General features: G+C 71.2%; 57 protein-coding genes, 4 tRNA genes and 2 pseudogenes (1 of these 63 only partly in view). 38 read left to right on the forward strand and 25 right to left on the reverse strand.

Features of this window, described 5'->3' with window-relative positions:
* Positions 1-197 (forward strand): annotated as a pseudogene (locus tag Q7F20_RS02815) (hypothetical protein); the annotation flags it as partial.
* Positions 198-273: 76 nt separating this feature from the next.
* Here Q7F20_RS02815 and Q7F20_RS02820 read toward each other — a convergent pair.
* The gene (locus Q7F20_RS02820; RefSeq protein WP_305738596.1) at positions 274-750 is read right to left on the reverse strand and encodes a MarR family winged helix-turn-helix transcriptional regulator; all 477 of its coding nucleotides are present in this window, start codon (positions 748-750) and stop codon (positions 274-276) included.
* Between the two features lie 117 nt (positions 751-867).
* On the opposite strand from Q7F20_RS02820, the gene Q7F20_RS02825 reads away from it, so the two are divergent.
* Positions 868-4,437: a bifunctional proline dehydrogenase/L-glutamate gamma-semialdehyde dehydrogenase gene (locus tag Q7F20_RS02825; RefSeq protein WP_305738597.1), complete on the forward strand. Its 3,570-nt coding sequence runs from the start codon at positions 868-870 to the stop codon at positions 4,435-4,437.
* Positions 4,430-5,161 (forward strand): tyrosine-protein phosphatase, encoded by a 732-nt coding sequence (locus tag Q7F20_RS02830; RefSeq protein ID WP_305738598.1) that lies wholly within the window; start codon positions 4,430-4,432, stop codon positions 5,159-5,161. Before Q7F20_RS02825 ends, Q7F20_RS02830 begins: the two co-directional genes overlap by 8 nt.
* 39 nt (positions 5,162-5,200) lie before the next feature.
* Here Q7F20_RS02830 and Q7F20_RS02835 read toward each other — a convergent pair whose 3' ends face one another.
* From Q7F20_RS02835 to Q7F20_RS02855, 5 genes are read right to left on the reverse strand one after another with little or no spacing between them, the layout of a single operon-like run.
* Positions 5,201-5,398, reverse strand: a complete 198-nt coding sequence (locus Q7F20_RS02835; RefSeq protein ID WP_305738599.1) for a hypothetical protein — start codon at positions 5,396-5,398, stop codon at positions 5,201-5,203.
* Positions 5,399-5,429: 31 nt separating this feature from the next.
* Complete coding sequence (locus Q7F20_RS02840; protein ID WP_305738600.1) at positions 5,430-5,975, reverse strand: dihydrofolate reductase family protein; 546 nt, start codon at positions 5,973-5,975, stop codon at positions 5,430-5,432.
* 10 nt (positions 5,976-5,985) lie between these two features.
* Entirely contained in the window at positions 5,986-6,324 is a 339-nt protein-coding gene (locus Q7F20_RS02845) for a hypothetical protein (protein WP_305738601.1), read from the reverse strand.
* The gene (locus Q7F20_RS02850; RefSeq protein ID WP_305738602.1) at positions 6,321-7,319 is read right to left on the reverse strand and encodes an SDR family oxidoreductase; all 999 of its coding nucleotides are present in this window, start codon (positions 7,317-7,319) and stop codon (positions 6,321-6,323) included. The genes Q7F20_RS02845 and Q7F20_RS02850 overlap by 4 nt, the downstream gene beginning before the upstream one ends.
* A 31-nt stretch (positions 7,320-7,350) precedes the next feature.
* Positions 7,351-8,616 carry a phosphatidylserine decarboxylase family protein gene (locus tag Q7F20_RS02855; RefSeq protein ID WP_305738603.1) on the reverse strand — a complete coding sequence of 422 codons (1,266 nt, stop codon included), beginning with the start codon at positions 8,614-8,616 and terminating at the stop codon, positions 7,351-7,353.
* Positions 8,617-8,693: 77 nt separating this feature from the next.
* On the opposite strand from Q7F20_RS02855, the gene Q7F20_RS02860 reads away from it, so the two are divergent.
* A complete protein-coding gene (locus Q7F20_RS02860) occupies positions 8,694-9,383 on the forward strand; it encodes a hypothetical protein (protein ID WP_305738604.1) in 690 nt (229 codons plus the stop codon).
* On the opposite strand, the gene Q7F20_RS02865 is transcribed toward Q7F20_RS02860, so the two are convergent.
* Genes Q7F20_RS02865 through Q7F20_RS02880 form a run of 4 tightly spaced genes read right to left on the reverse strand, consistent with a single transcriptional unit; the run spans position 9,355 to position 11,778 of the window.
* Positions 9,355-10,116 carry a YqjF family protein gene (locus tag Q7F20_RS02865; RefSeq protein WP_305738605.1) on the reverse strand — a complete coding sequence of 254 codons (762 nt, stop codon included), beginning with the start codon at positions 10,114-10,116 and terminating at the stop codon, positions 9,355-9,357. The two genes, Q7F20_RS02860 and Q7F20_RS02865, sit on opposite strands and share 29 nt — an antisense overlap.
* The gene (locus tag Q7F20_RS02870; RefSeq protein WP_305738606.1) at positions 10,113-10,946 is read right to left on the reverse strand and encodes a nitroreductase family protein; all 834 of its coding nucleotides are present in this window, start codon (positions 10,944-10,946) and stop codon (positions 10,113-10,115) included. Before Q7F20_RS02870 ends, Q7F20_RS02865 begins: the two co-directional genes overlap by 4 nt.
* Positions 10,947-10,949: 3 nt before the next feature.
* Entirely contained in the window at positions 10,950-11,330 is a 381-nt protein-coding gene (locus Q7F20_RS02875) for a hypothetical protein (protein ID WP_305738607.1), read from the reverse strand.
* Between the two features lie 10 nt (positions 11,331-11,340).
* Positions 11,341-11,778 carry an Lrp/AsnC family transcriptional regulator gene (locus tag Q7F20_RS02880; protein WP_070417337.1) on the reverse strand — a complete coding sequence of 146 codons (438 nt, stop codon included), beginning with the start codon at positions 11,776-11,778 and terminating at the stop codon, positions 11,341-11,343.
* Positions 11,779-12,016: 238 nt separating this feature from the next.
* Between Q7F20_RS02880 and ddaH the strand changes: the two genes are divergently transcribed.
* On the forward strand, positions 12,017-12,904 hold the full coding sequence (ddaH, locus tag Q7F20_RS02885; RefSeq protein ID WP_305738608.1) for a dimethylargininase: 888 nt from the start codon (positions 12,017-12,019) through the stop codon (positions 12,902-12,904).
* Positions 12,901-14,127: an ornithine--oxo-acid transaminase gene (gene rocD / locus Q7F20_RS02890; protein ID WP_305738609.1), complete on the forward strand. Its 1,227-nt coding sequence runs from the start codon at positions 12,901-12,903 to the stop codon at positions 14,125-14,127. Before ddaH ends, rocD begins: the two co-directional genes overlap by 4 nt.
* Before the next feature lie 83 nt (positions 14,128-14,210).
* Here the strand turns inward: rocD and Q7F20_RS02895 are convergent, their stop codons facing one another.
* Both Q7F20_RS02895 and Q7F20_RS02900 read right to left on the reverse strand, forming a co-directional pair.
* On the reverse strand, positions 14,211-15,203 hold the full coding sequence (locus tag Q7F20_RS02895; protein ID WP_305738610.1) for an SDR family oxidoreductase: 993 nt from the start codon (positions 15,201-15,203) through the stop codon (positions 14,211-14,213).
* 58 nt (positions 15,204-15,261) lie between these two features.
* Positions 15,262-15,906: a hypothetical protein gene (locus tag Q7F20_RS02900; protein ID WP_305738611.1), complete on the reverse strand. Its 645-nt coding sequence runs from the start codon at positions 15,904-15,906 to the stop codon at positions 15,262-15,264.
* A gap of 197 nt (positions 15,907-16,103) precedes the next feature.
* Here Q7F20_RS02900 and Q7F20_RS02905 point away from each other — a divergent pair, with 197 nt between their 5' ends.
* Positions 16,104-17,114 carry an aldo/keto reductase family protein gene (locus Q7F20_RS02905; protein WP_305738612.1) on the forward strand — a complete coding sequence of 337 codons (1,011 nt, stop codon included), beginning with the start codon at positions 16,104-16,106 and terminating at the stop codon, positions 17,112-17,114.
* A 170-nt stretch (positions 17,115-17,284) separates the two neighbouring features.
* On the opposite strand, the gene Q7F20_RS02910 is transcribed toward Q7F20_RS02905, so the two are convergent.
* The 3 genes from Q7F20_RS02910 to Q7F20_RS02920 form a co-directional block, all read right to left on the reverse strand.
* A tRNA-Phe gene (locus Q7F20_RS02910) sits at positions 17,285-17,357 on the reverse strand.
* Position 17,358: 1 nt separating this feature from the next.
* Positions 17,359-17,435, reverse strand: a tRNA-Asp gene (locus Q7F20_RS02915).
* Positions 17,436-17,494: 59 nt separating this feature from the next.
* Positions 17,495-17,567: transfer RNA gene (locus tag Q7F20_RS02920), tRNA-Glu, on the reverse strand.
* A gap of 301 nt (positions 17,568-17,868) precedes the next feature.
* Here Q7F20_RS02920 and Q7F20_RS02925 point away from each other — a divergent pair.
* Complete coding sequence (locus Q7F20_RS02925) at positions 17,869-19,140, forward strand: M23 family metallopeptidase (RefSeq protein ID WP_305738613.1); 1,272 nt, start codon at positions 17,869-17,871, stop codon at positions 19,138-19,140.
* A 31-nt stretch (positions 19,141-19,171) separates the two neighbouring features.
* A complete protein-coding gene (locus Q7F20_RS02930) occupies positions 19,172-20,662 on the forward strand; it encodes an NlpC/P60 family protein (RefSeq protein ID WP_305738614.1) in 1,491 nt (496 codons plus the stop codon).
* Positions 20,663-20,796: 134 nt separating this feature from the next.
* On the opposite strand, the gene Q7F20_RS02935 is transcribed toward Q7F20_RS02930, so the two are convergent.
* Entirely contained in the window at positions 20,797-21,288 is a 492-nt protein-coding gene (locus Q7F20_RS02935; protein ID WP_305738615.1) for an inorganic diphosphatase, read from the reverse strand.
* A 51-nt stretch (positions 21,289-21,339) separates the two neighbouring features.
* On the opposite strand from Q7F20_RS02935, the gene tilS reads away from it, so the two are divergent.
* From tilS to Q7F20_RS03010, 15 genes are all read left to right on the forward strand, one after another.
* Complete coding sequence (gene tilS / locus Q7F20_RS02940; protein WP_305738616.1) at positions 21,340-22,359, forward strand: tRNA lysidine(34) synthetase TilS; 1,020 nt, start codon at positions 21,340-21,342, stop codon at positions 22,357-22,359.
* 9 nt (positions 22,360-22,368) lie between these two features.
* Complete coding sequence (gene hpt / locus Q7F20_RS02945; RefSeq protein WP_305738617.1) at positions 22,369-22,920, forward strand: hypoxanthine phosphoribosyltransferase; 552 nt, start codon at positions 22,369-22,371, stop codon at positions 22,918-22,920.
* Between the two features lie 121 nt (positions 22,921-23,041).
* Positions 23,042-25,027 (forward strand): ATP-dependent zinc metalloprotease FtsH, encoded by a 1,986-nt coding sequence (ftsH, locus tag Q7F20_RS02950; protein ID WP_305738618.1) that lies wholly within the window; start codon positions 23,042-23,044, stop codon positions 25,025-25,027.
* A gap of 6 nt (positions 25,028-25,033) precedes the next feature.
* Positions 25,034-26,002, forward strand: a complete 969-nt coding sequence (gene folP, locus Q7F20_RS02955; RefSeq protein ID WP_305738619.1) for a dihydropteroate synthase — start codon at positions 25,034-25,036, stop codon at positions 26,000-26,002.
* The gene (gene folB / locus Q7F20_RS02960; protein ID WP_305738620.1) at positions 25,999-26,388 is read left to right on the forward strand and encodes a dihydroneopterin aldolase; all 390 of its coding nucleotides are present in this window, start codon (positions 25,999-26,001) and stop codon (positions 26,386-26,388) included. The genes folP and folB overlap by 4 nt, the downstream gene beginning before the upstream one ends.
* Positions 26,385-26,930 (forward strand): 2-amino-4-hydroxy-6-hydroxymethyldihydropteridine diphosphokinase, encoded by a 546-nt coding sequence (gene folK / locus Q7F20_RS02965; protein ID WP_305738621.1) that lies wholly within the window; start codon positions 26,385-26,387, stop codon positions 26,928-26,930. The genes folB and folK overlap by 4 nt, the downstream gene beginning before the upstream one ends.
* Entirely contained in the window at positions 26,927-27,418 is a 492-nt protein-coding gene (locus Q7F20_RS02970) for a DUF3180 domain-containing protein (RefSeq protein ID WP_305738622.1), read from the forward strand. The genes folK and Q7F20_RS02970 overlap by 4 nt, the downstream gene beginning before the upstream one ends.
* Before the next feature lie 64 nt (positions 27,419-27,482).
* The gene (locus tag Q7F20_RS02975) at positions 27,483-28,004 is read left to right on the forward strand and encodes a PH domain-containing protein (protein WP_305738623.1); all 522 of its coding nucleotides are present in this window, start codon (positions 27,483-27,485) and stop codon (positions 28,002-28,004) included.
* 9 nt (positions 28,005-28,013) lie between these two features.
* Complete coding sequence (locus Q7F20_RS02980; protein ID WP_305738624.1) at positions 28,014-29,867, forward strand: PH domain-containing protein; 1,854 nt, start codon at positions 28,014-28,016, stop codon at positions 29,865-29,867.
* Entirely contained in the window at positions 29,864-30,556 is a 693-nt protein-coding gene (locus Q7F20_RS02985) for a Rossmann-like and DUF2520 domain-containing protein (RefSeq protein WP_305738625.1), read from the forward strand. Before Q7F20_RS02980 ends, Q7F20_RS02985 begins: the two co-directional genes overlap by 4 nt.
* Positions 30,557-30,611: 55 nt before the next feature.
* Positions 30,612-32,132, forward strand: coding sequence for a lysine--tRNA ligase (gene lysS / locus Q7F20_RS02990; protein ID WP_305738626.1), 1,521 nt, complete (start codon positions 30,612-30,614; stop codon positions 32,130-32,132).
* Between the two features lie 40 nt (positions 32,133-32,172).
* Complete coding sequence (locus Q7F20_RS02995) at positions 32,173-32,376, forward strand: hypothetical protein (protein WP_305738627.1); 204 nt, start codon at positions 32,173-32,175, stop codon at positions 32,374-32,376.
* A 62-nt stretch (positions 32,377-32,438) separates the two neighbouring features.
* The gene (locus Q7F20_RS03000) at positions 32,439-32,585 is read left to right on the forward strand and encodes a hypothetical protein (protein ID WP_305738628.1); all 147 of its coding nucleotides are present in this window, start codon (positions 32,439-32,441) and stop codon (positions 32,583-32,585) included.
* A gap of 63 nt (positions 32,586-32,648) precedes the next feature.
* Entirely contained in the window at positions 32,649-32,816 is a 168-nt protein-coding gene (locus Q7F20_RS03005) for a hypothetical protein (RefSeq protein WP_305738629.1), read from the forward strand.
* Between the two features lie 340 nt (positions 32,817-33,156).
* A complete protein-coding gene (locus Q7F20_RS03010; RefSeq protein ID WP_305738630.1) occupies positions 33,157-34,227 on the forward strand; it encodes a sigma-70 family RNA polymerase sigma factor in 1,071 nt (356 codons plus the stop codon).
* A gap of 142 nt (positions 34,228-34,369) precedes the next feature.
* Here the strand turns inward: Q7F20_RS03010 and Q7F20_RS03015 are convergent, their stop codons facing one another.
* Complete coding sequence (locus tag Q7F20_RS03015) at positions 34,370-35,302, reverse strand: NAD(+)/NADH kinase (protein WP_305738631.1); 933 nt, start codon at positions 35,300-35,302, stop codon at positions 34,370-34,372.
* Positions 35,303-35,526: 224 nt separating this feature from the next.
* On the opposite strand from Q7F20_RS03015, the gene Q7F20_RS03020 reads away from it, so the two are divergent.
* On the forward strand, positions 35,527-38,043 hold the full coding sequence (locus Q7F20_RS03020; protein ID WP_305738632.1) for an ATP-dependent Clp protease ATP-binding subunit: 2,517 nt from the start codon (positions 35,527-35,529) through the stop codon (positions 38,041-38,043).
* Between the two features lie 306 nt (positions 38,044-38,349).
* Here Q7F20_RS03020 and Q7F20_RS03025 read toward each other — a convergent pair whose 3' ends face one another.
* The 5 genes from Q7F20_RS03025 to Q7F20_RS03045 form a co-directional block, all read right to left on the reverse strand.
* Positions 38,350-39,360, reverse strand: a complete 1,011-nt coding sequence (locus tag Q7F20_RS03025; protein ID WP_305738633.1) for a hypothetical protein — start codon at positions 39,358-39,360, stop codon at positions 38,350-38,352.
* On the reverse strand, positions 39,357-40,307 hold the full coding sequence (locus Q7F20_RS03030) for a hypothetical protein (protein ID WP_305738634.1): 951 nt from the start codon (positions 40,305-40,307) through the stop codon (positions 39,357-39,359). The genes Q7F20_RS03025 and Q7F20_RS03030 overlap by 4 nt, the downstream gene beginning before the upstream one ends.
* Complete coding sequence (locus tag Q7F20_RS03035; RefSeq protein WP_305738635.1) at positions 40,304-40,762, reverse strand: hypothetical protein; 459 nt, start codon at positions 40,760-40,762, stop codon at positions 40,304-40,306. Before Q7F20_RS03035 ends, Q7F20_RS03030 begins: the two co-directional genes overlap by 4 nt.
* On the reverse strand, positions 40,759-41,235 hold the full coding sequence (locus Q7F20_RS03040) for a hypothetical protein (protein ID WP_305738636.1): 477 nt from the start codon (positions 41,233-41,235) through the stop codon (positions 40,759-40,761). The genes Q7F20_RS03035 and Q7F20_RS03040 overlap by 4 nt, the downstream gene beginning before the upstream one ends.
* Before the next feature lie 251 nt (positions 41,236-41,486).
* Positions 41,487-41,939, reverse strand: coding sequence for an SRPBCC family protein (locus tag Q7F20_RS03045; protein ID WP_305738637.1), 453 nt, complete (start codon positions 41,937-41,939; stop codon positions 41,487-41,489).
* 73 nt (positions 41,940-42,012) lie between these two features.
* Here Q7F20_RS03045 and Q7F20_RS03050 point away from each other — a divergent pair, with 73 nt between their 5' ends.
* Together Q7F20_RS03050 and Q7F20_RS03055 are read left to right on the forward strand one after the other, a co-directional pair.
* On the forward strand, positions 42,013-42,555 hold the full coding sequence (locus Q7F20_RS03050) for an amino-acid N-acetyltransferase (RefSeq protein WP_305738638.1): 543 nt from the start codon (positions 42,013-42,015) through the stop codon (positions 42,553-42,555).
* A 64-nt stretch (positions 42,556-42,619) separates the two neighbouring features.
* Positions 42,620-43,324 (forward strand): hypothetical protein, encoded by a 705-nt coding sequence (locus Q7F20_RS03055; protein ID WP_305738639.1) that lies wholly within the window; start codon positions 42,620-42,622, stop codon positions 43,322-43,324.
* A gap of 129 nt (positions 43,325-43,453) precedes the next feature.
* Here the strand turns inward: Q7F20_RS03055 and Q7F20_RS03060 are convergent, their stop codons facing one another.
* The gene (locus Q7F20_RS03060) at positions 43,454-43,663 is read right to left on the reverse strand and encodes a cold-shock protein (protein ID WP_022907629.1); all 210 of its coding nucleotides are present in this window, start codon (positions 43,661-43,663) and stop codon (positions 43,454-43,456) included.
* Between the two features lie 304 nt (positions 43,664-43,967).
* Here Q7F20_RS03060 and Q7F20_RS03065 point away from each other — a divergent pair, with 304 nt between their 5' ends.
* Entirely contained in the window at positions 43,968-44,351 is a 384-nt protein-coding gene (locus Q7F20_RS03065) for an SseB family protein (RefSeq protein WP_305738640.1), read from the forward strand.
* A gap of 82 nt (positions 44,352-44,433) precedes the next feature.
* Here Q7F20_RS03065 and radA read toward each other — a convergent pair whose 3' ends face one another.
* Positions 44,434-45,795, reverse strand: a complete 1,362-nt coding sequence (radA, locus tag Q7F20_RS03070; RefSeq protein WP_305738641.1) for a DNA repair protein RadA — start codon at positions 45,793-45,795, stop codon at positions 44,434-44,436.
* Between the two features lie 10 nt (positions 45,796-45,805).
* On the reverse strand, positions 45,806-46,795 hold the full coding sequence (locus tag Q7F20_RS03075; RefSeq protein WP_305738642.1) for an SGNH/GDSL hydrolase family protein: 990 nt from the start codon (positions 46,793-46,795) through the stop codon (positions 45,806-45,808).
* A 142-nt stretch (positions 46,796-46,937) separates the two neighbouring features.
* On the opposite strand from Q7F20_RS03075, the gene Q7F20_RS03080 reads away from it, so the two are divergent.
* The 10 genes and pseudogenes from Q7F20_RS03080 to Q7F20_RS03125 all read left to right on the forward strand — a co-directional run.
* A tRNA-Ser gene (locus Q7F20_RS03080) sits at positions 46,938-47,027 on the forward strand.
* 606 nt (positions 47,028-47,633) lie between these two features.
* Positions 47,634-47,933 (forward strand): annotated as a pseudogene (locus Q7F20_RS18665) (BtpA/SgcQ family protein); the annotation flags it as partial.
* A gap of 74 nt (positions 47,934-48,007) precedes the next feature.
* Positions 48,008-48,412: a BtpA/SgcQ family protein gene (locus Q7F20_RS03090; RefSeq protein WP_305738651.1), complete on the forward strand. Its 405-nt coding sequence runs from the start codon at positions 48,008-48,010 to the stop codon at positions 48,410-48,412.
* Between the two features lie 47 nt (positions 48,413-48,459).
* The gene (locus Q7F20_RS03095; protein WP_305738643.1) at positions 48,460-49,653 is read left to right on the forward strand and encodes an SIS domain-containing protein; all 1,194 of its coding nucleotides are present in this window, start codon (positions 48,460-48,462) and stop codon (positions 49,651-49,653) included.
* Complete coding sequence (locus tag Q7F20_RS03100) at positions 49,646-50,554, forward strand: carbohydrate kinase family protein (RefSeq protein ID WP_305738644.1); 909 nt, start codon at positions 49,646-49,648, stop codon at positions 50,552-50,554. Before Q7F20_RS03095 ends, Q7F20_RS03100 begins: the two co-directional genes overlap by 8 nt.
* Positions 50,551-51,255, forward strand: coding sequence for an aspartate/glutamate racemase family protein (locus Q7F20_RS03105; RefSeq protein ID WP_305738645.1), 705 nt, complete (start codon positions 50,551-50,553; stop codon positions 51,253-51,255). The genes Q7F20_RS03100 and Q7F20_RS03105 overlap by 4 nt, the downstream gene beginning before the upstream one ends.
* Positions 51,252-52,781, forward strand: coding sequence for an amidohydrolase family protein (locus Q7F20_RS03110; protein ID WP_305738646.1), 1,530 nt, complete (start codon positions 51,252-51,254; stop codon positions 52,779-52,781). The genes Q7F20_RS03105 and Q7F20_RS03110 overlap by 4 nt, the downstream gene beginning before the upstream one ends.
* On the forward strand, positions 52,778-53,680 hold the full coding sequence (locus Q7F20_RS03115; RefSeq protein ID WP_305738647.1) for a polysaccharide deacetylase family protein: 903 nt from the start codon (positions 52,778-52,780) through the stop codon (positions 53,678-53,680). Before Q7F20_RS03110 ends, Q7F20_RS03115 begins: the two co-directional genes overlap by 4 nt.
* Before the next feature lie 23 nt (positions 53,681-53,703).
* Positions 53,704-55,452 (forward strand): ABC transporter ATP-binding protein, encoded by a 1,749-nt coding sequence (locus tag Q7F20_RS03120; RefSeq protein WP_305738648.1) that lies wholly within the window; start codon positions 53,704-53,706, stop codon positions 55,450-55,452.
* Positions 55,449-55,617, forward strand: the beginning of a protein-coding gene (locus Q7F20_RS03125) for an ABC transporter permease (RefSeq protein WP_305738649.1). The gene runs 689 nt beyond the window's last position; the window shows 169 of its 858 coding nt (coding positions 1-169); its start codon is at positions 55,449-55,451; the stop codon falls past the right edge of the window. The genes Q7F20_RS03120 and Q7F20_RS03125 overlap by 4 nt, the downstream gene beginning before the upstream one ends.

Genomic DNA, 55,617 nt, shown 5'->3' on the forward strand with positions numbered 1-55,617 from the left:
ACAACGCGTACCTGTTCTCGCTGCACGGTGGCACGCTCAAGCCGCTGCAGCTCGAGGGTGACAACGCGATCCTGACCGGCACCACGGTGCACGTCTCGGGTGACGCGGCGAAGCTGCTCAACAGCACGTTCAAGACCGACGCTGTGAAGTCCGGCCTCCTCGTCGGGACCGCGACCATCACCGCCAAGATCAAGTAACACCCACACCACACACCACGACACCCCCGCCCCGGCCGTCCCGGGGCGGGGGTGTCGTCGTGTCAGTGGTCAGCAGTCAGTGGTCGGTGTCCGGATCCGGCGCGTCGGGGCCGATCGCGGCGTCGACGCGAGCGCTGACGGACCGCAGCGTGTCTGCGTCGGTCCCCACGGGCCTCCAGAACAGCTCCTCGAGCGCACCGGTGTGCGCGCGGATGCCGGCGAGCACCGCTCGGCGGCCGTCCGGGGTCATCTCCACCCAGCTGCCGCGCCCGTCGGTGGGGCAGTCCGCGCGCTCGACGAGTCCGCGCGCCACCATGCGCGTGACCTGGTGGCTGACGCGCGACTTCTCCCAGCCGATGCCGGACGCGATGTCGCGGACCCGCAGCCGGTGGTCGGGCTCGCGGTGCAGTCCGATGAGGATCTCGAACTCGGGGATCGAGATCCCGGCGCCGTCCTGCACGGCGTGGTCGAGCGCCCGGTCGAGCCGTCGCCAGACGTCGTGGTAGGCGTCCCACGTCGCCCAGTCGTGGCCCTCGGCGCCCTCGTTCGACATGGCGTCAGCGTATCGACCTCGGCAGCGTACGAGGGCAGGATCATCCGCTCGGATGACTCGCCGGTGGCGCACGGCTCGCTCCGAGGTGCGGTCGGTGGCGCAGCATACGATCGGTGCATGCCGAGCGCCCCACTGCAGGACTGCACCGACGACGTCGTCGCCCTCGTGCGGCGGTGGCTGGCGGCGTCCGCGGGGACGAAGCCCGACATCGGCGCGGTGCGCCTGGCCGGAGCACTGCGGGACGACCACGGGCTGGACTTCACCCGTGGCTTCGTCGACAAGGTGATCCGCCCCGAGGACCCTCGTGTCGTGGCACGGAACCTCGAGCAGGTCAGCCGCGACGTCCCCGACTTCCTGTCCTGGTCACTCCGCGGCGCGGTGACGCTCGGCGGCGGGTTCGCCACGATGGCTCCGTGGGCGGTCGTGCCCACCGCGCGGAAGATCCTGCGACGGATGACCGGGCACCTGGTGGTCGACGCCACCGACGCGAAGCTCGGGCCCGCGCTCGCGAAGGTGGGCGGCCCGGGCGTGGTCGTCGAGGTGGACCTGCTCGGCGACGCGGTGCTCGGCAGCGCGGAGAGCGACCGTCGGCTGCAGGCGACGATGGACCTGCTCGCCCGGGACGACGTCGACCACGTGTCGATCGGCGTGCGGTCGGTCGTCCCGCAGATGTCCGCGTGGGCCCTCGACCAGACCGTCGAACGGGTGGTGGACCGGCTCGTCCCGCTGTACCGGCTCGCCGCGTCGTCCCCGACGCCGAAGTCCGTGACGCTCGACGCCGGGGACCATCGCGACCTCGACGTCACCCTCGCCGCGTTCCGGACCCTCCTCGACCGTGACGAGTTCCTCGGGCTCGACGCCGGGGTGGTGCTGCAGGCGTACCTGCCCGAGGCCGCAGGCGCACTCGACTCGCTGACCGCCTGGGCACAGCAGCGGCGTGCTCGTGGCGGCGCGCCGATCACGGTCCGACTGGTCAAGGGCGCCTCGCTGGCGACGGAACAGGTCGACGCGATCCTGCACGGCTGGCCACTCGCCACGTGGGGATCCAAGCAGGAGACCGACACCGCGTACCTCCGGCTGCTCGACGCCGCCCTCACACCGGAGCGCATCGACGCGGTCCGGATCGGGGTCGCGAGCCACAACCTCTTCACCCTCGCCACGGCGTGGACCCTCGCGCAGCGCCGCGGGGTCACCGACGGCGTGCACGTCGCGGTGCTGCTCGGCATGGCGTCCACGTACACCGACGCGGTCCGCACCGACGTCGGACAGGTGGTCGTGTCCACCCCGGTCGTGCACCCCGACCACTTCGACGCCGCGATCCCGTACCTCGCCCGGCGGCTGCAGGAGAGCGCCAGTCCCGACGGGTTCGTCGCCGGCGCGGCCGACATCGGTCAGGACGAGAGCGTCTTCGAGCGCGAACGCGGTCGATGGCTCGCAGCGGTCGCAGCCCTCGACGCTCCCGGACAGGTGCCGGCCACGAACCGGACACAGGACCGCCGTGCGCCGATCGGTGACCCGGTGCACCGCGACGCCTTCACCAACGCACCCGACACCGACCCGTCGACCGCGGCGAACCGCGAGTGGGCGCTCGACGTGCTCCGGCGGGTGCCGCGCTCGCAGCTCGGGGCGCAGACGATCCGCGGGGCGAAGGTCGCCGACCGGTCGAAGCTCGAGCGCATCGTCGCCCGGACGGCCCAGGCGGGCGTGAACTGGGGGCGGCAGGACCCGTCCGACCGCGCTGAGCTCCTCGACCTGATCGCGCACGAGTTCGAGACGCGGCGTGCCGACCTCATCGAGGTGATGGCGGCGGAGACGGGGACGACCTTCACCGACGCCGACTCGGACGTCAGTGCGGCGGTCGACGCCGCTCACCACGCTGCCGACAGCGCGCGACGGCTGGCCGTGCTCGACGGTGACGGCGCCCGCTACGTGCCGCCGCGGCTCACCGTCGTGGTGCCGACGTGGACCTCGCCCGTCGCCGACCCGGCCGGTGGCGTCGTCGCCGCACTCGCCGCGGGCAGCGGGGTCGTCCTCAAGCCCGCTCCCCAGGCGAAGCGCTGTGGGGCGGTGCTCGCCGACGTGCTCTGGGACGCCGGTGTCCCGCACTCCCTGCTCCAGCTCGTCGACGTCGACGAGGACCAGCTCGGTCGCGACCTCATCGCGCACCCCACGGTGGACCGGATCCTGCTCACCGGGTCGGCTGACACCGCACGCTCCTTCCGCTGGTGGCGGGCGGGCCTGCCGCTCACCGCCGAGACGAGCGGCAAGAACGCCATCGTCGTCACGCCCAGCGCCGACCTCGACCTCGCAGCGCAGGACGTCGTCCGCTCGGCGTTCGGCCGCGCCGGACAGCAGTGCTCCGCCGCCTCCCTGGTGATCCTCGTCGGGTCCGTCGGCGAGAGCGAGCGGTTCCGCCGCCAGCTCGTCGACGCCACCCGCACCTTGCGCGTCGCCTGGCCGGACGACCCGACAGCGCAGGTGGGCCCGCTGATCGCCGAGCCCGAGGGCACGGTCCGTGACGGACTGACCGAGCTGAGCACGGGCGAGTCCTGGATCGTGCAGCCGGCCCCGCTCGACGACTCCGGCCGGCTCTGGTCCCCGGGGATCCGCGACGGCGTCCGTCCCGGCAGCGACCTCCACCAGACCGAGTCCCTCGCGCCGGTCCTCGGGATCATGCGCGCGGAGACCCTCGACCAGGCGATCGCGATCCAGAACGGCACGGACCACGGCCTCGCCGCCGGCATCCACTCCCTCGACGCCGACGAGGTCGCGGACTGGATCGCGGGCGTCCGCGCGGGCACCCTGTTCGTCAACCGCGGTACCACGGGTGCGATCGTCCACCGGCAGCCGTTCGGCGGGTGGAAGCGCTCGTCCGTCGGCACGGGGACGCGACCCGGCGGCTCGATGTCCGTCGCGACGCTCGGCCGGTGGGAGCCCATGCCCCGGACCGTGCACAAGAGCATCCAGCTGCACGGCCTGCCGCCGCGTGTGACGGCCGTGATCGAGGCGGCCCGCAGCGGGCTGTCGTTCGAGGAGTTCGACCAGGTGCGCGCCGGTGCGCTGAGCGACGTCCGCGCGCGCGAGTCCGAGTTCGGCGTGGCGCACGACCCGGCGGGGCTCGTCGTCGAGCGGAACGTGGTGCGGTGGCGACCGCAGTCCGTCATCGTCCGGCAGGCCGAGGGTGCCTCGACCGGTGACCTCGTGCGTGTGCTCGCCGCGGCGACCGCCGCCCGTGCCGACCTGCTCGTGAGCACGGCGAGGCCGCTCCCCGGACCGCTCACCCAGTTGCTCGCGTCGAGCCGTTCACCGCTGCACGTCGTCGACCACCTCGTCGAGTCGGACGACGAGTTCCTCCGCCGTGCCGCCTCCGGCGACCTGTTCCGTCCGGACTGGTCCTCGGACGACGACGTCGAGCAGGACGCGCTCGAAGCCGTGCTCGCACCGGGCCAGGAACGCTCGGCGCACACGGCGTTCGGCGGTCCCGGTGCCCGGATCCGGCTCGTCGGCGGCGACCCGCTCGCGCTCGAGGAAGCCCTCGGTGCCACCATCGACGTGGCGATCCACGACGCACCCGTGGTCGAGGCCGGGTTCATCGAGATGCTCCCGTTCCTGCGGGAACAGACCGTCTCGATCACCGCGCACCGCTTCGGCGACGTCGACCCCGACTTCGCGGAGCTGCATGTCTGATCCCGACCGCACCCTGCACGTCCAAGGCCTGCACAACGCCCGCGACCTCGGCGGGCTCCCGCTGGTCGGCGGCGGGACGACCCCGTCCGGTCGGCTCTTCCGGTCCGAGAACGTCGACCGGGTGACCACCGACGGCTGGCAGGCGCTGCACGACGCGGGGATCCGGACGGTCGTGGACCTGCGCGCGCCGTGGGAGACCGAGAAGGACACCGGCACCCGTCCGGACTGGGTGACGACCGTGGTGATCGACCACGACGGTCTCGACGCCGCTCCGTCGTTCTGGCAGCCCTACTGGGAGACGGGGCTCTCGGGGACACCGCTCTACTACGCGCCGCACCTGATCGAGCTGCCGGAGCGCAGCGGCTGGGTGCTCCGCGCGATCGCACGTGCCGATCCGGGCGGGGTCCTCTTCCACTGCGCTGGCGGACGCGACCGCACCGGGATCATCGCACTCGTCCTGCTGACGCTCGCCGGGGTCGAACCCGAGTCGATCGTCGCCGATCACCTCGTCACCATCGACAACGCGCCCGCCCTGCTCGCCTCGATCGGCGTCCCGTCGAACGAGGGGAAGATCGAGGCACTGTGCGCGGAGCACGGCACGACGGTCGAGGGGGCGTTCCGCGCAGCGCTCGCCGAGTTCGACGTGGAACGGTTCGTCGAGCGCACGGGTCTCGGAGCAGCCGACCTGGAGGCGCTGCGCACCTTCCGCGCGGACGTCGCCTGACCGACGGCGTCCGACCGACGGCGCCGGTCCGGCTGGACGTCAGTCCTCGGTGTCGCCGGCTTCCTCGTCCTCGACGCCGGTCTCGTCCATCCGGTCGCGCAGGTGGTCGGCCATCGCCCCGGCACCCTCGCCGGCGTGGTCGTGGTCGACCTGCTCGATGAGGCCGTGCAGCTTCTCGTGGTTCGTCGCCTCGGTGGCGCCGTCCATGACGGGCTCGGTCTGCTCGTTGTCGCTCATGCCACGGACGCTACGCCGTGGCGGTTGGGCGTCAGCCGTCGCTCGGCGGGGCGGACCGGTAGTGGAGTTCGACCGCACCGCCCGCGAACGGCGTCGTGGCGACGAGCTCGAACACCGGCGTCGGTGCCGCGACCGGGAGCAGGGGTGCACCGGCACCGAGCGCGACCGGCATCACCGTGACGCGGAGCTCGTCGAGCAGCCCGGCCTGCTGGTACTGCGCCGCGAGCAGCCCGCCGCCGACGACCCACACGTCACGCTCGCCGGCCGCCCGTTCGACGACCGACTGGTGGTCCGCGACCGAGCCGGACACGAAGTGCACCTCGGCACCGTCCGGCACCGGGAGCTCGCGGGTCGTGAACACCCACGTCGGCCGGTCCGGGTACGCCCACGTGTCGTCGTGGGCGAGCAGCCACTCGTACGTCGTCGACCCCATCACGACGGCACCGACGCCCGCGAAGAAGCGGTCGTAGTGCTGCTGGAACGGCTCGAAACCGAACTGCAGCAGCCAGTCGAGGTCGTCGCCGGGCGCGGCGACGAACCCGTCGAGGGACGAGGCGACAAAGTAGGTCGTGCTCATGCCCGGGACGCTACCGAGCACCTCCGACAGCACGTCTCCCGGTGCCGACCGCGGTGCACTCGGCGATCACCAGCACCAGAACGATCGCGAGCTGCCCGAGGGCGAACCGGCGCCGACGTCGATCCGCGACGGCCAGCGGCACCATCGTGAGGCCGTGCAGTCCGTCGACGATCGCACTGAGGATGTGCGCGTCGGGCGTCCCGGCACGGCCGACCAGTCCCGCCTGCGCGAGCTGCCGGATCGCGAGCACGACGTCCAGGACCGGCTGCCCGCCGCCCCGTGCAGCCCGGACGGCGTGCCCGACCCCGACGGCAGCCCGGAGCGCCTCGACCGGCGGGCGCGACGTCACCGTCGCCGTCCCGCAGCCAGTGCGACGGCCCCCGCGGCGCCGGCCAGCACCGCCCCGATGATCCCGTTGCCGAGGCGCCGGTGCTCCAGCCACCAGGTCTGCGGCGACCATGCGTGCGCGGTGTCGTCGAACACGCCGTGCGCCCCGTGGTCGCCCGGCACCGGTTCGTACAGGTTCACCCCGATGGCCGCGCCGTCCTTCTGCGGTGCCTGCTGGCCCGACACAAGGGTCTTCGCGGCGTACCAGTCGGCGAACCGTCCGCTGATCCGGTTGCCGAGGATCGTGTAGACCGTCGACTCACCGACCCAGGTACGGCGGCGGGGCCGTTCCGCGACGGTGGCGATCGCCCGTGCGCCGACCTCGGGCTGGTAGATCGGCGCGACCGGCTGCGGCTGGTGCGGCAGCTTCGACTGCACCCACTGGAACTGGATCGTGTTGAGCGCGGGCATGTCGACGCGGGAGACCTGCACCTTGCTGCCCTGCTCGAGGAGCTCGGAGACGACCGACTCGGTGAAGCCGACGATCGCGTGCTTCGCTCCGCAGTACGCGGCCTGCAGCGGGATGCCCCGGAACCCGAGCGCCGAACCGACCTGGATGACCTGACCGCGATCGCGCGGCACCATGCGGGACAGCGCAGCGCGCGTGCCGTTCACGAAGCCCACGTAGTTCACGTGCAACGCGTGCTCGAAGTCCTCGGGGGCGGTGTCCATGAAACGGCCGAAGACGCCGACCATGACGCCGTTCACCCAGAGGTCGATCGGCCCGAGCTCCTGCTCGACCCGGTCCGCCGCGGCCTCGACGGCCTCGCGGTCGGACACGTCCGCGACCAGGGCCAGCCCGCGTCGCCCGGCGGCCTCGACCTCGGCGACCGCCGCCTCGACGCCGTCCCGCCCCCGCGCGAGCACGGCCACGTCCCATCCCCGTGCGGCGAGCTCCCGCACCGTCGCCCGTCCCAGTCCTGCGGAACCACCGGTCACCACTGCCACTCGAGTCATGCGCCCAGTTGTATCCGGGCGCGCGGAGCGGTCACTCAGCGGATGTCCCCCGACGGGCGGTCGCGAGGTGCGAACGGACCCGGAGGACGCTCGGTTCCTCGTCCGGTGCCTGGGGGATCGCTCCGAGTGCGAACGCCTCGACGACGTCCGGGCCGAACAGCACGCACACCGACGACCCGCCGAACTGGAAGTACCCGAGCTCGTCGCCCTTCCCCACGTGCGCTCCGGCCGCGATGCCGTCGCCGATCACGCACGAGGACACGTCGGACATGCCGACGAACACCACGGCCACCTGGCCGATCGCCGGGTCGTCGGCATCGATGACGACCACCGCACGCGTTGCGACGTGCGCGAGGTAGCCCTGCGAGACCGTCGGCTCCCAGGCGTCGGACCCCTGCGAGTCGGCCTCCGAGTAGTAGGTCCCGGGCTGCACCCAGGCGCGGGCGACCGTGCCGGCCACCGGGCTGTGCCACCGGTGGTACTCGAGAGCGCTCAGGAAGGCCTGGAACACCGTGCCGCCCACGAAGCCGTCCACCGACTCGTCGCCGGCGAGGAGCTCGTCGAGCGAGTACGGCTCGGCCTTCACCCAGAACTCGTCGCGGCGCCGCACACCACTGGCGATCCGGTAGGGCGTGGCCTCGCAGGGGCTGACGACCACTGCGTCGTCGTCCGGGTCGGCGACCGGCCGCTCGCCGTCCCGGAAGCGCCGCGTGAAGAAGTCGTTCCACGACGTGAAGCCCCAGTGTTCGTCGTCCGGGTCGTGCTCGAACTGGTCCATGCCGACGGCCCGTCGGGCTGCGTCGCTCCGCCAGCCGCCCGGCTCGTCCACGATCACGTCGAGCGACTGCTCGGCCGACAGGAACGTGCACCAGGCGTCGAGGACGTCCCGCAGTGCGGCGTTCACGCGGGGGTCCCGGTAGAACGCGAACCCCGCCGGGGTGGCCTTCGTCCAGTCGAGCACGCCGTCGAGCGGCGTCATCACCATCTGCTCGCCGTACTCCGGCGCACTCCGGACCACCTCGTCCATGAGCAGGAGCAGCTCGTCGAAGCTCTCGAGGTGACGCTCGGCGTAGTCGCGCGCCGTCGGGACCTGCGCGATCATCTCGTGCGCTTCGAGGCGGAGCACGGGGTCACCCTCGACGACGTCCCGGAACGCGGCGACCGACGGGTGGAGGACCTGGTCGGGATCGCGCTGTGCGAGGCGCTCGCGACGGCCACGCAACCAGGACTCGAGGTGGGCTTGTTCAGCGGGGAGCCAGCCTGCTCGGCGGCGGACGTCACGGGGTGCAGCAGTCACGAAGCGCACCGTACCGACGGGGCCGCCGGGACCTCCCAGCCAGCACGGCTTCGTCGTGCTCCGAGCATGATGGCCGGGTGGAGAGCCGAGACCCCGAACACGACACGGATGAACCGGAGGAAGCAAGGGCGACCGAGCCGCGGTGGCTCCGGCGGACGCCGATCCGTCCGGTCGAGTGGTGGGGTCCGCCGCTGGCGCAACTGATCGGCTCGTCGCTCGTCCTGGCGCTCGGGACGTGGCTGCACGTTGCGGGCGTCCCGGGCGCACTCTTCGCAGCGGTCGTCACCGGAACGTCCGGGGTGGTGGGCGCGGTCGCGCTCGGGATCGTCGGCCACGAGGCGTACCAGCGTCCGAGCCGAGCGACCTCGTGGCGACTGCACCGTGTCCGGGTCGCCTCGTGGAGTGCCGGTTGCGTCGCGCTCTTCCTCTACGCTCTCGTCGTCGGCGCGCAGACGATCCTGTTCGCGGTCGTGATCGGCCTGTGCGCGGCACGGTTCCTCCGACACGACGATCCCACCCGGTTCGAGCTCCTCGGGCGGTCCGCGGCCACTGCTGCCGTCGCGGTGCTGTCGGCCGTGTTCGCCGTCGTCGCCCTGACCGTTCCGGGAATCGACGGGGCCCACGCGGCGCGGTGGATCGGCTGGGGCGTGGTGGTCGTGCCCGTCAGCGTCATCTCAGCCGTCATGGACGGACGGGGTGCATCGAGGACGACCGAACCCGACCGCGTCGAAGGGCCCCTCAGCGCCCCAGACCGAACCGCGTCGTGACCCCCGGCGAGTAGAGCACCGAGTCCGGTTCGAGCTCGGTCAGCGCGAACGGCAGTCCTGCCGCCGCGACGAGGTCGTCCCGCAGGTGCACGATCGACGCACGATGCAGCGGCCACGGCTCGTGCTCGTTCGGCCAGAACCGCGTCCGGCCTGCCCGGTGCACGTGCATGCCCCAGCGGGCGGTGAGGAAGGTCTCGAGGGCCGTCGGCTCGGTCACGGCCGCTCCGACCCGCACGTCGACGAGGGACCGCAGGTGCGTCCCGTGGCGCCGCATCGCGTACCCGACACGGCCGTCGCCGCTCCGCGTCTCGGCATCGGCCCACCAGTACGGCAGACCGGTCGCGACGCGCGCGCCGATCGTCGGCAGGAGCTTCCCGGCGTCCAGCGACAGGAAGACCACTCCGTGTCGTCCCTCGTCGTCGATCGTGTAGACGCGGACGTTCACCTCGACGAAGTCCCCGATCCTCCCCGTCGAGATCGGCGGGAACCGGGTGTCCTCGAACCGGAACGCGATGAGGCCGACCCACGTGGTCGCCCCGTCGTCGGTGCCGTCCGGACCGAGGGTGTCCGGCCGGGTCCCGGCGGGCAGCAGTGGCGCCACCGCCGACACGTCGACACGCCAGTGCACGAAGACGACGTCGAGCCAGTCCTGCGAGATCCAGGGGCGGCCCGTCAGCCCTGGGGCGCGGTCCGGGAGGCGCGGCGCGGCCTGGACCGGTCGGCTGTCGGTCACGAGGTGGTCGCCTCCGGGGCGATGTGCCCCGCCACGGGCGCGTCGTCCCACCCCTGCTGCGGGGTCTCGCAGGTCCCGCGGAACACGTACTGCGACGGCCGCTTCCGCTCGCTCGACGTCCAGTCGATCGCGGGACGCCGGCGCTCGGGCGGCAGGTACCCGATCCGGTAGACGGCCATCAGCTCGAGGGAGTCCGGCACGTGCAGCAGGCCCTCGATCTCCTCCCACGCGCCGGGGGTCTCCATCGGGAAGGAGACGAACTGGATGCCGAGCCCGAGCTCGGTGGTGGCGAGCCAGATGTTCTCCATCGCCGCGCCCATGCTGAACACCGAGTAGAAGCCGGACAGCTCCTCCTTCCGGTACTCGTGCCGGTCGAGCAGCACCCCGAGCAGCAGTGGCGACCCGGCGACGAGCTTCCGGTTCTCCTCACCGAGGGTGTGCGGCACCCGCAGTGTGTTCATGAGCAGCTGCCCGCGCTTGGTGAACACCTGCTTCGTGAAGGGCTTGAGCGGTCCGGGGAGCTTGTCGAACAGCATCCCGTCACGCCGTTCGTCCATCTCGGCCTGCGAGAACCGGAAGTACGGCTTGTACCGCTCGAAGAACGTCCCCTCGGCCATGGTGCGGGTCATCGACGAGCCACTGATCTCGGCGATGCGACCGATCGTGTCGCGCTCCTCGACGAGGACGAACCGCCACGGCTGACTGTTGAGCTGCGACGGCGCCCGGCCGGCCAACTCCATGAGCAGCCGCTGGTGCTCGGACGACACGGGGTCGGGGAGGAACGGTCCGTTGGTGGTCCGCCGGCGTCTGATCGCCTCGAAGAGCTCCACTGCTCACCTCTCTGCTCGGCGGCCCGCCAGCAGCGCCCCCAGGTAGGACGGTGCCGCGGCGACCGCGACTTGCCAGTGTGCTCCGGAGCGCGGGTTCGTGCGTGGAGCGACGGCGAGCGGCACGAGTGCCGGCAGCAGGAGGAGTGCCGACCGTCCGCGGGTCCACGCCGGGGTGGTCGCCGCGATGCCGGTCAGCGTGGCGGTGACGACGAACAGGCCGTGGTGGACGACGCGCAGTCTCCTCGTCCGGATGAGCCGCACGGCGACGGCGGTGCCCCAGGCGCAGTTCGCGACGTAGGCGATGCTCGCAGCGGCGACCAGACGGCGGGCCGTGCGCGATCCTGCGTGACGCGAGCCGCGCCTCCTGGCCGTCGTCCCTGGCATGTGCGGGACGTTACGCGGTCTCGCGACTGACCAGCTTGGAGAGCACGATCGCGGACCGCGTGTGGTCCACCTGGGGAGCGAGGCGCACCTTGTCGAGTGCTTCCTCGAGCGCGGACAGGTCCTTCGAGCGCATGTGCACGACGGCGTCGGCGCTGCCGGTGACGGTGCCGGCGTCGATCACCTCGGGCACGCTGTCGAGCAGGGTGCGGAGCTCGTCGGGGGAGACCGTGCCGCGGCAGTAGAGCTCCACCCAGGCCTCGGTACCGCGGTCCTCGACGGCGGGGTCGACCTTGATCGTGAAGCCCTGGATCACGCCGTCGCCCACCAGCCGGTCGACGCGGCGCTTCACGGCGGAGGCCGAGAGTCCGACCACCGACCCGATGTCGCCGTAGCCGGCGCGGGCGTTCTCCCGGAGTTGATCCAGGATGCGGTGGTCGAGCGAATCCATTGCACCCATCGTACGCGGACTTCTTGCACTCCCGGTGGGTTCGGCGCACGAAACGTGCGTCACCCGAACGGGTGTCACTGACCCGCAGTGTGGGGGACTGCACCAGGTGGACGGTGTGTGCGAGGATCGATGCGGCGTCGACCTGGTCCGCTGCGGTGAGTGAGCCTGCATCTCATCGGAGCTCTTCTTCAGTGGTGGTTCCTGGCAGGCTCGGGCCCCGGTCCCTCCAGGAGGACTGATGTCGAACACCGCACCCTCGACCACCGATGCACCGGCCCGTACCGCCACCAAGCGGACGATCCTCATGTGCAAGCCGGACTTCTACACGGTCAGCTACCGGATCAACCCGTGGATGCACCCCGAGGACCCGACCGACACGTCGAAGGCCGTCGAGCAGTGGCAGTCCCTCGTGGACGTGTACGAGCAGCTCGGTTTCGACATCTCGTACATCGAGCCGATCGAGGGCCTGCCGGACATGGTCTACGCGGCCAACGGCGGCTTCGTGCTCGACGGTGTCGCGTACGGCGCCAAGTTCCAGTACCCCGAGCGCCAGCCCGAGGGCCCGGCGTACATGGACTGGTTCCGCGACGCCGGCCTGACCGTCGCCGAGCCCGAGGAGACGAACGAGGGCGAGGGCGACTTCCTGCTCATCGGGAACACCATCTTCGCCGGCACCGGCTTCCGCTCGGACAGCACCTCGCACGAGGAGCTCGCGAAGATCTACGGCCGCGAGGTCGTCACGCTCAAGCTCGTCAACCCGAACTTCTACCACCTCGACACCGCGATCGCCGTGCTCGACCCGGAGCCTTCCTCCGACGGGACCAGCAACATCGCGTACCTCGAGTCGGCGTTCGACGACGCCTCGCTCGCGATCCTGCGCGAGCGCTTCCCGGACGCGATCATCGCCACCGAGGAGGACGCCGCGATCCTCGGGCTCAACTCGTACTCGGACGGGTACAACGTCGTGATCGCCTCGCGCGCCACGACCTTCGCGGAGCAGCTGCGCGAGAAGGGCTACAACCCGATCGGCGTCGACCTGTCCGAGCTCCTGCTCGGCGGCGGCGGCGTGAAGTGCTGCACGCTCGACCTGCACCCGGTCGGCACCGGCACCTCGGTCGCGCGATGACGGCCGCGTCGCTCGGTTCCCGGACCGCGGCGGCGCTCGCCGTCGAGGACCGCTCCCTCGCCCACAACTACAGCCCGCTGCCCGTCGTCATCGCGTCGGGTGACGGAGCGTGGGTGACGGACGTCGACGGCAAGCGCTACCTGGACGGGCTCGCCGCGTACTCCGCGGTGAACTTCGGCCACGGCAACGCTCGGCTGCTCGACGCCGCGCGTGCCCAGCTCGACCGGGTGACCCTGACGAGCCGCGCGTTCGTGAACGACCGGCTCGGGCCCTTCGCCGCCGCCCTCGCCGACCTGACGGGCACCGACATGGTGCTCCCGATGAACACCGGGGCCGAGGCCGTCGAGTCCGCGATCAAGGTCTCGCGCGCCTGGGGCTACCGCGTCAAGGGCGTCCCGGCCGACCGGGCCACCATCATCGTGGCGTCCGGCAACTTCCACGGCCGCACGACGACCATCGTCTCGTTCTCGGACGACCCCTCGGCGCGGAACGACTTCGGGCCGTTCACGCCCGGGTTCCGCACCGTGCCGTACGGCGACGCGGCTGCCCTGCGCGACGCGATGGACGAGACCGTCGTCGCCGTGCTGCTCGAGCCGATCCAGGGCGAGGGCGGCGTGGTCATCCCGCCGTCGTCCTACCTGCCGGCCGTCCGCGAGGTGTGCGACGAGTTCGGTGCGCTGTTCGTCGCCGACGAGATCCAGTCCGGGCTCGGCCGCACCGGGCACACCCTCGCCGTGCAGCGCGTCGGGGTCCGGCCGGACCTCATCACGCTCGGCAAGGCGCTCGGCGGTGGGATCGTCCCCGTGTCCGCCGTCGTCGGGAGCCGTGACGTGTTGGGCGTGCTGCGGCCCGGCGAGCACGGTTCGACCTTCGGGGGGAACCCGCTCGCGGCCGCCGTCGGGGCCGAGGTCGTGGCGATGCTCGACGAGGGCACGTTCCAGCAGCGAGCGCTCGACGGCGAACCGCTGCTGCGCGGGCTGCTCGACGACCTCGTCGGCTCCGGTGTCGTCTCGCACCGGGTGGCCGGGCTCTGGGCGGGCATCGACATCGACCCGGCGCTCGGCACGGGCAAGGAGATCGCGCACGACATGGCCGACCGCGGGGTGCTCGTGAAGGACACACACGGGTCGACGATCCGCTTCGCGCCGCCGCTCGTCGTCACCGACGACGAGGTGCGCCACGCTGTCGACGTGCTCGGCGAGGTCCTGCGCGCCCGCAGCTGAGCCCCCGCGTCGTTTCGTGAGCAGAAATGGTCGGGTGCCTTCGGGAGACCCGACCATTTCTGCTCACTAGACGCGCCCCCGCGCTACACCGCCCAGCGCTCGGCGAGCTCGTCCATCAGGGCGTCGAGCCGCTCGTCGACCACCTGCTCCTCCGGGTGCGCCTCGTACCAGGCGATCACCTCGCGGACGCCCTGCCGGTAGGGGATCCGCGGGCGGTACCAGGGCACGAGCGAGCGCACCTTGCTGTTGTCGAACACCGAGCTGTTCGCCTTGTCGCCGAGCAGCGCCGCGCCCCACTCCGGGTCCACCGCGTTGATCGCGTCCGCGGGCACGTGCACGATCCGCAGGTCGTCCACCCCCGCCGCAGCCGCGATCTCGTGCGCGATCTGGTTCCACGTCGGAGCCTCGTCGCTCGTGATCGTGAAGGCCTCGCCGATCGCCTCCGCACGGTCGAGCAGCCCCGTGAACCCGACCGCGAAGTCGCGGCTGTTCGTGAGGGTCCACAGCGACGAACCGTCCCCCGTGATGATGATCGGCTTGCCGGCACGCATCCGCGCGACCGCCGTCCAGCCGCGCGTCAGCGGGAGCTTGGTCTCGTCGTACGTGTGCGACGGCCGGATGATCGTCACCGGGAAGTCCTGCTCCCGGTAGGCCGTCATCAGCAGTTCCTCACACGCGATCTTGTCCCGCGAGTACTGCCAGTACGGGTTCTTGAGCGGTGTCGATTCGGTGATCGGCAGGTGCGTCGCGGGGGTCTGGTACGCCGAGGCCGAGCTGATGAAGACGTACTGCCTCGTCCGTCCGGCGAAGAAGTCGACGTCGGCCCGCACCTGGTCCGGTGTGAACGCGATCCAGTTGATCACGACGTCCCACCGGCGGTCGCCGAGTGTGTCCGCCAGGGCGACGCGGTCCGAGACGTCGGCCTGGAGGCGCGTCACACCCTCCGGGATCGGCCTGCCTCCGGTGGTCCCCCGGTTGAGCACGGTGACGTCGAACCCCTGCTCGACGGCTTCGCGGACGCAGGAGGCACTGATCACCCCGCTGCCGCCGATGAACAGCACGCTGGCTCCCGACATGGACGCTCCTTCGCTCCCGGCGGCACCGCTGTGTGCCGCACTCCCTCCGATCCTGCACCTACCCGTCGGGACGGGCCCGGAGCACCGCTCGGAGCGAGGTGACGTCTGACGCCCATTGCGCAGCGTGCGGGCTGATCCAGCTGAGCAGCTCAAGGGCGTAGTCGTGGTCCCGCTGCAGGTCTCGTGCGTGGATGGGTTCGTGGTGCGCAGCCCGGTTCCGCACGAAGTGCAGTTGCTGCAGACGCCGCGTCACCTCGCTCCGCCGCACGCGGAGGTTGCCCGGCCCGTGCGGGAAGGCCCTGTGCAGATCCGGCACCCAGAGCGAGGTGTGGTACCTGGATTCGACGAGGTATCGCCAGAACCCGAAGGTGAGCTCCGCGATAACCCGACCGTGGACTTCGCCGAGACGTCCGTTCCGACTCGCACGAGCTCGAGCCTTCGCCAGGTCGGCACTGCCGCGGCCGTCGAGCGGAGCGACGTCGAACCACGGTGCCCGGGTACGACCCGCTGCCCAGGCCCGGAGTTCTCGGTCCAGTGCATTGCGGGCGACCACCTCGACGACACCGGTGAGTTCCATGACCGACGCAGCGGCTCGCATGTTCCACTCGTACAGCCGCAATGCGCCGGCCGAGGACCCTGTCCGCTCGGTGTAGGAACGGAGCCGATCAACTGTGATCAAGCGCTCGAGTTCGTCTGCCTGCATCACAATCCCCCCGTCTGCTACCGTTGTTCGCGAAGACCCCGGAACGATCCCTGGCCCAGGCCACATCGCCGGGGTTTCGTCCTTCCCCGCCACTCCTGAAACATCAGCGTACAGTGATCGGCTCGCACGGAGGTCTCGAGGACTACCGTCGCGGTTCGGGTCGCACCGACGCGTCCCACGACAGGAGTGACACGCACATGGAGTACCGCTACCTCGGCAACTCGGGCCTCAAGGTCTCCGAGATCACCTACGGCAACTGGCTCACCCACGCCTCCCAGGTCGAGAACGACGCCGCGATCGCCTGCGTCCGGGCAGCGCTCGACGTCGGCATCTCGACGTTCGACACCGCCGACGTCTACGCCAACACCGGCGCCGAGACCGTCCTCGGCGAGGCACTGAAGGGGGAGCGCCGCCAGTCCCTCGAGATCGCGACGAAGGTGTTCGGGCCGACCGGACCCAAGGGGCACAACGACACCGGCCTGAGTCGCAAGCACATCCTCGAGTCCATCAACGGCTCGCTCGAGCGACTGCAGACCGACTACGTCGACCTCTACCAGGCACACCGGTTCGACTACGAGACGCCACTCGAAGAGACGATGATGGCGTTCGCCGACGTCGTCCGGCAGGGCAAGGCGCTGTACATCGGCGTGAGCGAGTGGACGGCGGAGCAGCTCCGTGCCGGGCACGAGCTGGCCGACGACCTCGGCGTGCAGCTCATCTCGAACCAGCCGCAGTACTCGGCGCTCTGGCGGGTCATCGAGGGCGAGGTCGTCCCGACGTCCGAGGAGCTCGGCATCTCGCAGATCGTCTGGTCCCCGATCGCCCAGGGGGTCCTGACGGGGAAGTACCAGCCCGGGCAGCCGCTGCCGGAGGGTTCCCGCGCCACCGACGACAAGGGCGGCGCGAAGATGATCGAGCGGTTCATGCGCGACGAGGTGCTCTCTGCTGTGCAGGGTCTCAAGCCGATCGCCGACGAACTCAGCCTGTCGATGGCGCAGCTCGCGGTCGCCTGGGTGCTGCAGAACCAGAACGTGGCGTCCGCGATCATCGGCGCCTCGCGTCCGGAGCAGGTGCACGACAACGCCGGCGCGGCCGGGGTGACGATCCCCGCGGAGCTGATGTCCCGCATCGACGACGCCCTCGGCTCGGTGGTCGAACGCGACCCCGCGAAGACCGAGGAGAGCAGCCCGAAGACGCGCGAGGCGTAGGCGCCCATCTCGGGAGGCGCGGGGGGGGGGCGCGCCCCCCCCCGCCGCCCCGGCAGGGGGGGGGGGGCGACCCACGCGGTGCGGGTCCGACCCGCACCGCGCCTCCTGGACGGGGTCGCGTCCCGACCAACGCAAAAAGGCCCCCTACCGGAGTAGGGGGCCTTTCACCGTGGCTGGACACGGCATCGATCCGTGGACCTTTCGATTTTCAGTCGAACGCTCTACCAACTGAGCTATCCAGCCGTGGCGACCCTGACGGGACTTGAACCCGCGACCTCCGCCGTGACAGGGCGGCACGCTAACCAACTGCGCTACAGGGCCATATTGAGTTGCTGTCTTGCTTCGGTGGTGCTCTGCTTGCTTGCTCACTCTGCGAGGAGTGACCCCAACGGGATTCGAACCCGTGCTGCCGCCGTGAAAGGGCGGTGTCCTAGGCCACTAAACGATAGGGCCGCAAGCGGTGCTTCGCGCTACCGATGGACAAGCATACGGATGCCCCACGGGATTCACAAATCGAGCGGCTCTGCGGCGGCGTCCCCGGCGTGTCGCGGTGCCACCACGGGGGTGCAGGGCTTCACTCACCCTGGGGCACCAGGCCCCGATTCGTGCTGTCGACGGTCCGGTGCGACCATCGTCGTCGGTCCCGTACCCCTCGTGCGAGGGGGTGTGCGGGTGCGACACCTGTTGTTACTGTTGCGCTTGTTAACAGTGTTACGTGCGTGAGCCTTGCCGCGCTGTTACGAAATCGAGATACATGTCGACCTCACCATCGCTGTCACTCCGCCCCCGTCCCCGCCGCCGCGTCATCGCCGCCGCGGTCGCCGTCGCGCTCACCGCCGGCACCCTCGCGGCCCTCGCGCCGGCGACCTCGGCCAGCGCGGCGTCCTACCCGAGCTGGTCGGACGTGGAGAAGGCCAAGGCATCCAAGTCGGCCCAGCAGGCGAAGGTGACGCAGATCAAGGGGCTCATCGCCGACCTCACGGCGAAGGCGTCCGCTGCGCAGAAGTCGGCCGAGGCGGCCGGAACGGCGTACCAGACCGCGCAGACGAAGTACGACGACGCGACGCTGACCCAGAAGAAGCTGCAGTCGCAGGCCGACGACGCCGAGAAGACCGCCACGGCGTCCGAGGCCCAGGCCGGACAGCTCGCCGCGCAGCTCGGGCGTGCCAGTGCGAACGACGTGACGACCGACATCCTCACGCACCCGACGAAGTCCGGTGACCTGCTCTACGAGCTCGGTGCGATGTCGAAGCTGAGCGAGCAGGCCGACGGCATCTACGCGCAGGCGTCGCAGGACCGCGGTGTGGCCCAGGGGCTCGCGGACAAGGCGGACCGCGCGAAGGAGGCCCTCGGCGACCTCGCCGACGCCGCCCAGCAGAAGATGCAGGCAGCGCAGACCGCTGCCGACGCGGCCCAGGCCTCGGTGGACGCCCAGGCCGAGAACAAGGACCGACTCGAGGCGCAGCTCACCCTCCTCACCACGAGCGAGCAGAACGTCGAGGCGCGCTACAACAAGGGCGTCCAGGTGGAGAAGGCCCGGCAGGCGCGCATCGCAGCGGCAGCCGCCAAGGCCGCGGCGACGCAGCAGGGCGGGACCGGTGGCGGTGCCCCGAACTCCTCCGGCTGGGTCCGTCCGACCGGCGGCTACCAGACGAGCCCCTTCGGCTACCGACTCGACCCGTACACGAAGAACTACGCCCTGCACGCCGGCGTCGACCTCGCGCCCGCCTGCTACGCCCCGATCTACGCGGCGGCCTCCGGCACGGTGACCTTCGCGGCGAACGGCGGCGGCTACGGCAACGAGGTCGTCCTCGACAACGGCGGCGGCATCTCGACCGCCTACGGGCACATCGTCGACGGCGGCACCCTCGTGTCGGTCGGCCAGCACGTCACCGCCGGGCAGCAGATCGCCAAGGTCGGTTCCACCGGGTGGTCGACGGGTTGCCACCTCCACTTCGAGACCCGGGTGAACGGTTCCGCCGTCGACCCGGTCCCCTTCATGGCAGCGCGGGGGATCTCGGTATGACCGTGTGCGCGCCCGAAAGGCCCTGAACGCCGTGAAGCACTCCGCTCGCACCCTGTCCTGTGGGATCGCGGTGGTGGCCGTCCTCGGGATCGGCCTCTCCGTCGTGATCGCCGGCCCGGCACAGGCGGCGCCGTCCGCCCCGAGCTGGGACGACGTGCGAGCGGCCAAGGCGGACGCGGCCGCGGCGCAGTCCACCGTCGACGAACTGAGCACCCGGCTGCAGGCCCTGCAGGACGCTGCCGACAGCGCACAGGTCGCCGAGCTCCAGGCCGGGCAGACGTACGCCCTCGCGTCGTCGCAGCAGCAGGACGCGCAGGCCACCCTCGACGACCTCACCGTGCAGTCGAAGCGGGCGAAGCGCACGGCGGACGCCTCCGCGCAGCAGGTCGCCGGCCTCGTGGTCGAGCTGTCCCGCACCGGCGGAGGGGACCTGTCCGCGGCGATGCTCGTCGACGCGCGGGACTCGAAGGACCTGCTCTACCGGGTCGGGACGATGTCGCACCTGTCCGAGCGCTCCGCGACCGTCCTCGCCCAGGCGCAGGCGGACCAGAACACCGTCGACTCGATCGCCGCGCAGCAGTCCGCCGCGACGAAGGCCCTGGCGAAGGCGACGGACAAGACGAAGACCGCCCTCGCCGAGGCGAACGACACCGCAGCGTCGGCCCAGGCCCGCTTGCAGCGGGAGCAGGACCAGCAGGACGAGGTGCTGCACCAGCTCGCGTACCTCAAGGGCACGAGCGTCGCCACCGAGACCGCCTACTGGACGGCGCAGCAGGCCAAGCGGGCGGAGGCGCAGCTCGCGTCGAACACCGGCGGTTCCGGGTCGACCACGGCCACGGGCGGCGGCTCGGGCGGCGGCGCAGCGAGCAGCGGGCCGAGCACGGGCGGCGGCACGAGCACGCAGCCGAGCTCCGGAACCCAGCCGAGCGCCGGCGGCGGCAGCACGGGTGGTGGCAGCACCGGCGGCGGCAGCAGCTCGGGCGGCACCAAGCCCAGCACGCCGAGCACCCCGTCGAAGCCGAGCACCCCGACCACACCGTCGAAGCCGAGCACCCCGACCACACCGTCGAAGCCCAGCACGCCCTCCACGCCCACCACCCCGACGACCCCGACCGCGCCGAGCACCCCCTCGAAGGCAGCCGGCGCGATCGCCTACGCCCGCGCGCAGATCGGCGACGCGTACGTGTTCGGCGGAGCCGGCCCGAACACCTGGGACTGCTCCGGGCTCGTGATGATGGCGTACAGCTCGCAGGGCATCGCGACCGGCGGCCACAACGTCGTCTGGCAGTACAACTACTTCAAGTCGATCGGACGTCTCGTGCCGATGTCGCAGCGACAGCCCGGCGACATCCTCTTCTACTCGTACAACGGCACCGTCAACGAGGCGTACCACGACTCGATCTACACCGGCAACGGCATGATGGTCGAGGCGGCGAACCCGCAGCGCGGCGTCCTCGAGCGGGCGATCTGGACCCCGAGCCAGCTGCTGCCCTACGTCGCACGGCCGAGCGGTTCGCTCTAGCCGCACGTCCCGGGCGCGAGAACGCGCCTCCGCGAACGAGAACGCGCCCCCGCACGGTCATCGCGCCCCGGAGAGCCGGGGTGCAACGACCGCACGGGGGCGCGGTCCGGTGTCCGGGGGACCGGACGGAAGCGTCAGTGACCGGCCGGCACGTACGCGGCCTGCCCGGCCTGCACGATCGCCTCGGCCTCGGCTGCGTCGCCCCAGCCCTCGGCCTTGACCCACTTGTTCGGCTCGAGGTCCTTGTAGCGCTCGAAGAAGTGCGCGATCTCGGCCTTCGTCTGCTCGTCCACGTCCGAGATGTCCTGGATGTGGGCCCAGCGCGGGTCCTTCGCCGGGACCACGAGGACCTTCGCGTCGTTGCCGGCCTCGTCGCTCATCTTGAAGACGCCGACCGGGCGCACCTTGACGCCCACACCGGGGAACGTCGGGTACTCGAGGAGCAGCAGCGCGTCCACGGGGTCACCGTCGTCGGCCAGGGTCTTCTCGAAGAACCCGTAGTCGGTCGGGTACACGAACGAGGTGAACAGCACGCGGTCGAGGTACACGCGACCGGTCTCGTGGTCCACCTCGTACTTGTTGCGGCTGCCCTTGGGGATCTCGACGACGACGTCGTACGCGGCCATGTTGCGCTCCTGGTCTGATGTGCGGGAAGAAAGCGCGGCTAACGTTACCGGGTGAACACTCCGCGTCCCCGGCTCGACCCTGCGGTCGCCGACACCCGCCGCGCGGTCCGCTCGCTGCTCGCGCAGGCGCTCGACGAGGGGACGGTGCGCTCCGGAGACCTCGTGCTCGTGGCGCTGAGCGGCGGTCCGGACTCGCTCGCGCTCGCCGCGGCCACCGCGTTCGAGGCGCCGAAGCAGGATCTGCGAGCGGGGGCGGTGGTCGTCGACCACGCACTCCAGGCGGGGTCCGAGGCGGTGGCGAGCCGCGCCTCCAGGCAGGCTTCCGAGCTGGGACTCGCACCGGTGACCGTCCGTCGCGTCGCCGTCGGTTCCACGGGTGGTCCGGAAGCGGCGGCCCGGGAGGCGCGGCACGCGTCGATCGCGCTCGTCGCGGCCGACGTCGGGTCACCCCTCGTGCTGTTCGGACACACCCTGGACGACCAGGCCGAGTCCGTCCTGCTCGGGCTCGCCCGCGGGAGCGGGCCGGACTCGCTGTCCGGCATGGCGCCGCTGACGAGGCGTCAGGCGGGGCCGGCGTACGGACGACCGCTCCTCGGCCTCCGTCGGCACACCACGCGTCAGGCGTGTGCCGCCGCGGGGCTCGCGCCGTGGGACGACCCGCAGAACGCCGACCCGGCGTACGCACGCGTCCGCGTGCGGAACGTCCTCCTGCCCGCACTGGAACGCGAGCTCGGTGCCGGCGTCCCCGAGGCCCTCGCCCGGACCGCCGATCAGCTCCGCGAGGACTCCGCCGCGCTCGACCACTTCGCCGAGGAGATGGCCGAGGACCTCGCCGAGCACTCCGAGGCCGGCATCTCCCTGTCCGTGCGGGAGCTCGCGGCCAACCCGCCCGCCCTCCGGCAGCGGCTCGTCCGGTTGGCGGTCGAGAGCGAGTTCGGCGTGACGCTGTCCCGCGTGCAGACACTCGAGGTGTGCCGGCTCGTCACCGACTGGAGCGGCCAGGGGCCGATCGACCTGCCGGGCGTGCAGGCGTCACGATCGGGCGACCGTCTGGCGTTCACCGCCGGTTAGGCTGGGGTGGTGGAACTCTCCGACGTCCAGGCAGACCTGTCCGAAGTCCTCTTCACCCCCGAGCAGATCGACGACAAGCTCGCCGAGCTGGCCGCGATGGTCGACGCCGACTACGCGGGGCGCGACCCCCTGCTCGTCGGTGTCCTCAAGGGTGCCGTCATGGTGATGGCCGACTTCTCGCGCCACCTCAAGATGCAGGCGCGCATGGACTGGATGGCGGTGTCGTCGTACGGCTCCGGCACGAAGTCGTCGGGTGTGGTGCGGATCCTCAAGGACCTCGACACCGACCTGCACGGGCGCGACGTCCTCATCGTCGAGGACATCATCGACTCCGGTCTGACGCTGTCGTGGCTCAAGCAGAACCTCGAGTCCCGCGGTGCCGCGAGCGTCGAGATCGTTGCGCTGCTCCGCAAGCCCGAGGCCGCCAAGGTCGAGGTCGACGTGAAGTACGTGGGCTTCGACATCCCGGACGCCTTCGTGGTCGGGTACGGGCTGGACTACGACGAGCGCTACCGCAACCTGCGCGGGGTCGGGGTGCTCGCACCGCACGTCTACAGCTGATCCTGGTGGCGGGTGGAGTTCGCCCGCAGAGGACACCCATTCTCGCCACAGAATCGCAGCCGTATGCTGACCAGCACGCAACTTCGGCAGAGAAAGGTGTCGGGCGACCTGCCCGGATCACATGGACTTCAAGCGCATCCTTCGCGGGCCGTACATCTACGTGCTCATCGCGATCGTGGGGATCTGGATCGGTTGGGCTGTGATCAGCCAGTCCGGCACGCAGCAGATCGACACGCAGAAGGGCCTCCAGCAGCTCTCCGACGGCAAGGTCTCCTCCGTGGTGGTGAACTCCACCGAGCAGCGCGTCGACCTCACCCTGAAGGACGGCAACGCGCACGAGCAGTTCTACTACTCGACCCCGCGCGGTGAAGAGGTCATCCAGGCCGTCAACGACGCGAACCTGCCGAAGGGCTACAACGACACCGTCCAGCAGTCGAACTGGTTCCTCTCGCTGCTCGGCATCCTCCTGCCGTTCCTCATCATCGGCGCACTCTTCTGGTTCCTCCTCGCCAACGCACAGGGCGGCGGCTCGAAGGTCATGCAGTTCGGCAAGTCCCGGGCGAAGATGAACAACAAGGAGAACCCGCAGGTCAGCTTCTCCGACGTCGCGGGCTCCGACGAGGCGATCGAGGAGCTCCAGGAGATAAAGGAGTTCCTCAAGGAGCCGGCGAAGTTCCAGGCCGTCGGCGCCAAGATCCCGAAGGGCGTGCTGCTCTACGGCCCTCCCGGTACCGGCAAGACGCTGCTCGCCCGAGCCGTCGCCGGCGAGGCGGGCGTGCCGTTCTACTCGATCTCCGGTTCTGACTTCGTCGAGATGTTCGTCGGTGTCGGTGCGAGCCGCGTCCGTGACCTGTTCGAGCAGGCGAAGCAGAACTCGCCCGCCATCGTCTTCATCGACGAGATCGACGCCGTGGGTCGTCACCGTGGTGCGGGCATCGGCGGTGGCAACGACGAGCGTGAGCAGACGCTGAACCAGCTCCTCGTCGAGATGGACGGCTTCGACGGCAAGACGAACGTGATCCTCATCGCGGCGACGAACCGCCCCGACGTGCTCGACCCGGCGCTCCTCCGTCCCGGCCGCTTCGACCGCCAGATCGGTGTCGACGCCCCGAGCCTCGACGGCCGCAAGCAGATCCTCGAGGTGCACGCGAAGGGCAAGCCGCTCGCCGCGAGCGTCGACCTCGAGCTCCTCGCCCGCAAGACGCCGGGCTTCACCGGTGCCGACCTGGCGAACGTCCTGAACGAGGCCGCACTGCTGACGGCCCGCTCGAACGCCCAGCTCATCGACAACCGCGCCCTCGACGAAGCCGTCGACCGCGTCATGGCCGGACCGCAGCGCCGGACGCGCATCATGTCCGACCAGGAGCGCCTCATCACGGCCTACCACGAGGGCGGTCACGCCCTCGCGGCCGCGGCGATGCGCCACACCGACCCGGTCACCAAGATCACGATCCTGCCCCGCGGCCGTGCCCTCGGCTACACGATGGTGCTCCCGCTCGAGGACAAGTACTCGGTCACCCGCAACGAACTGCTCGACCAGCTCACCTACGCCATGGGTGGTCGCGTCGCCGAGGAGATCGTCTTCCACGACCCGACCACGGGTGCGTCGAACGACATCGAGAAGGCCACGGGTACCGCGCGCAAGATGGTCACCGAGTACGGCATGAGTCGCGCCGTCGGGTCCGTCAAGCTCGGCTCCGGCTCCAGCGAGCCGTTCGTCGGCCGCGACATGAGCGGCGGCAGCGGCCGCGACTACTCGGAGAACATCGCCGAGACGGTCGACGCCGAGACCCGTGCGCTGCTCGAGGCCGCCCACGACGAGGCGTACCAGGTGCTCAACGACAACCGCGACATCCTCGACCGGCTGGCGGGTGAGCTCCTCGAGAAGGAGACGCTCGACGCCCCCGAGCTCGTCGAGATCTTCAAGGACGTCCGCAAGCTGCCGGAGCGCCCGCAGTGGCTGTCCAGCGACAAGCGGCCGGTGAGCAACCTGCCCGCCATCGAGGTGCCGGGCAAGGCCGCGCGCGCTGCGTCCGAGCAGTCCGACCACGAGTCGTCGAAGCCCCGTCGCCGTCCCTTCGGCAACCCGGGTATCGCCCCCGCGTAGGCCGGGATGACGGACCTGCCGACGAGGCGCTCGCGTCGGCTCGCCGAGGTGAGCCAGGCGCGGGCCGCAGCAGCCGAGCCGCCGACGGTCGCGATCGACCTCCGGGCACCAGCACCGGTGCCGGAGATCGTGACCGGTCGGCGGCTCGACCACGGCGCGCCGACCGACGACCGGACCCGGGTGATGGGGATCCTCAACGTCACCCCGGACTCGTTCAGCGACGGCGGTCTGCACCAGGCGTACGACGCCGCGGTCCAGCACGCCCGCGAACTCGTCGCCGCCGGCGCCGACATCGTCGACGTGGGCGGTGAGTCGACCCGTCCGGGGTCCGAGCGCGTGCCCGTCGAGGTCGAGCAGCGGCGGGTGCTCCCGGTCGTGCAGCAGCTCGTGGCCGAGGGCATCACTGTGAGCGTCGACACGATGAACGCCTCGACCGCCGAGCGTTCGGTGGACCTCGGCGCCGTCATCGTGAACGACGTCTCCGGCGGACTGGCCGACGACGACATGGCGCGCGTCGTCCGGGACACGGGCGCCGGGTTCGTGGTGATGCACTGGCGCGGGCACAGCGACCGGATGTACCGGAACGCCGAGTACGTGCACGCCGTGGACGAGGTCCGCCGCGAGGTCGAACTCCGCGTCGCCGAACTCATCGTCCTCGGGGTCCGCCAGGAGCAGGTCGTCATCGACCCGGGGTTGGGCTTCGCCAAGCAGGGCGCGCAGAACTGGGAGATCCTGGCGGGCTACGAGCGCTTCGCGTCGATCGGTCTGCCCGTGCTCGTCGCCGCCTCGCGCAAACGCTTCCTCGACGGGGTCGGCAGCGCTGCCGGTGCCGCGCCGAAGGAACGCGACCTCGCCACCGCCGCCATCAGCCTGCTCTCCGCCGAACGCGGAGCGTGGGGTGTGCGCGTGCACGACCCGGCACCGACCCGTGCCGTGCTCGACGTCTGGGACGCCTGGAGGGCAGCTCGATCGTGAGGGACACCATCCGACTGACCGGGGTCCGCGCACGCGGCCACCACGGGGTCTTCGACCACGAGCGCGCCGACGGCCAGGACTTCGTGGTCGACGTCGCCGTCGAGGTCGACGCCCGCGCCGCGTCGGGCTCCGACGACCTCGACGAGACCGTGCACTACGGCGTCCTCGCCGAGCAGGTCGTCGCCGAGATCGAGCGCGACCCGGTCGACCTCATCGAGACGCTCGCCGAGCGCATCGCCGACGCCGTGCTGACGCACCGTGCCGCCCTGGCGACCGAGGTGACGGTGCACAAGCCGCAGGCGCCCATCACGGTGCCGTTCACCGACGTGTCGATCACGATCCGCCGGACCCGTGGTGCGGGCTCCGACGTCGAGGAAGAAGAGTGAGCCGGGCGGTCGTCGCCCTCGGCGCCAACCTCGGCGACCGGGGGAGCACCCTGCGCGCCGCAGCGGCCGCGATCGTCGCGCTCCCGGGGGTCCGTCCCGTGGCGTCCAGCCGCGAGGTCGAGTCGATCGCCGTCACGCTCGACGGCCCGGACACGACGAAACCCCGGTACCGGAACGCCGTCGTGATCGTCGACACCGACCTCGAGCCGCAGGAACTCCTCGACGCCCTGCACGGCATCGAGGACGCCCACGGCCGCACGCGCGAGGTCCGGTGGGGCGACCGGACGCTCGACCTCGACCTCGTGGCCTACGACGACGTGTCGATCGACACCGTGACCCTGACCGTGCCGCACCCGCGTGCGGGCGAGCGGGCGTTCGTGCTCGCGCCGTGGCACGACGCCGACCCCGACGCCGTCCTGCCCGGTGTCGGTCCGGTGGCCGACCTGCTCGCGCGGGTGGGGGACGACACCGAGCGCGTCGACGAGCCGCGCCTCTTCGACGTGCCGACCCGCGCCTCCGGGGCCGAGACGAGCGATTCGTGAAGCCCACCCGCGCCTCCACCCTGATCAGCGTCGCCGTCGTCGCGGCGGTCGCGGGGTTCGCGCTCGACGCCGTCCTCGCGTCACGGCAGGCGCCGACGCTGTTCCTCGCGACGCCCCTCGGCGTGACCCTCGCCTTCATCGGCATCGCGGTGGTCCTGATGGCGCGCCCGGTCCGTCGGCACGCGCGGGACGGTGCGGCCAGGTCCCGCTCCGTCGACCCGCTCTACGCGATCCGGGTCGTGGTGCTCGCGAAGGCGTCGAGCATCGCCGGCTCGCTCTTCGGCGGCTTCGCCGTCGGCCTGCTCGTGTACCTCCTGACCCGCTCGGCCTTCCCTTCGCTAGGCTCGGTCCTGCCGAACGCCGTGGCGGTCGGGGGTGGACTCGTGTTGACGGTGTGCGCACTCGTCGCCGAACGCATGTGCATCGCTCCTCCGGGGGACGATGACGACGACGACCTGCCCCGGGGCGGCACGACGCAGGCGCACTGACCCGGGACGGCACGATCCGCCGACCCCGGTGCTCCCAGCACGACCCGACCGCAGGAGGCCCGCGATGCCGCGTGAACGACTCGACGAGCCCGGTCTCGGCCTGACCGGCACCGCCTGGACCCGGGTGTCGCCGAAGCTCGTCTGGACCGAACTCGTCACGACGATCGTGGTCGGGCTCGTGGTGACGGCGGGCTGCGTCATCATCGGTGTCGTCAGCGGCGGGTTCTCCGGCACGGCAGGCACCGTCTGGACACTGATCGGCATCGCGGTCGCGGTCGTCACCCTCGTGACGGCGGTCCTGACGCCGCGACGGGTGCGGGCGATCGGGTACGCCCTCCGCGACGACGACCTCGTCCTCCGGCGGGGGCTGATGTGGCAGCGGTTCACGGCGGTGCCGTACGGGCGCATGCAGCTCGTCGACGTCAACCGCGGACCGCTCGACCGGGTGCTCGGGATGAGCGAACTGAAGTTCGTCACGGCGGCCGCGTCGACCAACGTCCGGATCCCCGGCATCCCGTTCGCCGACGCCGACGAGCTGCGCGACCGGCTCGTCGAGCTCGCCGAGTCCCGCCGCGCCGGACTCTAGGGGACCCGCGTGACCTTCCGACCCGGGCCGCCGCCGCCCGCTCCGCCGCACCGGGGCGACGCCGCCGCCGCCGCACCGCTCACCGACGGCGAGTGGCACCGCATGCACCCGCTGACGCCACTGCTCAAGGGCGGCATCTTCCTCATCGTGATCCTCGGCTACGTGCTGAACAGCCTGCGGGACCAGCTCGTCGAGTTCTTCATCCCGGGCGGCGGCCCGCCGGACGACGGCGACCCGGTCCGGTACGTCTACGAACACGGCGTCGTCGGCTGGGTGCTGCTCGGCGTGGCTGTGCTGCTGCTGGTACTCCTTGCGTTGTTCACCCTCTCCTGGCGCATGCACGAGTTCCGGGTGACGGGCGAGATCGTCGAGGTCCGCTCCGGCGTGCTCTTCCGGACGAACCGCAAGGCGCGGCTGGACCGGATCCAGGGCATCAACATCTCGCGGCCCCTCGTCCCGCGGATCTTCGGCACCGCCAAGCTCGAGATCGCGCAGGCCGGCAACGACGCGAACGTGCAGCTCGCCTACCTCGGCGTCCGGGCCGCGGACGACCTGCGGCAGCGCATCCTCGTGCTCGCCTCCGGGGCGAAGGACGACGAGCGGCAGCACGACCCGGCCCGGGCGTCGAACGGTGTGCTGCAGGACCGCGTCGACGAGATCTTCTCGCCGGAGCTCGACCCCGCGGCGGTCCGCGCGACCCGCATCGTGAAGGTGCACCCCGGCCGGCTCATCGCGTCGATGCTGCTGTCCGGCACGACGGTGTTCATCCTCGCCGCGGTCGCCGCGATGATCGTCAGCGTGGCACTCACCGGTGAGTACGGGATCCTGTTCGGCCTGTTCCCCGCGGTGATCGGTGCCGGCGGGTACTACGTCCGGAAGTTCTCCCGCTCGCTGCAGTACACGATCGCCGAGACCCGCGACGGCATCCGGATCGGCTTCGGACTCGTGTCCACGTCGAACGAGACCCTGCCCCCGGGCCGCATCCACGCCGTGAGCGTCGCGCAGCCGCTCCTGTGGCGCCCGTTCGGCTGGTGGGACGTCCGGATCAACCGCGCGACGAACGCCGGCAACGGCGCGTCGAACAACCAGCAGGTGTCGTCGATCGTCCTGCCGGTCGGGACCGCGCGCGACGTCCGCGAGGTCCTCGACATCATCCTCCCCGGCCTCGTCGGCACCGCCGTCGTCGGTCCGGCCGCCTCGCGGGAGCAGCTCCGCGAGGGCTCGGCCGAGGCCGTGGACGTCGTCGACGACAGCCTCACCACCACGGGGGACCGCGGCGGGTTCGTGCACTCCCCGCGCCGCGGCGCCTGGCTCCGCCCGTTCGCGTTCCGCCGCAACGGCTACCGCTTCGTCCCCGGCGCCGTCCTGCTCCGGCTCGGCGCCGTCTGGCGTTCGCTGGTGATCGTGCCGCTGCCCAGGGTCCAGAGCGTCAAGGTCTCGCAGGGGCCGCTCGAGCGTGCGCTGCGGCTCGCGTCGGTGCACGTGCAGACCGTGCAGGGTCCGGTCTCCGCGACGATCGGCGCGCTCGACGCCCGCGACGCGCAGCAGCTCTGGGCCGACACCTCGGCGCGTGCGGTCGAGGCAGCAGCGGCCGACACCTCCCACCGGTGGCGGGAGCGGGAGGCGCGGCTGGCGTCCGGCGCACCCGCTTCGGTCGACGGCGCGGCCCAGGAGGCACGGCTCGCCCCCGGCGCGTCGGCTGCGGCCCCGGAGTGGTCACCGGAGCGACGAGTGGACGCGGTGGACCGCGAGCAGCCGTCGTCGGAGCGCGCACCCGGCGGCGCCGAGCCGGAGCGGCGGACCGGCACCGTGCCTCCTGGATCGCCCTGGGGGGACACCCCGCCGCCGGGAGCCGCACGGTGAGGGCGGGACGGCTGGGAGTCGGCGTCCTCGGCGCCGGACGGGTGGGCCCGGTCCTCGGCGCCGCGCTCGCGAACGCCGAGCACGCCGTCGTCGGCGTGACGGCCGTGTCCGACGCCGGCCGCGACCGAGCCGAGGCGATGCTCCCCGGCGCACCCGTCCTCGAGACGCCCGACCTCGTGGAGCGGAGCGAGCTCGTGATCCTCGCCGTGCCGGACGACCAGCTGGCCGACCTCGTGCGGGGGCTCGCCGACGCCGGGATCTGGCAGCCCGGACAGCTCGTCGTGCACACCAGCCCGGACCACGGCGTCGGGATCCTCGCGCCGGCGATGGCCGCGGGGGCGATCCCGCTCGCGATCCACCCCGCGATGGCGTTCACCGGCACCAGCGTCGACCTCGTCCGGCTCCGCGACGCGTACTGCGCCGTGACCGCACCGTCACCCGTGCTCCCCATCGCGCAGGCGCTCGTCGTCGAGATGGGCGCGGAGCCGTTCGTCGTCACGGAGGCGGACCGGCCCGCCTACGCCGACGCCGTCCGCGCCGCGGTCAGCTTCTCGACCGCGATCGTCGACCAGTCCGCCGGCACGCTGGCCGGAATCGGGGTCGAGTACCCCGGTCGCGTCCTCGGAGCACTGGTGCGCACGGCCGTCGACAACGCACTCGCGGCGGCCGACGGGCAGGCGACGCTGTAGTCCGGCCGCGCTGTACGATTTCGGGGACCCCCACGACCATCGGAGCCGCACCAGCATGACCGACGAGACCGCACCCGCCACCGAGCCCTCCGCCGCCGAGATCGCCGCAGCGGAGACCAGCGAGCAGCGACAGGTCCGGCTCGACAAGCGGGCGAAGCTGCTCGAGTCGGGGATCGAGGCCTACCCGGTCGCACTGCCGATCACGGACACCATCCCGGCGGTCCGCGCTCGTCACGAGGGACTCGAGACGGGCGAGGAGACCCAGGACGTCGTCGGGGTCGCCGGCCGCATCGTGTTCTCGCGCAACACCGGCAAGCTCTGCTTCGCGTCCCTGCAGTCGGGCGACGGCTCGCGGATCCAGGCGATGGTGTCCCTCGCCGAGGTGGGCGAGGAGTCGCTCGCCCGCTGGAAGGAGTTCGTCGACCTCGGCGACCACGTGTTCGTGCACGGGCGGGTGATCTCGTCCAGGCGGGGCGAGCTCTCGATCATGGTCGACGACTGGCAGATCGCGGCGAAGGCGATCCTGCCGCTGCCGAACCTGCACAACGAACTCAACGAGGAGACGCGGGTCCGCCAGCGCTACCTCGACCTCATCGTGCGCGAGGACGCCCGGACCACGGTCCGCGCCCGTGCCGCGGTGATGTCGTCCCTGCGGCAGACCTTCGCGGGACACGACTACCTCGAGGTCGAGACCCCGATGCTGCAGACCCAGCACGGCGGCGCCTCGGCACGTCCCTTCGTCACGCACTCGAACGCGTTCGACACCGACCTGTACCTCCGCATCGCGCCCGAGCTCTTCCTGAAGCGCGCCGTCGTCGGTGGCATCGACCGGGTGTTCGAGGTGAACCGGAACTTCCGCAACGAGGGTGCCGACTCGACGCACTCGCCCGAGTTCGCGATGCTCGAGGCCTACCAGGCGTACGGCGACTACGAGCAGATGGCCGACCTCACGCAGGAGCTCGTGCAGAACGCCGCCCGCGCGGTGACCGGCGGCTCGCTCGAGGTCACCTGGGCCGACGGCACGACGTACGACCTCGGCGGCGAGTGGCCGCGCATCGACATGTACGGATCGCTGTCCGAGGCGGCCGGTCGCGAGATCACGCCGGACACGCCGCTGTCCGAGCTGCAGGCGCTCGCCGAGGCCGAGGGGGTCGAGGTCGCGCACGCCACCCACGGCAAGTACGTCGAGGAGCTCTGGGAGCACTTCGTCATCGACTCGCTCGACCGCCCGACGTTCGTGATGAACTTCCCCGTCGACACCTCGCCGCTCACCCGCGAGCACCGCAGCCGACCGGGCATCGTCGAGAAGTGGGACCTCTACGTCCGCGGCTTCGAGCTGGCGACGGCGTACTCCGAGCTCGTCGACCCGGTCGTGCAGCGCGAGCGGTTCGTCGAGCAGGCGAAACTCGCCGCGGGCGGCGACCTCGAGGCGATGCGCGTCGACGAGGAGTTCCTGCGGGCGCTCGAGCACGCGATGCCGCCGTCCGGGGGGATGGGCATGGGCATCGACCGACTGCTCATGGCCATCACCGGCCTCGGCATCCGCGAGACGATCCTGTTCCCGTTGGTGAAGTAGGACCCAGCCGACGGCGCGATGCCGGGGTTAGGATGCTCGGGTGCCGCATGGAGTCGTGACCGGGATCATCTTCGCCCTGACGCCGACCGTCGTGGTCGGTCTCATCTTCTGGTTCGTCATGCGCGCCATCATGCGGGCCGACCGCACCGAGCGGGCCGCGTACGCCAAGGTCGAGGCCGAGGAGCGCGCCCGCTTCGAGCGTGAGCACGGGGTGCCCGCGCCGACGCCCGCCTCCGCGGAGTAGACGGCTCCCCCTCCGCGCCTGGCTTCACCCCGTGTTCACCGCGCGGTGTGACCCTGGCGTGCATGCGCGCGACCCCGGACGGCACGGACCCCGACCTCGATGCCGCTGACGCCTTCGGGCACCCGGCGGTGGACGATCCGACCCGCGACGACACCGTGTGGCCCGACGACGAGGGCGACGAGGTCGACGCGGACGACTTCGACGTCTGAGCGTCCGGACACGGTCACCCGCCGTTCACCCCGACGTCGTCCGCCGGCGTGAGCATCGTCCGCATGTCCATCACGCAGATCATCTCCGGTGGTGTCCTCGCGAACCGCGGGGGCGTCTTCTCCGGCCGCAGCCTCGTCGGCGACATCGAGAGCGAGTACGACGAGTTCGACCGAGACGCCGACCTCGAGGTCTCGAAGCGTCGCGAGGGGTGGCTCGAGCCCTCCTGGTGACCCCCGCCCGTTCGGTCATCGGGGTACGACGACCGGATCACAACGATCCGGACCGTCGTACCCCTTTTTCGTGTCCACACGACGCGGTGGTCCGGGGTACAGGATCGGAAACGAGCAAGAAACACCGATGCAACGCCGGAAACACGGCGACATCCCCTTGATTCCGGACCGGATGGGGGACCACACTGACGACAGGCTGTACCCCTCGGGGGACGGTATCCATGGTGAAGCACGGAGAAGCCTGAGAATCGATCTGATCGGTTTGTGGGGTACACCTCCGGACCGCTTTACTCGTGACACCCCCAACGAGGCCATCACCCGTCGAACGCAGGGAGTCATCATGACGATCGCAACCGCAGCACCGAAGACGACGACCACTGGTACCACCGCGCGCCGCTCGAAGAAGCCCGTCGCGGCGAAGACCCCGGTCACCGCGGTCGAGACCACCACGCTCGACACCGAGGTCGAGGCCGACGAGCAGCTCGCGGGCGTCCGTGGCGCATCCGTCGACCAGGTCGGCGACTACCTCCGCCACATCGGCCGGCTCTCGCTCCTCACCGCCGAGGAAGAAGCGGAGATCGCCCGCCGCATCGAGGTCGGCCTCTTCGCCGGCGAGAAGCTCGCCAACGAGCCGGGCCTCGCGAAGACCCTCCAGCGCGAGCTGCGATGGCTCGTCCGCGACGGTGAGCGCGCCAAGGAGCGCATGATCACCTCGAACCTCCGCCTCGTCGTGAGCATCGCCAAGCGCTACTCGCAGCGTGGCCTGCCCTTCATGGACGTCATCCAGGAAGGCAACCTCGGCCTGGTCCGTGCGGTCGAGAAGTTCGACTTCACGCAGGGCTACAAGTTCTCGACGTACGCCACCTGGTGGATCCGCCAGGCGATCTCCCGCGGCCTGGCCGACAAGGCGCGCACGATCCGCATCCCGGTCCACACGGTCGAGCTGATCAACAAGATCAGCCGCACCGAGCGCGACCTCACCGTCGACCTCGGCCGCGCGCCGATGCCGGACGAGGTCGCGGCCGAGCTGAGCATGAGCGTCGAGGAGCTCATCGACCTCAAGGGCCGCTCGCACGAGCCCGTGTCGATCCACACCGTCGTCGGCGACTCGGACGACAGCGAACTCGGTGACTTCATCGAGGACGAGGACGCCGCGTCCCCGAACGAGCTGACCGAGACCACGCTGCTCCACCGCGACATCCGCTCGATCGTCGCCGAACTGCCGAGCGACGAGGCGAACGTGATCCGCATGCGCTACGGCCTCGACGACGACAAGCCGATGACGCTCGACGAGATCTCGAAGATCGTCCACACGACCCGCCAGGCGGTCAGCCGTGTGGAGTCCCGCGCCAAGCTGCGGCTCTTCGCCAAGGCGGTCTCGCAGGACATGCAGCTGTACCTGACCGACTAGGTCAGCGGACTTCGGCCGACGCGCGAGCGTCGGCACGGGGAACCGGGTCGTTCTGTGGGAAGACGATCCGGTGGGGTGATGGGACGGCCCGCTCGCACTTCGGTGCGAGCGGGCCATTCACGTTCCCGGGAACCGCGCGACGCTAGTCCTCGACCTCGCGCCCGAGCTTCTGGCGGAGGTCCTGCGGGATGAGCTCGATGAGCTGGTCCGGTCGCACGGGCAGGTCGAGCAGGCTGAGCTTCACGCGGCCGGTCCGTCCGTGTCGCTCGGCGTCGAGGCGGACCACGCTGCCGGCGTCCTTCCGGAGCCGCACGTCGATCTGGGCACCCGTGGCGACCTCGCCGACGACCAGCCCGTCGACCTCGAGTGCTGCACTGCGGGTGCCCTCGGCGATGTCGAACCGGTAGCGCTCGCGCGCGGCGAGGACCACGGCGCGGTCGATCCCGGCCATCGGCGCGACCGGGGTCACGACCGAGCCGGAGAGTGCGGGGGAGAGGACGGGGCCACCGGCCGCGTAGTTGTAGGCGGTGGACCCGGCCGGGGCCGCCGCGACGATGGCGTCCGCGCGGTAGTAGCCGTACCCGAGGCCGCCGACGCTGAGGTCCGCGGACACCTGGCCGGCGCCGGGTCGTCGCACGATCGTGAGGTCGTTGAAGGCGAGGTAGTCGGTCCGCGCGCCGCTCCAGAACAGCCGGGCCTCGAGCGCGTGGTGCGGTTCGAGCTGGTAGTCGCCAGCCGACAGACGCTCGAGCGCGCCCTCGAGCTCGGGCGGTTCGATCTCGACCAGGAAGCCCACGTTGCCGTAGTTGACGCCGAGCACCGGGACCGGGCGCTTCGCCACGAGACGCATCGCGCCGAGCATCGTGCCGTCCCCGCCGAGCGCGACGACGAGGTCGACCTCCTCCGTGAAGTCCTCGTCCCCGATCACGTCCACCCCGCCGCCGATCCGTTGCGCGTCGGCGCGCCGGGCGACGAGGCGTCCGCGGCCGGAGGCGTTCCAGCGCTGCAGGGTCGCGACGGACTCCTGCACGTTCTTGGTCGGGTGGACGACGAGTCCGACGACGGGCTGCTCCATGGTCGCGATCGTACCGATCGCGCCCGAGACGGCGCAGGTCGTGGCGTGACCGTCCGCCGGGCGCGCGGTGCGGGGCGGACCCGCACCGCGCCTCCCGAACCGTCCCCTGCTCACCGGACGCAACGAGGTCACGCCCACGGCGAACAGGGGCAGACCACCCGGGATGCGCTGGTTAGTCTCGATGTACGTCACCGGGCCAGTTCCGGTCCGGCAAGGGAGAGCACATGTTCGAGAGATTCACCGACCGAGCCCGTCGTGTTGTCGTCCTCGCTCAAGAAGAAGCGAAGATGCTCAACCACAACTACATCGGCACCGAGCACATCCTCCTCGGCCTCATCCACGAGGGCGAGGGCGTCGCCGCCAAGGCGCTGGAGTCGCTCGGCATCTCGCTCGATGCCGTCCGCGAGCAGGTCCAGGACATCATCGGGCAGGGGCAGCAGCAGCCGACCGGGCACATCCCGTTCACGCCGCGCGCCAAGAAGGTGCTCGAGCTGTCCCTGCGCGAGGCGCTGCAGCTCGGCCACAACTACATCGGGACCGAGCACATCCTGCTCGGGCTCATCCGCGAGGGCGAGGGCGTCGCCGCCCAGGTCCTCGTCAAGCTCGGCGCGGACCTCAACCGCGTCCGTCAGCAGGTCATCCAGCTCCTGTCCGGCTACCAGGGCAAGGAAGCGGTCGCCGTCGGCGGCGAGACCCAGCAGAACGCGCAGCAGGGGTCGCAGGTCCTCGACCAGTTCGGTCGGAACCTCACCCAGGCCGCCCGCGACGCCAAGCTCGACCCGGTCATCGGGCGCGAGAAGGAGATGGAGCGGGTCATGCAGATCCTCTCCCGTCGCTCCAAGAACAACCCCGTCCTGATCGGTGAGCCGGGCGTCGGCAAGACCGCGGTCGTCGAGGGCCTGGCCCAGGCGATCGTCAAGGGCGACGTCCCGGAGACGCTGAAGGACAAGCAGCTCTACTCGCTCGACCTCGGGTCGCTCATCGCCGGCTCCCGCTACCGCGGTGACTTCGAGGAGCGCCTCAAGAAGGTCACGAAGGAGATCCGCACCCGCGGCGACATCATCGTCTTCATCGACGAGATCCACACGCTCGTCGGAGCCGGCGCTGCCGAGGGCGCGATCGACGCCGCGTCGATCCTCAAGCCGCTCCTCGCCCGTGGTGAGCTCCAGACCATCGGTGCCACCACGCTCGACGAGTACCGCAAGCACTTCGAGAAGGACGCCGCACTCGAGCGTCGCTTCCAGCCGGTGCAGGTCAACGAGCCGTCGCTGCCGCACGCGATCAACATCCTCAAGGGCCTCCGCGACAAGTACGAGGCGTTCCACAAGGTGTCCATCACCGACGGCGCGATCGTCGCCGCGGCGAACCTGGCCGACCGCTACGTGCAGGACCGCTTCCTGCCGGACAAGGCCATCGACCTGATCGACGAGGCCGGCGCTCGCCTCCGCCTGTCGATCCTGTCGGCGCCGCCGGAGCTCCGCGAGTTCGACGAGAAGATCTCGACGGTCCGCGGGTCGAAGGAAGCCGCCATCGAGGAGCAGGACTTCGAGAAGGCTGCGTCGCTCCGTGACGAGGAGAAGAAGCTCCTCGGCGAGCGTCTCCGCCTCGAGAAGCAGTGGCGTGCGGGTGACGTCGCCGCGTCCGGCACCGTCGACGAGGGCATCATCGCCGAGGTCCTGGCGCAGGCCACGGGCATCCCGGTGTTCAAGCTCACCGAAGAGGAGACCTCGCGTCTCGTCTTCATGGAGAAGGCCCTGCACGAGCGCGTCATCGGTCAGGAAGAGGCCATCTCGGCCCTCTCGAAGACCATCCGCCGCACCCGTGCCGGTCTGAAGGACCCGAACCGCCCCTCGGGCTCGTTCATCTTCGCCGGCCCCACTGGTGTCGGGAAGACCGAGCTCGCCAAGGCGCTCGCCGAGTTCCTCTTCGACGACGAGGGCGCGCTGATCTCCCTCGACATGTCAGAGTTCGGTGAGAAGCACACGGTCTCGCGACTCTTCGGTGCCCCTCCCGGGTTCGTCGGGTTCGAGGAGGGCGGCCAGCTCACCGAGAAGGTGCGTCGCAAGCCGTTCTCCGTGGTCCTCTTCGACGAGATCGAGAAGGCCCACCCGGACATCTTCAACTCGCTGCTGCAGGTCCTCGAAGAGGGTCGTCTGACCGATGGTCAGGGCCGCGTCGTCGACTTCAAGAACACCGTCATCATCATGACCACGAACCTCGGTTCGCAGGGCATCGCGGGTGGTCCGGTGGGCTTCCAGGTCGAGGGTGACTCGGCTGTCGGCTACGACCGCATGCGCTCGAAGGTGAACGAGGAGCTCAAGAAGCACTTCAAGCCGGAGTTCCTCAACCGCGTGGACGACACGATCGTGTTCCCGCAGCTCTCGCAGTCCGAGCTGCTGCAGATCGTGGACCTCTTCGTGAAGCGCCTGTCGGACCGCCTGCTCGACCGCGACATGACGGTGGAGCTCACGCTCGCCGCCAAGGAGCAGCTCATCAAGGTCGGGTTCGACCCCGCCCTCGGTGCTCGCCCGCTCCGCCGCGCGATGCAGCACGAGGTCGAGGACCAGCTGTCCGAGCACATCCTGCAGGGTGAGCTCAACGCCGGCGACCACGTGAAGGTCGACTTCCACGACGGAGCGTTCCAGTTCGAGACCGGGCGTCAGCCGGGTCGCGAGGAGGTCCTCGCCGGGGCAGCCGCCGTCGAGGCGACGGACGCTCCGCAGGGTGAGATCGAGTCCTAGGACCCAGCAGGACCCATGACAGGAGGCGCGGTGCCGGTCGGTACCGCGCCTCCTGTCACGACACGGGTGGGACGGTTCGCGCGTCGGTGTACCACCGGCCCTCGTCCGGGGGTACGGTGGTCACAGCGTGCGAGGGGTTCCCCCCAACACCCCGCACGCAGCGCTCGACCGGTTCCCCCCAACAGGTCGAGACGCGCCGGCCCCGGTCTGTTCACAGACCGGGGCCGTTGCACGTTCGTGCTCGTGACCGCGTTCGCGGTCGTCCTCGTGCCCGTGCCCGTGCCAGCGTTCGCGGTCGCGCTGGCGTCAGAGCGCTTCCGCGAAGTCGCGGACGGCCTGCTCCCAGCGCTCGGGGTCCTCGTTCCACTCGAGCGTGTGCGGCGCGGTCCGGAACACGACGGCACGCGTCCCAGCTTGGGCGGTCTGCTCGGCAACGTCGGCCTCGGACACCAGGGCGTCCGCAGCCGAGTGCACGAGCAGGGTCGGGGTCTCCGAGCCCTGCCAGGCGGTCGTCGCGACCGGAGCCGCGGCACCTGCCAGGCGTGACAGGACGTTCGTGGTCGCGATCCGTGCAGCGACGGTGCCGACGAACGCGGGGAGGCGCGCTCCCGTCACCGCGCCACGCAGCGCCGAGCGCACGCTGAGCAGCGGCGAGACCCCGACCAGACCGTCCACCTCGACCCGGGAGGCGGCGACCGAGCACGCGAGCGCCCCCGCCGACCAGCCCTGCAGCACGACACGGGCGGCGCCGCGGCCCCGGGCTGCCCGGACGGCCGTCACGATGCGGTCGACCGCGCCGGGGTCGAGCGATCGGAGCGGGAGGTCGGTCGTGTCGACGATCTCGGACGTCGCCCCGAGGGCACGCCAGACCGGGATGCCCCGGAGGACCTGCCGCGGCCCGAGCGACTGCCCGTGCACGTGGATCACGTGCGTGCCCGTCGCCGCGGCCTCGTCCCCTGGCTCGTCGCCGGGGACGTCTGCGAGGTCGTCGTACAGCAGCGCGTCCCACTGCCACTCGCCGACGGTCGCCGACCCGTCCGTGCGACGCCGGACCGTCCCCCCGTCGACGTCGAGGACGCCCTGCACGAGGACGTCCTGGCCGTCCCGGGTGATCCGGTACGTCCCCGGCAGCCGGGTGTCGCGCGTGGCCACGAAGGTCGCCTCGGAAGGAGTGGCGCGGCGGACGGTCGCGGTCGCCGTGTACGGGGTCGGGAAGAGCAGCCGACGTGCGACGAACGCACCCAGCCCGAGCGTCCCGACGGCTCCCGCCGCGGTGCCGAGTGCGGTTCCGGTGGTGGCGATGCGTCCGCCGGTCATGTGGTCTCCTCCAGTCGTGCGGTGGTGAGCGTCGCGGCGGCCGGGACGTCCTGCCCCGCCTCGCGTGCGCGGTCCTCGATCTCGACCGACAGCCGGTGCAGTCTGCTCCGCCACTGCGGGCGCTGCCACGCGATCGTGAAGTACAGGCCTCGGTTGCCGGACGCGCCCTCGAGTCGCCGGAGCTCGGGCTCCAGCGTCCGGAAGCGGATCCGGGCAGCCCGCCAGTCGCGGAACTCCCGCGCCGCGTCGGGCAGCACCCCGCCGGCGGCACCGACGGCGAGCAGCACCATCGAGGTCAGGAAGACCGGGGCGTAGAGGGTACCCAGCACCCGGACGGCGGCGTCCAGGCCGAGCACGTGCACGGCGTCGAGCGACACGGCGATCGCCGCGAGCAGGACCATCGCCCCGGCGCCGACGACGAAGAGCCAGTACATGCGGCCGAGGCCGTCGCCCTCGCGGAAGCCGCGGAGCACCGCCAGCGCCGATCGGGAGATGACGACCGCGATGTACGTCATCTCCACCGCCGAGTAGAGCGCGGTGGGCAGCTGGTCGCCGTACGCGACCATGAACTGCGAGGTGGGCTCCGGCGCGTCGATCATGACGAACAGCACGACGAGGGCGACGAGGACCAGTCCGACGCCGACGAGCCGGCTCGGTCGGAGCAGCCGTGCGGACCGGGCGGCAGCCTCGACCGACTGGGCGAGGGCGAACAGGCCGCACACCATCAGGCAGCGGCCGAGCAGGTCGGCGATGTTCGGTGTGCGGGTCAAGCCGCCGAGGAACGCCACGACGTCCGGCTGGTTGATGCTCAGCCCGACGGCCACGAACGAGCAGCAGACCATGAGCCAGCTGACGCTCGCCGACTGGGTCCGCACCAGCCAGAGCCGGACGACGAGGACGGCCAGGATGAGCCAGACCGGCAGCGACCCCCAGACGTGCAGGGTCACCGGAAGATCCCGCGCGGTGCTCCGTCGGGGTCGAGCAGTCCGATCCGCAGGGCGAGCTGGTCGGCGACGAGCTCGACCGTCTGCTCGTGCGGGGTGTCCAGGGACCGGGTGAACGCCGTCCGCCCGGTGAGCAGCCCCGTGTACGCCTCGTGGTCGCAGCCGGGGTCGGCGAGGAACACGTGCGCGAGCTCGTGCAGCACACACGCCACCCGGGAGCGTTCGGACAGGTCGGGGCGCGTCTCGAGCAGGGCGTGGTCGGTGCGCTGGATGAGCCGGGCCGAGAGGTCACCGGGCAGTGCGGTCGTCCGGAGCCGGATCGGCTTGCCGAGCGTGGCCTCGGCCCGGACGAGCAGCTGCGGCAGCGTCAGCCGGCGGGGGAGTCCGAGCCGCTGCACGCTGCGACGAGCCTCGGCCTGCTGCCGGCGGGCGCCGATCCGGTCGGCGAACGCGCTCACGGTGTCGACCCGGAGTCGTCGAGTCGCCGGACGTGCTCGGTGAAGTCGCGGATCTCGGCCGCGGAGGCGAACTCCCCGAGACGTCGGGTGGCGAACGCCACGACCTCGCGCTTGCGGAGCTCGAGGACGAGTTCGAGCTGCGCCTGCACCCGCTCCGGCACGTCGGTGTTGCCGGCGGCGTCCGTCAGGTACTCGGGCGGCACACCGAAGTACCCGGCCAGTGCGACGAGCAGACGCTGGTCGCGGACGGCCGGCCCGTTCCCCCCGAGCATGTAGCCCCACCGCGGGCGGCTCATCGACGCGCCCTGCGCCTCGATCTCCGCCGCGATCTCCTTGTAGGCGGGGCGCTGCCCGGAATTCGCCTCGACGACGTCCATCAGGAGCTGCAGTTTCCGTGAGAGCTCTCGTCGGTGTGCGTCGTCGTCGGTGTACTCGATCATGTCTCCCCGCCCCTGTACATCTGTCTCAGACATGGTAAAACTGAACCAGCGCGTCGGCCAGCGACAACCACTCTGCCAGGCGTTCGCCCGTTCGTCAGGTCGGCATTTCATGGGGGGATGCCGAACAGGCGGGTGGCGCGCCGTGCGGTGGTCGCGACCCGACGACGGACGGGAGGCGCGGTGCCAGCTGGCACCGCGCCCCCCCCGGGGCGGGGGGGCGGGGGCGCCCGCGGGCACCGCGCCTCCCGTCTCGACCGTGGTCGCGTTCTCGTGTGTCGGCCTGGTCAGGCCTGCACGTCGCCGCGCCACCCGGAGTCGGTGGGTGCCGACTCGACGCGCTCCTTGTAGTTCTGCAGGTCCTTCTTCACGGCGTGGCCGCCGACGCCGACCGCCGAGCCGAGCTTCTCGAGGAAGCCGGTCGGCTCCCAGTCGATCTGCGCCGTGACGCGGGTCTCGTCGTCGGAGAGCTTGTGGAAGGTGACGACGCCGGCGTGGTCCGTCTCGCCGTCCTTGACCGTCCACGCGACCCGCTCGTCCGGGTGCTGCTCGGTGATGACGGCACGGAACTCGCGCTCCTGGCCGGCCACCTTGACGGTCCAGTCGGTGGTCTTGTCGTCGACCTGGACGATCTTCTCGACCTCGTCGAGGAAGTGCGGGAACTCCTCGAAGCGGGTCCACTGGTCGTAGGCCTGGCGGACGGGGACGTTGACGTCGACGGTTTCGATGATCTGAGGCATGACCCGCACGGTAGGCGGCGGCGCCTGGGTGCCCTTCAGGGCGGTGTCCCCCGCGCGCACTATGGTGAGTCAGATGAGTGAGCACGGGAAGCACGCGTTCCACGAACGGGACGAACACGGCATCCTGGTGCGCCCGGCGCTCGCGTCGGACGTCCCGCACATCCAGCGGCTCATCGCGCCCTACGTCGACCGGCGGATCCTGCTCGGCAAGGAGAACGTCGCGCTCTACGGCTCGATCCAGCAGTTCCGGATCGCCGAGGGCCCCGACGGCGTGCCGATCGGGTGCGGCGCGCTCGCCGTGTTCTGGGACGACATCGCCGAGGTGCGGACGCTCGCCCTGGATGCCGAGTGGATCCACAAGCGCGTCGGACACCGCATGCTCGAGGCGCTCGAGCACGACGCCCGCGAACTCGGTGTCGCCCGGATCTTCTGCCTCACGTTCGAGGTCGAGTTCTTCACGAAGCACGGGTACCTCGAGATCGGCGAGAGCGTCGTCTCGCCCGAGGTGTACGCCGAGCTCGTCCGGTCGTCGGACGAAGGGGTCGCGGAGTTCCTCGACCTCGCACGGGTGAAGCCGAACACGCTCGGCAACACCCGCATGCTGAAGATCCTCTGACGCTTTCGACCGCTGCGCGGCGGGGTTCCCCCGTGGTGCTCGCGCCGTTGTCTACCCTGTGCGCATGTCGTCGTTCCGTCACCCCGTCGGGCCCGAGAAGCCGGGTGTCTACTGGCGCCGCCGTGCGATGGTCATCGGGGTGCTGCTGCTCATCGTGGTCGTCGTCGTGCTGATCGTGGTCGGGCGTGGTGGGGCGTCTGCGGACCCGGGCGGTGCTGCTGCGCCGTCTTCCTCTCCCTCGTCCGCTGCTGCGGCTTCCTCGTCCTCGGGCGCCGCCTCGTCGCGGGCCACGCCTCGTCCCTCAGCGTCGTCGACGCCGTCTGCTTCCGCATCCGGTGCCGCGTCGGGTTCCTCCGGCGCCGACGGTGCGACGTGTGCCAAGGACCAGATCGCGCTCACGCCCGTCGTGGACAAGACCTCGTACGGCCCCACCGAGGACCCGAAGATCGCCATGTCGATCAAGAACACCGGGTCGAACTCGTGCCACATGGACCTCGGTTCGTCGCAGCAGGTCCTCACCATCTCGTCCGGCGAGGAGCAGTACTGGTCGTCGAAGGACTGCCAGACCGGTGGGACCAACCAGGACGTCACGATCAAGGCCGGGCAGACCCTCACCACGCCGGCGATCGCGTGGGACCGGACGCGGTCGTCGACGACGACGTGCGACTCATCGCGGCCGTCGGTCACCGGTGGGGGAGCCAGCTACCACCTGCAGGTGGCGGTGGGGAACATCGAGTCGAAGGCGTCGGTGCAGTTCATCCTCGAGTGACGCGTGCGCCGCGTGCGCCGAACGTGCCGGAGGAGCGGGGGAGTGCTGCGGTCGGCGTGATCGTGCCGCCCGCGAACGGGAACGGGCCCGTCGTCACGAAGACGACGGGCCCGTTCTCAGCTGAGGAGATCAGCCGATGACGGAGATGTTCTCCGCCTGCGGGCCCTTGCGACCCTCGGTGATGTCGAACTCCACCTTCTGGTTCTCCTCGAGCGACTTGTAGCCGTTGCCAGCGATCGCGGAGAAGTGAGCGAAGACGTCAGCGGAGCCGTCGTCCGGGGCGATGAAGCCGAAGCCCTTTTCGTTGTTGAACCACTTGACGGTGCCGGTCGATGCCATGATGGCGTTCCTTACTTTCTTGCCAGTCGACATCTGCAGTCGACTGCCTTGCGATGCGGTATTCGCTACCGCCGATCCACCGACGGATGTCGTCAGATCGATGCGTCCTGCGGGCATGGGGCCGGTAGAACGGGTTCGGGGCCAGGCGGCCGGGGAAGGCCAGTGACCGATGGCGCTCGAGGTGCTGTGCACCGGAAGAACGATGGACTCCCGCCGAAGCGGTTGACACCAATCTACAGTCTTGTGGCCACAAGGGAAGAGCCGAAGTCGCCGAACGTCCGTGAATCTGGTGGACTGGGTCCCGATGGCAGACAAGGAACAGCGTTTCCGGAGCGAACAGCTCGAGGCAGCGCTCGAGAAGCAGGACGTCGCGGCGGTGGCCTTCGCGCTCCGCAACGACATCGTGATCGTCCCCCGGCTCGTGACCGGCAAGAAGGACATGCAGGTGCGGGTGTTCGGCCGTGAGGGCTCGGACAAGCGGATCCTGCTGCTGTTCTCGTCGGCCGACGCGTACACCGCGATGGTGCCGGACGAGAAGGTCCGACAGGTGATGGTCTACGACGGCCCGCGGCTCGAGGAGTTCATCGCGGCGCACCTGGACACGCTCGAGGGTGTGTTCTTCGACATCGCCGGTCCGCACACGATGCAGGCCACGCCGTCGGACCTGCTGGCGGCGCTCCGGGCCTGACGCCCGGTCGGCTGGGAGCCTGGCTGCGGGTGTCGCGTCGCTGATCGCTCGTGCGCGGTGCCGTCGGTGCTGTCGTCACCCGTCAGAACGCTCGGTCGAGCTCGCGTTCCCGTTCGTTCGCTGCCAGTGAGAACGCCACCCGGAGTGCTTCGCGGAGGTGCTGGGCATCCGCGCCGAGCACCGTCGTGAAGCCGAGACGTGCGGCTTCGCTCGCGCGCTGCTTCGTGCCCGTGGTCGGACGGATCTCGCCTGCGAGACTGATCTCGCCGACCGCCGCCAACGTGTGCGGGTAGGGGCGGTCGCGGGCGGCACTCGCGAGCGCCAGTGCGATCGCGAGGTCCGCGCCCGGCTCGGTGAGCTTCATGCCACCGACCGTCGAGACGTAGACGTCGGCATCGGACAGCTTCAGGCCCGCGCGGCGTTCGAGCACCGCGAGGAGCATCGCCACGCGCGAGGAGTCCACTCCGTTCACGACCCGGCGCGGCTGCGGCGCCGAGCTCGGGACGACGAGCGCCTGCACCTCGACCGGGAGTGCTCGGCGCCCTTCGAGCGCCACGGTCACGCACGTGCCGGACACCGGAGCGCCGTTCTTCGACATGAAGAGGCCGCTCGGGTCCGGTACCTCGTGGATGCCGTCGCCGGCCATGTCGAAGCATCCGACCTCGTCCGTGGGGCCGAAGCGATTCTTCAGCGCGCGGACGAACCGGAGCGCGGTCTGCCGGTCGCCCTCGAAGTGGCACACGACGTCGACGAGGTGCTCGAGCAGTCGGGGACCCGCGATCGTGCCGTCCTTCGTCACGTGTCCGACGATGAGGACCGGGAGCGCACGGTCCTTCGCGACGCGGATCAGGGTGGACGCGACCTCGCGCACCTGGGACGTGCCACCCGCGATGCCGTCGACGGAACTCGACGAGATGGTCTGGACCGAGTCGGCGATGAGGAGGTCCGGCTGGACCTGGTCGATCTGGCCAAGGATCACGCCGAGGTCGACCTCGCTCGCCAGGTAGAGGTCGTCGTGCATCGCCCCGGTGCGCTCGGCGCGGAGCCGGACCTGGTCGACCGACTCCTCGGCGCTGACGTAGAGCACGCGCTTGCCGGACGCGGCGGCGCGTGATGCGACCTCGAGCAGGAGGGTCGACTTGCCGACGCCGGGCTCGCCCGACAGCAGGACCGCGGCGCCCGGGACCACTCCGCCACCGAGGACCCGGTCGAATTCGCCGATGCCGGTCTGCCAGCGCTGGACGGCGGTTCCCCGGGACTCGGTGATGGGCCGGGCCACACGGTTGCCCGTGACCGCGACGGAGGCGGTGCCCCGGACGCTGGCAGTCGCCGCAGAGGAGTCCTCGACCGTTCCCCAGGACTGGCACTCACCACAGCGGCCGACCCACTTGATGCTGGTCCAGCCGCACTCGGTGCAGCGGTAGAGGGACTGAGCGCGCGCCATGCTCGCCAGGCTAGGCCGTGCCGCCGACATCACCCGTGCGGTGGCTCGGATCGTCGGGGTGCTCGTTGCTCTGGACGTCCGGCAGCGCGACCGACCCGGTCACCCGCTGGCGGAGGCGGTCGATCCGACCAGGGCGGTCGGCGTGGTCGAGTGCTTCGGCGCCCTCGGTGTCCCGCTCGGCGCGCGCGGTCGCCACCGCTCCCGCCCCGGCGCCGAGCTCCTCGGCTTCACGTGCCGACAGGTAGTGCCGGATCGCGGCGACGACGTCCACCCGTGCGTCGACCGCCGGCTCGAACGCGCTCGCCCAGATCTCGTACCCCCGGTCGTTCGGGTGGAACAGGTCCCCGTAGCTGTTGAAGAACGTCCGGCGCAGACCGACCCGCTTCGTGATGGTGTGCAGCGGTGCCACGGTGAGCCCGAACTCGTCCGCCACCCGGTGCACGATCTCGTTCGCCACCGCGACCTTGCGCTCACGGTCGGGGACGAACATGCACGGCAGCTCGGCGACGATCGCGTGCGACGGCACGGCACCGTAGATCTCGCGGATGTTGCGCTCGAACTTGTCCGGGTGGAAGTCGGCGATGTCGTTCGCGCCGATCGACACGGTGCAGATGTCCGGCGTGTAGTTGCGGAGCTTCGGCAGCTGGTCCTTCCGGGCGCCCCAGGTCGTCGAACCCGACACGCTGAGGTTCACCACACGGACCGACGACCGCGAGCGGTGCCGGATCCGCCGGGCGAGCAGTCCCACGTACCCGCGGTGGGGTTCGCTCGCGCCGACGCCCTGCGCGGCGGAGTCGCCGATCGCGAGGTAGGTGATCTGGCCCTCGTGCTGCAGGCGCTCACGCCACCAGTCGGCGTGCACGGGCAACAGCTCGCCGACCCGGCGGGCTGCAGCGCGCTGGCCACGGACACCGGCCCGGGCGCCGAGGGCAGCGCCGCCGAGGACGGTGAGGCCGCCGACGACCGACGACAGCAGTGCGATGAGCGTGCGGGATCTCATGCGGTGGACGTTACGCGGACTTCGTCGGGACGCGATCCGTCTCGATCGGCTCGTGGACGGACGTCCCCGACCAGCCGCCTGTGGAGGGGGAGCCGACGCGCGGTGGTGCGTCGCGCCTCCCGGATCGTGTAAACTCTCTCCCGGTACCGTGTCCGAGCGGCCGAAGGATCATGTCTCGAAAACATGTGTGGGGGCAACTCCACCGTGGGTTCAAATCCCACCGGTACCGCCACAGAAAACCCCCGTTCACGCGGGGGTTTTCTTCTTTCCAGGTATGGCGCTGACGCATCGCCGGCACACGGCGCGTGCAGGGTTGCTCCGTCGCGGTGTCGTCAGCGCAACCGACCGTGGCGAACGTCGGAAGGACCGGACGGGCACCTCCGAGGGCTCGTCGGAGTCGAGGGCAGGGACACGCTGCTGATCGCCAGCCGAGAGCGGTAGCTCCCGGGTGTCCTTGGAACACGCCGCACGCCTGTCCCGAGGGCGTCCGCAGTCCTCCGCAGCCCGCCGTCGAGGGTCTCGCCGCTCCGGCACCACCAGCAACCGATGTCAGCCGCTGGCGATGGAGGGTCGAACCGCGCGGACCCACGGTGCGCACGGGTGTGCCTGCGGACTGCAGGACCCTCGAGGAGCGGGGTGTCGACGAGGAGCCTCGGTGGGCGGGCGCGTCCTGTGTATACATTCGTCGACAATATCTCGGGTCGACTCTCTGATCTGCGTCGAGCCCAACCTTGCCGACCAGGGCTTTTTGTCATCTTTTCGCCACATTCAGCCCGCCGTAACGAGACCGCAACTCGACGTTACGCGCCGGAAACACCGTCTTGTATACCGTTTGGGCATGCCCACTCCCTTCCGCCTCGTCGGAGTCCTCCACCTCCCCCCGCTGCCCGGCGCGGTCAACTACGGCGGGCTCTCCGTCCGAGCGATCGCGGATCGAGCAGCCGAGGACGCGATCGCCCTCCGCGACGCCGGCTTCACCCACGTCATGGTGCAGGACGCGAGCGACATGCCGCAGGCCGTCACCGTCGGTGCCCCGACCGTCGCGGCGCTCGCGGTGATCGGCGCCGCGGTGACGAACGCGGTCGACTTGCCGGTCGGTGTCGTCGTCGGGCACAACGACGGACCGAGTGCCGTGGCCATCGCGCACGCGATCGGAGCGACGTTCGTGCGGGTCAAGGTCCTGACCGGTGTGTCGGTGGGGCGACCGGATGGATCCAGGGCTGCGCGCACGAGGTCGCGGCCATGCAGCGGCTGCTCGGCAGCGACGTCGAGGTCTGGGCCGACGTGCACGAGGCGACGAGCATCGCGTTGGCATCGACACCGCGATGGGCTGCGACGGAGGCCCGCGCGTTCGGCCGAGCCGACGTGTTGGTGGTCACACGCGACAGCGGTGTCGCCGATGCCGTCGCGGCGATCGCCGACCTGCGGACCGTGATGCCCGACGTCCCCGTCGTCGTCGGCGGCCGCGTCGGTCTCGACACGATCGACGCCGCGATCGCCGGTTCTGACGGCGCGATCCTCGGCAGCGCGATCAAGCGCTCCGCCGCACCGGATGCACGCGTCGATCCCGATGTGGCCGACCGGTTCGGGCAGGCGCTCACCGCCGCTCGCGTCTGACCCCTCCCCACTCCCGTCGAAGACCCGCCCCGCATCCCGGAGACACCATGACCACCACCATCACGCCGAGCCCGTTCATCGGACCGGGCAGCCCGCTCGACGCCCGGCAGCAGGCCGTCGTCGAGCGGGTCTCCGCCGCCGAGCACGCGTCGATCGTCGCGCTGCCGACCGACCACCCACTCGATCCCAAGCGCCGGGCACGTGACGAGGCGACCCTGCCGGAACTCGTCGCCCAGCCGGAGCGGATCCGTGAAACCCTCGCCGCGAACGACGACGTCCTCGACGAACTCGCCGATCTGCTCGCGCGGACCGCCCCGGACCGGGTCTTCATCACCGGCGCGGGCGACTCGCTCGCGGTCGCGATCGCCGCACGGCAGGCCTTCGAGCAGATGACCGGTGTGCCGTGCGAGCCGGTGCAGAGCCTCGACCTGGCCTACTACCTCGCACCGATCGTCACGGACCGGAGCGTCGTCATCGCCCTGTCGAGTTCCGGTGAGACCACGCGGACGGTCGAGGCCGCCCTCGTCGCACAGCACGTCGGGGCACTCACCGTCGCGATCACCAACACCGCCGGTTCGACCCTCGACCAGGAGAGCGAGCGAACCCTGCTCCTCCGCGCCACCAGGGTCGGGTGGCCGACCCAGTCGTCGACGACCGCGCTCGCGCTCCTCCTCGACCTCGCCACCCGGGTCGGGGAACGACTCGGGCGTCCCGGCGCGGACAGTCTGCGCGCCGCACTCGCGACCGTGCCGGACCGCATGGCCGAGGTGATCGCGGACGTCACACCGCAGCTCACCGTGATCGCCGAGCGTGAGCGCGCGAGCCGCGCGTTCCTCTTCTCGGGTGCCGGCCCGAGCTGGGGCAGCGCGATCATCGGAGCCGCGAAGGTGAAGGAGTGCACGCCGGACCGCGCCGAGGCGATCCAGGTCGAGGAGTTCCACCACTACAACTCGCTGAAGGCGGACGAGCCGATCTGGATCGTCGCGCCGGAGGGGCCCTCGGTGCCGCGCGCGGTGCACACGGCCAGCGAGGCGAAGCGCTTCGGCGGGCGTGTGTACGTCGTGACGACCTCCGGTGTGGACGCGTTCGACGCCGTGGCCGACGCGGTCGTGGTGCTGCCGGCCGTCCCGGAACCGATCAGCCCGCTGCTCACGGTGCTCCCGGTGCAGCTCACCGGCTACCTCGTGGCGATGGCACAGTTCGCAGCAGCGGAAGCAGCCGAGGCGGCCCACCGTGACTGACGCCTCGTTGCTCTGCATCGGCAACCTGACCGTCGACGACCTCGTCGTCGACGGCACGACGACCACCGCCCTCGGCGGTGACGCGCTGTTCGCCGCCCTCGCCGCGCGCCGCGTGCTCGACGACGTCCGCATGCTGGCACCGTTCGGGACCGATGTCCCGGCCACGCTCCTCCAGGCAGTCGCCGGAGCCGGCATCACGGCCGAGGCGACCCGCCCTCGGTCCGCTCCCACCGTCCGGAACCGCGTGACGTACGCAGCGGACGGCACCCGCGTGTGGGACCTGCTCTCCGGTGAGGACGCCTTCGACCTGATGAGCGTGTACCCGGACGACATCGCGCCCGCAGCGCTCGACGTCGACGGCGTGCTCGTCTCCGCCATGAGCCTGCGCTCGCAGCTCACCCTCGGCCCGTGGCTCCACGACCAGGCGATGCGGGCGGACCGCCCCGGCACCGTCTACCTCGACCTGCAGGAGGACTACGTGCGCGGCAACGAGCAGGCACTCCTCGCCCTCGTCGCCACGTGCGACGTGTTCCTGCCGAGCGAGGTGGAGGCGCTCGCCCTGGCCGGGACCACCGACCCGGCGCTCGCCGCGGAACGCCTCCGCGACGCGGGAGCGGACGTCGTCGTCGTCAAGACCGCCGAGCGCGGCTGCGTCGTCGCGACGGCCGACGGGGTCGAGACCGTCCCGACCGAGGCCGTCGTCCCGGTGGACTCGACCGGCGCCGGTGACTCCTTCTGCGGTGCCTTCGCAGCGGCGCACGTCGCGGGTGCCGACCCCGTCGAGGCAGCACGGGTGGGCGCTGCCGCCGCACGCGTCGCGATCAGCGGACACGGGGTCGCCGCGCTCCTGGCCGAGCGCGGCATCGTGACCCCGCTCGTCGGTGCGGGGGAGGCACGATGAGTCACGTCCGCGTCCTCAACCCGAACGCGAGCGAGTCGATGACCACCGCGGTGCTCGCCGCCGCGCGTGCTGTCGCCCGCCCCGACACCACGGTCAGCGCCACCCACTCCGACGGAGCACCGGCGATCGTCGAGACCAACGCCGACGAGGTCCTCGGCGCCGCCGGCGTCCTCACCCAGGTGGAGCAGGGGGAGCGTGACGGCGTGGACGGCTACGTCGTCGCCTGCTTCGGCGACACCGGCCTGGCCGCCGCCCGCGAGCGCGCAGCGGGTCCGGTCGTGGGGATGACCGAGGCGGCGCTCCAGACCGCTGCCCTCCTCGCGCACCGCTTCACGGTGGTCACCATGCCGCCGCGCACCCGCGCGATGACCGACCGGGTCGTCGCCGGGCTGGGGTTGGAGCACCGCTGCACGGTGCGGGCGGTCGACGTCTCGGTCGCCGACATCGAGTCGGGTGCCGGTCCGGCGTTCGACGCGTTCGTCCAGGAGGCGCGGGCCGCGCTGGCAGCGGACGCTGCGGAGGCCGTCGTGCTCGGGTGCGCCGGCCTGACCGAGCTCGTCGACGCCCTCACGGACGCGCTCGGCGTCCCGGTGGTCGACGGCGTCGCCGCCGCGACCACCGCGGTCGAGGGGCTCCTCGCGCAGGGGCTCTCGACATCGCGGGCGAGCACCTGGGCGCACGCGCCGGAGGTGTCCTCGTGAGCGTGCTCCTGGCCGACGTCCTCGTGTGGGATCCGTCCCGCGCCTCCGGAATGACCGGACCCACCGACGTCCTCGTCGTGGACGACACGATCGCGGCGATCGGCGAGACGGCGCGGGCCGGTGCTCCGACGGGTGCGCGCACGATCGACGGTCACGAGCACCACGTGGTGCTCCCGGGACTCGTGAACGCGCACTTCCACTCGCCCGCGAACCACCTGAAGGGTGCGTTCCGGAGCCGACCGCTCGAGACCTTCATGCTCTACGAGTCGCCCGCCGACCCCGCGCTCCGACCGACCCCGCGCGAGGCCTACCTCCGGACGATGCTCGGCGCGCTCGAGATGCTGCGGACCGGGACCACGAGCGTGCAGGACGACGCCTTCCTCATGCCGTCGCCCGAGCCCGAGATCATCGACGCGGTCATGCAGGCCTACGCCGACAGCGGCATCCGCGCGACCGTCGCACTCGACCAGCCGGAGCTGCCGGACACCGACAAGCTGCCGTTCCTCGACGGGCTCGAGGGACTGGACCCGGAGGTCGCCGCTGCGCTGCGTGCCCCCGCCCCTGCTGCTGCGGCGGAACTCCTCGGCGCCTACGACCACCTGGTCGGGACGTGGCACGGCGCAGCAGGCGGTCGGCTCTCGGCGGCGGTGTCGATCTCCGCGCCGCAACGGGTCAGTCCGGAGTACTGGGGAGCCCTCGACGACCTCAGCCGGGCGCACGACCTGCCGGTGTTCGCGCACGTGCTCGAGACCCGGACCCAGCGCGCGCTGTCGGTCCCCGGCACCGGTCAGGACCGCTTCGCCGGGCGGAGCCTCGTGCAGTACGCCGACGACCTGGGACTGCTCAACGACCGGGTCAACGTCATCCACGCCGTGTGGGTCGACGACGACGACCTGGACCGGATCGCCGCCGCCGGGGCGGTGGTCGCGCACAACCCCGTCAGCAACCTGCGACTCGGCAGCGGCGTGATGCCGTTCCGTGCGATGCGGGACCGCGGCATCCCGGTCGCCCTCGGCGTCGACGAGGCGATCTGTGACGACACCGTGAACACCTGGGGCGTCGTCAAGCAGGCGGGCCTCGTGCACAACGTCTCCGGACGGGATCCCGAGGACTGGCCGTCCCCGGCCGAGGTCCTCGACGCGCTGTGGGAGGGCGGTGCCGCGGCGATGCGGCGCACCGGGCGGATCGGTCGGGTCGCGGTCGGTGCGCAGGCGGACCTGGCCGTGCTCGACCTGCACGCGCCCGCCTTCACGCCCTTCAACGACCTGCGTGGGCAGCTCGTCTACTGCGAGTCCGGGGGCAGTGTCCGCGCGACGCTCGTCGCCGGTGTCGTGGTCGCCGAGGGCGGCCGAGTGGTCTCGGTCGACGAAGCAGCACTCCTCGCCGAGGCCCGCGAGCTCCACGCCGCGCGGCGACCGGCACTCGAACGGACGTGGGCCGAGGCCGACGCGATCCTGCCGGCGGTCGACGCCGTCGTGCGTCGCGCCGCCCGGACCGACGTCGGCATGAACAGGTGGATCGGATGACGAACGACGACACGCTGCCCACGACGGCGGCGCCAGGCCACGGGCTGTGGCCCTACCGACCGATCACGGTCGCGGGCGGGCCGGAGTGGCCGGACGGACGCCGCCTCGCGGTCTACGTCGCGGTCGGGCTCGAGGAGTACCGCTTCGGCGTCGGCCGGACCGAGGACGTCGTGCCGGACGTGGCCGCTCCCGACCTCGTGAACACGTCGTGGCGGGACTACGGCAACCGCGTCGGCGCGTTCCGGCTGCTGGACCGGCTGGACGCGGCCGGCATCCCGCCGACCGTGCTGCTGAACACCGCGGTCTACGACACCGCTCCGGACCTCGTCGCAGCCGCCCGTCGGCTCGGCGCCGAGTTCATCGGGCACGGCATCTCCAACTCGGACTCCCTCACGGGCATGTCCTCGGCGCGCGAGGCAGCGTACCTGGCGGCCGTGGCGGCACGCATCGAAGCAGAGGAGGGCACCGCGCCGGGCGGCTGGTCGAGCCCGTGGCTCAGCCAGACCACGTCGACCCTCGACAACCTCGTCACGGCCGGGTACCGCTACCTGCTGGACCTCCGCATCGACGACCGGCCCGTGACGATCCCGACCTCGGCCGGCCCGATCACCGCCCTGCCCTACGCGCTCGAGGTCAACGACAGCACGACCATCATCGGCCGGGGCGCCTCGGCGACCGAGTTCGCGGACATGATCGTCGACGAGTTCGACGAACTGCTCGAACGCTCCGAGGACCAACCGCTGGTGATGAGCGTCGTCGTGCACTCCTTCATCTCCGGTGCTCCCTTCCGCCTCCGGGCGCTCGACCGAGCCCTGCAGCACATGACCGGCCAGCGCGACCGCGTGTGGTTCACCCAGCCACGGTCCATCGCCGCGCACCTCGCCGGGGGTGTGGCGTGACGGCCCCGGCGCCCATCGCGGTGGTGCGCGACCTGCATGTGTCCCTCGAGCGTGACGGCGTCCGCTCCGAGGTGCTGCGCGGCGTCGACCTCGTCGTCGGAGCGGGCGAGATCGTCGGCCTGGTCGGCGAGTCCGGGTCGGGCAAGAGCATGCTCGCGATGAGCCTGCTCGGCCTGCTCCCCGACGCCGCCCACCCGGTCGTCTCGGGCGAGGTCACGGTGGCGGGCACGGACATGGCCCACGGAGCCGAGGTCGACCGTCGTGCGGCCAGGCGCTCTGCGCTCGGTGCCGTGTTCCAGGATCCGATGACCTCGCTGAACCCGACCATGCGCGTCGGCCGGCAGATCACCGAGGCCGGGCAGGACCGCGCCGGTGCCATCGCCCTGCTCGACTCGATGGGCGTGCCCGATCCCGAGATGCGCTTCAGCGTCTACCCGCACGAGCTCTCCGGCGGCCTGCGCCAGCGCGTGATGGCCGCGATCGCGATCGCCGGGAAGCCGGCACTCGTCGTCGCGGACGAACCGACGACGGCGCTCGACGTCACGGTGCAGGCGCAGCTGCTCGACCTGCTCCGGGAGCTCCGCGACGAGCACGGGTGCAGCGTCGTGCTCATCACCCACGACCTCGGCGTCGCGTCCCAGATCGCGGACCGCATCGCCGTGATGTACGCCGGCCGGCTCGCCGAGGTCGGTCCGGCCGCCGAGGTGCTGACCGTGCCCGCACACCCGTACACCACGGGACTCATGCAGTCGCGGCTGTCGCTGCGGCTCGACCGTGCCGGCCGCCTGCCCACGCTCCCGGTCGACACCCTCGACCCCGCCGAGCGCACCGTCGGGTGCCCCTACCGTGCCCGGTGTCCACTCGTCCACGACCGCTGCGCGACCGAGCTGCCCACGCTCGACGACTCTCGGCCGGCGGCCGACCACGCTGCCGCCTGCTTCGCGCCGATCGACGACGTGCGTGACCTCCGTCCCGCACCCGCTCCCGAACCCACTGTGGTCACGTCCTCGTCCACGTCCGGTGCACGCGCCACCGAACCTGCGGTCACCGTCTCCGGTCTGGTCTGCACCTTCACGACCGGCCACGGCCGGCGACGCAGGACGGTGCAGGCCGTCCGCGGTGTCGACCTGGTCGTGGGCGTCGGAGAGTCGCTCGCGATCGTCGGGGAGAGCGGGTCCGGCAAGTCGACGGTCCTCCGTGCCGTCGCCGGGCTCGTCCGGCCGACCGCCGGCACGGTCACGGTCGCCGAGGGCGGCGCCCAGATGGTGTTCCAGGACGCCGGCTCGTCCCTGACCCCCTGGATGACGGTCGGCGAGACCCTCCGCGAGCGCCTCGCGCCCGCACGCCTCGACCGCGCCGAGGCCGACCGCCGCACCGCGGCCGCACTCGACGGCGTCGGGCTGCCGGCGTCGGTCGCACGTCTCCGTCCGGCAGACCTGTCCGGCGGACAGCGGCAGCGGGTCGCCCTGGCGCGCGCGACCATCGTCCGCCCGGCGGTGCTGCTCTGCGACGAGCCGACCAGCGCCCTCGACGCGTCGCTCGCCGCGATGACCCTCAACCTGATCCGCGACATGCGACGGGAGCTCGACATGACCGTGTTGTTCGTGACCCACGACCTCGCCGTCGCCCGGCTGATGGGCGACCGGATCGCCGTCGTGCAGAGCGGACGGGTCGTCGAGATCGGCGACGCGGACGCGGTCGTCGCCGACCCGCGGGAGTCCTACACGCGGACGCTCGTGGCGTCGGTGCCCGAGATCGCGGTGGCACGGTGAGCGCCGTCGCCGTCACGCGGCGCTTCTCACCGGTCACGCTGACGAGCGGCGTGCACGCCGGACGGGCGACCGCCTGGGTGCTCGTCGGACTGCTCGGCGTGCTCACCCTCGTCGCACTCACCGCGCACCTGCTCGCACCGGACGACCCGATCCAACCGGTCGGCG

Source organism: Curtobacterium sp. A7_M15 (genome assembly GCF_030705415.1).
GTDB lineage: Bacteria > Actinomycetota > Actinomycetes > Actinomycetales > Microbacteriaceae > Curtobacterium.

Excerpts from the sequence above, each read along its gene's own strand:
- Q7F20_RS02830 (WP_305738598.1), top strand. The coding sequence starts at position 4,430 with ATGTCTGATCCCGACCGCACCCTGCACGTCCAAGGCCTGCACAACGCC.
- rocD (WP_305738609.1), top strand. The coding sequence starts at position 12,901 with ATGACGGCCGCGTCGCTCGGTTCCCGGACCGCGGCGGCGCTCGCCGTC.
- Q7F20_RS03050 (WP_305738638.1), top strand. The coding sequence starts at position 42,013 with ATGAGTGAGCACGGGAAGCACGCGTTCCACGAACGGGACGAACACGGC.
- Q7F20_RS02905 (WP_305738612.1), top strand. The coding sequence starts at position 16,104 with ATGGAGTACCGCTACCTCGGCAACTCGGGCCTCAAGGTCTCCGAGATC.
- Q7F20_RS02925 (WP_305738613.1), top strand. The coding sequence starts at position 17,869 with ATGTCGACCTCACCATCGCTGTCACTCCGCCCCCGTCCCCGCCGCCGC.
- Q7F20_RS03020 (WP_305738632.1), top strand. The coding sequence starts at position 35,527 with ATGTTCGAGAGATTCACCGACCGAGCCCGTCGTGTTGTCGTCCTCGCT.
- Q7F20_RS03045 (WP_305738637.1), bottom strand. The coding sequence starts at position 41,939 with ATGCCTCAGATCATCGAAACCGTCGACGTCAACGTCCCCGTCCGCCAG.
- Q7F20_RS03040 (WP_305738636.1), bottom strand. The coding sequence starts at position 41,235 with ATGTCTGAGACAGATGTACAGGGGCGGGGAGACATGATCGAGTACACC.
- Q7F20_RS02840 (WP_305738600.1), bottom strand. The coding sequence starts at position 5,975 with ATGAGCACGACCTACTTTGTCGCCTCGTCCCTCGACGGGTTCGTCGCC.
- Q7F20_RS03010 (WP_305738630.1), top strand. The coding sequence starts at position 33,157 with ATGACGATCGCAACCGCAGCACCGAAGACGACGACCACTGGTACCACC.
- Q7F20_RS03115 (WP_305738647.1), top strand. The coding sequence starts at position 52,778 with ATGACGAACGACGACACGCTGCCCACGACGGCGGCGCCAGGCCACGGG.
- Q7F20_RS02880 (WP_070417337.1), bottom strand. The coding sequence starts at position 11,778 with ATGGATTCGCTCGACCACCGCATCCTGGATCAACTCCGGGAGAACGCC.
- Q7F20_RS03000 (WP_305738628.1), top strand. The coding sequence starts at position 32,439 with ATGCGCGCGACCCCGGACGGCACGGACCCCGACCTCGATGCCGCTGAC.
- Q7F20_RS03065 (WP_305738640.1), top strand. The coding sequence starts at position 43,968 with ATGGCAGACAAGGAACAGCGTTTCCGGAGCGAACAGCTCGAGGCAGCG.
- ftsH (WP_305738618.1), top strand. The coding sequence starts at position 23,042 with ATGGACTTCAAGCGCATCCTTCGCGGGCCGTACATCTACGTGCTCATC.
- Q7F20_RS03060 (WP_022907629.1), bottom strand. The coding sequence starts at position 43,663 with ATGGCATCGACCGGCACCGTCAAGTGGTTCAACAACGAAAAGGGCTTC.
- Q7F20_RS02935 (WP_305738615.1), bottom strand. The coding sequence starts at position 21,288 with ATGGCCGCGTACGACGTCGTCGTCGAGATCCCCAAGGGCAGCCGCAAC.
- Q7F20_RS02835 (WP_305738599.1), bottom strand. The coding sequence starts at position 5,398 with ATGAGCGACAACGAGCAGACCGAGCCCGTCATGGACGGCGCCACCGAG.
- radA (WP_305738641.1), bottom strand. The coding sequence starts at position 45,795 with ATGGCGCGCGCTCAGTCCCTCTACCGCTGCACCGAGTGCGGCTGGACC.
- Q7F20_RS03105 (WP_305738645.1), top strand. The coding sequence starts at position 50,551 with ATGAGTCACGTCCGCGTCCTCAACCCGAACGCGAGCGAGTCGATGACC.
- Q7F20_RS02900 (WP_305738611.1), bottom strand. The coding sequence starts at position 15,906 with ATGCAGGCAGACGAACTCGAGCGCTTGATCACAGTTGATCGGCTCCGT.
- lysS (WP_305738626.1), top strand. The coding sequence starts at position 30,612 with ATGACCGACGAGACCGCACCCGCCACCGAGCCCTCCGCCGCCGAGATC.
- Q7F20_RS02825 (WP_305738597.1), top strand. The coding sequence starts at position 868 with ATGCCGAGCGCCCCACTGCAGGACTGCACCGACGACGTCGTCGCCCTC.
- Q7F20_RS02895 (WP_305738610.1), bottom strand. The coding sequence starts at position 15,203 with ATGTCGGGAGCCAGCGTGCTGTTCATCGGCGGCAGCGGGGTGATCAGT.
- folP (WP_305738619.1), top strand. The coding sequence starts at position 25,034 with ATGACGGACCTGCCGACGAGGCGCTCGCGTCGGCTCGCCGAGGTGAGC.
- Q7F20_RS02820 (WP_305738596.1), bottom strand. The coding sequence starts at position 750 with ATGTCGAACGAGGGCGCCGAGGGCCACGACTGGGCGACGTGGGACGCC.
- Q7F20_RS03075 (WP_305738642.1), bottom strand. The coding sequence starts at position 46,795 with ATGAGATCCCGCACGCTCATCGCACTGCTGTCGTCGGTCGTCGGCGGC.
- Q7F20_RS02875 (WP_305738607.1), bottom strand. The coding sequence starts at position 11,330 with ATGCCAGGGACGACGGCCAGGAGGCGCGGCTCGCGTCACGCAGGATCG.
- Q7F20_RS03095 (WP_305738643.1), top strand. The coding sequence starts at position 48,460 with ATGACCACCACCATCACGCCGAGCCCGTTCATCGGACCGGGCAGCCCG.
- Q7F20_RS03055 (WP_305738639.1), top strand. The coding sequence starts at position 42,620 with ATGTCGTCGTTCCGTCACCCCGTCGGGCCCGAGAAGCCGGGTGTCTAC.
- Q7F20_RS03005 (WP_305738629.1), top strand. The coding sequence starts at position 32,649 with ATGTCCATCACGCAGATCATCTCCGGTGGTGTCCTCGCGAACCGCGGG.
- Q7F20_RS03015 (WP_305738631.1), bottom strand. The coding sequence starts at position 35,302 with ATGGAGCAGCCCGTCGTCGGACTCGTCGTCCACCCGACCAAGAACGTG.
- Q7F20_RS02975 (WP_305738623.1), top strand. The coding sequence starts at position 27,483 with ATGCCGCGTGAACGACTCGACGAGCCCGGTCTCGGCCTGACCGGCACC.
- Q7F20_RS02850 (WP_305738602.1), bottom strand. The coding sequence starts at position 7,319 with ATGACTCGAGTGGCAGTGGTGACCGGTGGTTCCGCAGGACTGGGACGG.
- Q7F20_RS03025 (WP_305738633.1), bottom strand. The coding sequence starts at position 39,360 with ATGACCGGCGGACGCATCGCCACCACCGGAACCGCACTCGGCACCGCG.
- ddaH (WP_305738608.1), top strand. The coding sequence starts at position 12,017 with ATGTCGAACACCGCACCCTCGACCACCGATGCACCGGCCCGTACCGCC.